Annotated in this window: 53 protein-coding genes and 1 tRNA gene (2 of these 54 running past the window's edge); 22 read left to right on the top strand and 32 right to left on the bottom strand. The window is 67.6% G+C overall.

Annotated features, from left to right (window positions below; translation table 11 throughout):
• A protein-coding gene (locus tag ACZ6ZD_RS27285; RefSeq protein ID WP_465676760.1) for an NACHT domain-containing protein crosses the window boundary here: on the top strand, positions 1 to 609 show its 3' portion. Its footprint begins 2,766 nt before the window's first position; only the last 609 of its 3,375 coding nucleotides appear in the window; its start codon lies off the left edge, out of view; it ends in the stop codon at positions 607 to 609.
• Here the strand turns inward: ACZ6ZD_RS27285 and ACZ6ZD_RS27280 are convergent.
• The 8 genes from ACZ6ZD_RS27280 to ACZ6ZD_RS27245 all read right to left on the bottom strand — a co-directional run bounded on the left by ACZ6ZD_RS27280 (position 568) and on the right by ACZ6ZD_RS27245 (position 9,942).
• Entirely contained in the window at positions 568 to 1,275 is a 708-nt protein-coding gene (locus ACZ6ZD_RS27280) for a DUF4386 domain-containing protein (RefSeq protein ID WP_465676759.1), read from the bottom strand. The genes ACZ6ZD_RS27285 and ACZ6ZD_RS27280 overlap by 42 nt on opposite strands.
• A gap of 110 nt (positions 1,276 to 1,385) precedes the next feature.
• The gene (locus tag ACZ6ZD_RS27275; protein ID WP_465676758.1) at positions 1,386 to 2,468 is read right to left on the bottom strand and encodes an ABC transporter ATP-binding protein; all 1,083 of its coding nucleotides are present in this window, start codon (positions 2,466 to 2,468) and stop codon (positions 1,386 to 1,388) included.
• A 5-nt stretch (positions 2,469 to 2,473) separates the two neighbouring features.
• Complete coding sequence (locus ACZ6ZD_RS27270; protein WP_465676757.1) at positions 2,474 to 3,529, bottom strand: ABC transporter ATP-binding protein; 1,056 nt, start codon at positions 3,527 to 3,529, stop codon at positions 2,474 to 2,476.
• Positions 3,526 to 4,539: an ABC transporter permease gene (locus ACZ6ZD_RS27265; protein ID WP_465676756.1), complete on the bottom strand. Its 1,014-nt coding sequence runs from the start codon at positions 4,537 to 4,539 to the stop codon at positions 3,526 to 3,528. The genes ACZ6ZD_RS27270 and ACZ6ZD_RS27265 overlap by 4 nt, the downstream gene beginning before the upstream one ends.
• 92 nt (positions 4,540 to 4,631) lie before the next feature.
• Positions 4,632 to 6,389, bottom strand: a complete 1,758-nt coding sequence (locus tag ACZ6ZD_RS27260) for an ABC transporter substrate-binding protein (protein ID WP_465676755.1) — start codon at positions 6,387 to 6,389, stop codon at positions 4,632 to 4,634.
• 62 nt (positions 6,390 to 6,451) lie between these two features.
• On the bottom strand, positions 6,452 to 7,447 hold the full coding sequence (locus ACZ6ZD_RS27255) for an ABC transporter permease (protein ID WP_465676754.1): 996 nt from the start codon (positions 7,445 to 7,447) through the stop codon (positions 6,452 to 6,454).
• Positions 7,448 to 7,665: 218 nt separating this feature from the next.
• On the bottom strand, positions 7,666 to 9,231 hold the full coding sequence (locus ACZ6ZD_RS27250; protein WP_465676753.1) for an ABC transporter substrate-binding protein: 1,566 nt from the start codon (positions 9,229 to 9,231) through the stop codon (positions 7,666 to 7,668).
• 63 nt (positions 9,232 to 9,294) lie between these two features.
• Positions 9,295 to 9,942: an HAD family hydrolase gene (locus ACZ6ZD_RS27245; protein WP_465676752.1), complete on the bottom strand. Its 648-nt coding sequence runs from the start codon at positions 9,940 to 9,942 to the stop codon at positions 9,295 to 9,297.
• A gap of 156 nt (positions 9,943 to 10,098) precedes the next feature.
• On the opposite strand from ACZ6ZD_RS27245, the gene ACZ6ZD_RS27240 reads away from it, so the two are divergent.
• From ACZ6ZD_RS27240 to ACZ6ZD_RS27230, 3 genes are all read left to right on the top strand, one after another.
• Entirely contained in the window at positions 10,099 to 10,950 is an 852-nt protein-coding gene (locus ACZ6ZD_RS27240) for a PAC2 family protein (protein WP_465676751.1), read from the top strand.
• Between the two features lie 101 nt (positions 10,951 to 11,051).
• Positions 11,052 to 11,828 (top strand): L,D-transpeptidase, encoded by a 777-nt coding sequence (locus tag ACZ6ZD_RS27235; RefSeq protein ID WP_465676750.1) that lies wholly within the window; start codon positions 11,052 to 11,054, stop codon positions 11,826 to 11,828.
• A gap of 21 nt (positions 11,829 to 11,849) precedes the next feature.
• Positions 11,850 to 12,737 carry a hypothetical protein gene (locus tag ACZ6ZD_RS27230; protein WP_465676749.1) on the top strand — a complete coding sequence of 296 codons (888 nt, stop codon included), beginning with the start codon at positions 11,850 to 11,852 and terminating at the stop codon, positions 12,735 to 12,737.
• A gap of 235 nt (positions 12,738 to 12,972) precedes the next feature.
• Here ACZ6ZD_RS27230 and mshC read toward each other — a convergent pair whose 3' ends face one another.
• A complete protein-coding gene (gene mshC / locus ACZ6ZD_RS27225; protein ID WP_465676748.1) occupies positions 12,973 to 14,193 on the bottom strand; it encodes a cysteine--1-D-myo-inosityl 2-amino-2-deoxy-alpha-D-glucopyranoside ligase in 1,221 nt (406 codons plus the stop codon).
• A gap of 85 nt (positions 14,194 to 14,278) precedes the next feature.
• A complete protein-coding gene (locus ACZ6ZD_RS27220; protein ID WP_465676747.1) occupies positions 14,279 to 15,076 on the bottom strand; it encodes an NmrA family NAD(P)-binding protein in 798 nt (265 codons plus the stop codon).
• Positions 15,077 to 15,160: 84 nt separating this feature from the next.
• Here ACZ6ZD_RS27220 and ACZ6ZD_RS27215 point away from each other — a divergent pair, with 84 nt between their 5' ends.
• The gene (locus tag ACZ6ZD_RS27215) at positions 15,161 to 16,060 is read left to right on the top strand and encodes an AraC family transcriptional regulator (RefSeq protein ID WP_465676746.1); all 900 of its coding nucleotides are present in this window, start codon (positions 15,161 to 15,163) and stop codon (positions 16,058 to 16,060) included.
• On the opposite strand, the gene ACZ6ZD_RS27210 is transcribed toward ACZ6ZD_RS27215, so the two are convergent.
• The 3 genes from ACZ6ZD_RS27210 to ACZ6ZD_RS27200 are packed head-to-tail and all read right to left on the bottom strand — an operon-like array spanning position 16,015 to position 18,063.
• Entirely contained in the window at positions 16,015 to 16,800 is a 786-nt protein-coding gene (locus tag ACZ6ZD_RS27210) for an SCO1664 family protein (protein WP_465676745.1), read from the bottom strand. The genes ACZ6ZD_RS27215 and ACZ6ZD_RS27210 overlap by 46 nt on opposite strands.
• Entirely contained in the window at positions 16,797 to 17,372 is a 576-nt protein-coding gene (locus ACZ6ZD_RS27205) for a DUF3090 domain-containing protein (RefSeq protein ID WP_465676744.1), read from the bottom strand. Before ACZ6ZD_RS27205 ends, ACZ6ZD_RS27210 begins: the two co-directional genes overlap by 4 nt.
• A 13-nt stretch (positions 17,373 to 17,385) precedes the next feature.
• Positions 17,386 to 18,063 (bottom strand): histidine phosphatase family protein, encoded by a 678-nt coding sequence (locus tag ACZ6ZD_RS27200; protein WP_465676743.1) that lies wholly within the window; start codon positions 18,061 to 18,063, stop codon positions 17,386 to 17,388.
• Positions 18,064 to 18,112: 49 nt separating this feature from the next.
• On the opposite strand from ACZ6ZD_RS27200, the gene corA reads away from it, so the two are divergent.
• Positions 18,113 to 19,084: a magnesium/cobalt transporter CorA gene (corA, locus tag ACZ6ZD_RS27195; protein WP_465676742.1), complete on the top strand. Its 972-nt coding sequence runs from the start codon at positions 18,113 to 18,115 to the stop codon at positions 19,082 to 19,084.
• Here the strand turns inward: corA and ACZ6ZD_RS27190 are convergent, their stop codons facing one another.
• On the bottom strand, positions 19,085 to 19,912 hold the full coding sequence (locus ACZ6ZD_RS27190) for an undecaprenyl-diphosphate phosphatase (protein WP_465676741.1): 828 nt from the start codon (positions 19,910 to 19,912) through the stop codon (positions 19,085 to 19,087).
• 2 nt (positions 19,913 to 19,914) lie between these two features.
• Positions 19,915 to 20,964 carry an LLM class F420-dependent oxidoreductase gene (locus ACZ6ZD_RS27185; protein ID WP_465676740.1) on the bottom strand — a complete coding sequence of 350 codons (1,050 nt, stop codon included), beginning with the start codon at positions 20,962 to 20,964 and terminating at the stop codon, positions 19,915 to 19,917.
• A 51-nt stretch (positions 20,965 to 21,015) separates the two neighbouring features.
• On the opposite strand from ACZ6ZD_RS27185, the gene ACZ6ZD_RS27180 reads away from it, so the two are divergent.
• The 3 genes from ACZ6ZD_RS27180 to ACZ6ZD_RS27170 are packed head-to-tail and all read left to right on the top strand — an operon-like array spanning position 21,016 to position 23,266.
• Positions 21,016 to 21,957 carry an aldo/keto reductase gene (locus ACZ6ZD_RS27180; protein WP_465676739.1) on the top strand — a complete coding sequence of 314 codons (942 nt, stop codon included), beginning with the start codon at positions 21,016 to 21,018 and terminating at the stop codon, positions 21,955 to 21,957.
• A gap of 32 nt (positions 21,958 to 21,989) precedes the next feature.
• Complete coding sequence (locus ACZ6ZD_RS27175) at positions 21,990 to 22,175, top strand: DUF5703 family protein (RefSeq protein ID WP_171673053.1); 186 nt, start codon at positions 21,990 to 21,992, stop codon at positions 22,173 to 22,175.
• A 44-nt stretch (positions 22,176 to 22,219) separates the two neighbouring features.
• The gene (locus tag ACZ6ZD_RS27170) at positions 22,220 to 23,266 is read left to right on the top strand and encodes a mandelate racemase/muconate lactonizing enzyme family protein (RefSeq protein ID WP_465676738.1); all 1,047 of its coding nucleotides are present in this window, start codon (positions 22,220 to 22,222) and stop codon (positions 23,264 to 23,266) included.
• On the opposite strand, the gene ACZ6ZD_RS27165 is transcribed toward ACZ6ZD_RS27170, so the two are convergent.
• Complete coding sequence (locus ACZ6ZD_RS27165) at positions 23,197 to 24,393, bottom strand: MFS transporter (RefSeq protein ID WP_465676737.1); 1,197 nt, start codon at positions 24,391 to 24,393, stop codon at positions 23,197 to 23,199. The genes ACZ6ZD_RS27170 and ACZ6ZD_RS27165 overlap by 70 nt on opposite strands.
• Positions 24,394 to 24,466: 73 nt before the next feature.
• Between ACZ6ZD_RS27165 and ACZ6ZD_RS27160 the strand changes: the two genes are divergently transcribed.
• From ACZ6ZD_RS27160 to ACZ6ZD_RS27150, 3 genes are all read left to right on the top strand, one after another.
• The gene (locus ACZ6ZD_RS27160; RefSeq protein WP_465676736.1) at positions 24,467 to 25,321 is read left to right on the top strand and encodes a LysR family transcriptional regulator; all 855 of its coding nucleotides are present in this window, start codon (positions 24,467 to 24,469) and stop codon (positions 25,319 to 25,321) included.
• A 67-nt stretch (positions 25,322 to 25,388) separates the two neighbouring features.
• The gene (locus ACZ6ZD_RS27155; protein ID WP_465676735.1) at positions 25,389 to 25,850 is read left to right on the top strand and encodes a hypothetical protein; all 462 of its coding nucleotides are present in this window, start codon (positions 25,389 to 25,391) and stop codon (positions 25,848 to 25,850) included.
• Positions 25,851 to 25,903: 53 nt separating this feature from the next.
• Complete coding sequence (locus ACZ6ZD_RS27150) at positions 25,904 to 26,530, top strand: lysoplasmalogenase family protein (protein WP_465676734.1); 627 nt, start codon at positions 25,904 to 25,906, stop codon at positions 26,528 to 26,530.
• On the opposite strand, the gene ACZ6ZD_RS27145 is transcribed toward ACZ6ZD_RS27150, so the two are convergent.
• The 3 genes from ACZ6ZD_RS27145 to ACZ6ZD_RS27135 are packed head-to-tail and all read right to left on the bottom strand — an operon-like array spanning position 26,490 to position 28,693.
• Complete coding sequence (locus ACZ6ZD_RS27145; protein WP_465676733.1) at positions 26,490 to 26,909, bottom strand: VOC family protein; 420 nt, start codon at positions 26,907 to 26,909, stop codon at positions 26,490 to 26,492. The two genes, ACZ6ZD_RS27150 and ACZ6ZD_RS27145, sit on opposite strands and share 41 nt — an antisense overlap.
• Positions 26,910 to 26,935: 26 nt before the next feature.
• Positions 26,936 to 28,261 (bottom strand): M20/M25/M40 family metallo-hydrolase, encoded by a 1,326-nt coding sequence (locus ACZ6ZD_RS27140; protein ID WP_465676732.1) that lies wholly within the window; start codon positions 28,259 to 28,261, stop codon positions 26,936 to 26,938.
• A 15-nt stretch (positions 28,262 to 28,276) separates the two neighbouring features.
• On the bottom strand, positions 28,277 to 28,693 hold the full coding sequence (locus tag ACZ6ZD_RS27135) for a VOC family protein (RefSeq protein WP_465676731.1): 417 nt from the start codon (positions 28,691 to 28,693) through the stop codon (positions 28,277 to 28,279).
• A 201-nt stretch (positions 28,694 to 28,894) separates the two neighbouring features.
• Here ACZ6ZD_RS27135 and ACZ6ZD_RS27130 point away from each other — a divergent pair.
• Positions 28,895 to 28,980: transfer RNA gene (locus ACZ6ZD_RS27130), tRNA-Leu, on the top strand.
• Here the strand turns inward: ACZ6ZD_RS27130 and ACZ6ZD_RS27125 are convergent.
• The 8 genes from ACZ6ZD_RS27125 to ACZ6ZD_RS27090 form a co-directional block, all read right to left on the bottom strand.
• A complete protein-coding gene (locus ACZ6ZD_RS27125; RefSeq protein WP_465676730.1) occupies positions 28,962 to 30,080 on the bottom strand; it encodes a recombinase family protein in 1,119 nt (372 codons plus the stop codon). The genes ACZ6ZD_RS27130 and ACZ6ZD_RS27125 overlap by 19 nt on opposite strands.
• Positions 30,080 to 30,733, bottom strand: coding sequence for a recombinase family protein (locus ACZ6ZD_RS27120; protein WP_465676729.1), 654 nt, complete (start codon positions 30,731 to 30,733; stop codon positions 30,080 to 30,082). The genes ACZ6ZD_RS27125 and ACZ6ZD_RS27120 overlap by 1 nt, the downstream gene beginning before the upstream one ends.
• A gap of 657 nt (positions 30,734 to 31,390) precedes the next feature.
• Positions 31,391 to 31,873, bottom strand: coding sequence for an Imm1 family immunity protein (locus ACZ6ZD_RS27115; RefSeq protein WP_465676728.1), 483 nt, complete (start codon positions 31,871 to 31,873; stop codon positions 31,391 to 31,393).
• Positions 31,870 to 32,481 carry a DddA-like double-stranded DNA deaminase toxin gene (locus tag ACZ6ZD_RS27110; protein WP_465677476.1) on the bottom strand — a complete coding sequence of 204 codons (612 nt, stop codon included), beginning with the start codon at positions 32,479 to 32,481 and terminating at the stop codon, positions 31,870 to 31,872. Before ACZ6ZD_RS27110 ends, ACZ6ZD_RS27115 begins: the two co-directional genes overlap by 4 nt.
• Before the next feature lie 219 nt (positions 32,482 to 32,700).
• A complete protein-coding gene (locus ACZ6ZD_RS27105; protein WP_465676727.1) occupies positions 32,701 to 32,967 on the bottom strand; it encodes a hypothetical protein in 267 nt (88 codons plus the stop codon).
• Positions 32,954 to 33,349: a hypothetical protein gene (locus tag ACZ6ZD_RS27100; protein WP_465676726.1), complete on the bottom strand. Its 396-nt coding sequence runs from the start codon at positions 33,347 to 33,349 to the stop codon at positions 32,954 to 32,956. The genes ACZ6ZD_RS27105 and ACZ6ZD_RS27100 overlap by 14 nt, the downstream gene beginning before the upstream one ends.
• A 242-nt stretch (positions 33,350 to 33,591) precedes the next feature.
• Positions 33,592 to 33,990: a hypothetical protein gene (locus tag ACZ6ZD_RS27095; RefSeq protein WP_465676725.1), complete on the bottom strand. Its 399-nt coding sequence runs from the start codon at positions 33,988 to 33,990 to the stop codon at positions 33,592 to 33,594.
• Positions 33,977 to 34,204 carry a hypothetical protein gene (locus ACZ6ZD_RS27090; RefSeq protein WP_465676724.1) on the bottom strand — a complete coding sequence of 76 codons (228 nt, stop codon included), beginning with the start codon at positions 34,202 to 34,204 and terminating at the stop codon, positions 33,977 to 33,979. Before ACZ6ZD_RS27090 ends, ACZ6ZD_RS27095 begins: the two co-directional genes overlap by 14 nt.
• 78 nt (positions 34,205 to 34,282) lie before the next feature.
• On the opposite strand from ACZ6ZD_RS27090, the gene ACZ6ZD_RS27085 reads away from it, so the two are divergent.
• On the top strand, positions 34,283 to 35,407 hold the full coding sequence (locus ACZ6ZD_RS27085; protein ID WP_465676723.1) for a helix-turn-helix domain-containing protein: 1,125 nt from the start codon (positions 34,283 to 34,285) through the stop codon (positions 35,405 to 35,407).
• Positions 35,408 to 35,420: 13 nt separating this feature from the next.
• On the top strand, positions 35,421 to 35,996 hold the full coding sequence (locus tag ACZ6ZD_RS27080) for an HD domain-containing protein (RefSeq protein ID WP_465676722.1): 576 nt from the start codon (positions 35,421 to 35,423) through the stop codon (positions 35,994 to 35,996).
• 308 nt (positions 35,997 to 36,304) lie between these two features.
• Here ACZ6ZD_RS27080 and ACZ6ZD_RS27075 read toward each other — a convergent pair whose 3' ends face one another.
• Both ACZ6ZD_RS27075 and ACZ6ZD_RS27070 read right to left on the bottom strand, forming a co-directional pair.
• On the bottom strand, positions 36,305 to 39,733 hold the full coding sequence (locus ACZ6ZD_RS27075; RefSeq protein WP_465676721.1) for an NACHT domain-containing protein: 3,429 nt from the start codon (positions 39,731 to 39,733) through the stop codon (positions 36,305 to 36,307).
• Positions 39,734 to 40,541: 808 nt separating this feature from the next.
• On the bottom strand, positions 40,542 to 42,308 hold the full coding sequence (locus ACZ6ZD_RS27070) for an ATP-dependent nuclease (protein ID WP_465676720.1): 1,767 nt from the start codon (positions 42,306 to 42,308) through the stop codon (positions 40,542 to 40,544).
• A 669-nt stretch (positions 42,309 to 42,977) separates the two neighbouring features.
• On the opposite strand from ACZ6ZD_RS27070, the gene ACZ6ZD_RS27065 reads away from it, so the two are divergent.
• Both ACZ6ZD_RS27065 and ACZ6ZD_RS27060 read left to right on the top strand, forming a co-directional pair.
• Positions 42,978 to 44,783 (top strand): ATP-dependent nuclease, encoded by a 1,806-nt coding sequence (locus tag ACZ6ZD_RS27065; RefSeq protein WP_465676719.1) that lies wholly within the window; start codon positions 42,978 to 42,980, stop codon positions 44,781 to 44,783.
• Positions 44,758 to 46,251, top strand: a complete 1,494-nt coding sequence (locus ACZ6ZD_RS27060) for a UvrD-helicase domain-containing protein (protein WP_465676718.1) — start codon at positions 44,758 to 44,760, stop codon at positions 46,249 to 46,251. Before ACZ6ZD_RS27065 ends, ACZ6ZD_RS27060 begins: the two co-directional genes overlap by 26 nt.
• 952 nt (positions 46,252 to 47,203) lie before the next feature.
• Here the strand turns inward: ACZ6ZD_RS27060 and ACZ6ZD_RS27055 are convergent.
• Positions 47,204 to 47,629 (bottom strand): hypothetical protein, encoded by a 426-nt coding sequence (locus ACZ6ZD_RS27055; protein WP_465676717.1) that lies wholly within the window; start codon positions 47,627 to 47,629, stop codon positions 47,204 to 47,206.
• 1,018 nt (positions 47,630 to 48,647) lie between these two features.
• On the opposite strand from ACZ6ZD_RS27055, the gene ACZ6ZD_RS27050 reads away from it, so the two are divergent.
• The 5 genes from ACZ6ZD_RS27050 to ACZ6ZD_RS27030 all read left to right on the top strand — a co-directional run bounded on the left by ACZ6ZD_RS27050 (position 48,648) and on the right by ACZ6ZD_RS27030 (position 54,400).
• Positions 48,648 to 49,871 (top strand): dienelactone hydrolase family protein, encoded by a 1,224-nt coding sequence (locus ACZ6ZD_RS27050; protein WP_465676716.1) that lies wholly within the window; start codon positions 48,648 to 48,650, stop codon positions 49,869 to 49,871.
• A 622-nt stretch (positions 49,872 to 50,493) separates the two neighbouring features.
• Positions 50,494 to 50,751, top strand: a complete 258-nt coding sequence (locus ACZ6ZD_RS27045) for a hypothetical protein (protein ID WP_465676715.1) — start codon at positions 50,494 to 50,496, stop codon at positions 50,749 to 50,751.
• Between the two features lie 213 nt (positions 50,752 to 50,964).
• Positions 50,965 to 52,218: an alpha/beta fold hydrolase gene (locus tag ACZ6ZD_RS27040; protein ID WP_465676714.1), complete on the top strand. Its 1,254-nt coding sequence runs from the start codon at positions 50,965 to 50,967 to the stop codon at positions 52,216 to 52,218.
• 1 nt (position 52,219) lies between these two features.
• A complete protein-coding gene (locus ACZ6ZD_RS27035; protein ID WP_465676713.1) occupies positions 52,220 to 52,789 on the top strand; it encodes a dihydrofolate reductase family protein in 570 nt (189 codons plus the stop codon).
• A 456-nt stretch (positions 52,790 to 53,245) separates the two neighbouring features.
• On the top strand, positions 53,246 to 54,400 hold the full coding sequence (locus ACZ6ZD_RS27030) for a cytochrome P450 (protein WP_465676712.1): 1,155 nt from the start codon (positions 53,246 to 53,248) through the stop codon (positions 54,398 to 54,400).
• Between the two features lie 14 nt (positions 54,401 to 54,414).
• Here ACZ6ZD_RS27030 and ACZ6ZD_RS27025 read toward each other — a convergent pair whose 3' ends face one another.
• Entirely contained in the window at positions 54,415 to 55,689 is a 1,275-nt protein-coding gene (locus ACZ6ZD_RS27025; RefSeq protein WP_465676711.1) for a hypothetical protein, read from the bottom strand.
• On the bottom strand, positions 55,686 to 56,467 hold the 3' portion of the coding sequence (locus tag ACZ6ZD_RS27020; RefSeq protein WP_465676710.1) for a hypothetical protein. Its footprint extends 349 nt past the window's final position; 782 of the gene's 1,131 nt are visible here — the last part of the coding sequence; the start codon falls outside the window, past its right edge; it ends in the stop codon at positions 55,686 to 55,688. Before ACZ6ZD_RS27020 ends, ACZ6ZD_RS27025 begins: the two co-directional genes overlap by 4 nt.

Here is a 56,467-nt window from a genome sequence, read left to right as displayed (position 1 = left end):
GAACACGTCCTGAGCCTGCTGTCGAGAGATGCGGGCCAGCTTCCGGAAGAAACTGTCGAACGACTGCTCGAGCCGATCGGCTGGGCGCATATGAGCATCTATGCGGCTGAGCTCGTACCGGTGGCCGCCGCGCACCCGGCTTTGCTCCACAGGTTCGAAGAACTCGACCGTGCGATTCGCGGAATGGGAGCCGAGTACCGCCCCTTTGCTGTCGTGGTTCTCCGCCACGCCGCACTGCTGCATCACGGGACTGAGCAGCAACAGACACTGGCCGATCTGTGGCAGGATCTCGACCGAAACATGGCGCGACGGTTCGGCCTGCGATTCGAGGGCCGGTACTTCGCTCCCGAGTTCGTCACCTACCTGCGCCTCGAGCGGCCGGCCTGCTGGCTCAACTCACCGATCACCCTGAGCGCATTCGGTCAGCTACCCCTGTCCGTACTACGGGACATCGCACCGCTCGATGCGCTCTTCCTCGCCGAAACCTTCTCGTGGGACGACGACAAGTTCGTGTCCCGCTACCTCATCACCCACGAACGCATCACCATCGGTCAAGACGTCACCGACCTACTGTCCGTCCTTCGCCACTACGCCGGCACGAGCCGGTGACTCCCTGAACCCTTTGGTGATCAGGTAGATGCCGAAGGAGAGTTCCCAGAGGAACTCGGGGATGGTGGCGAGGCCTTGGAGGGCGCCGCCTCGGTCGGCTAGGCCGAACATGACGGCGAGGCCGGAGAGGACTACTAGGGGGCCGCCGATGAGGCCTAGGAGGGCGAGGCGGCGTGGGACGAGGCCGGAGCGGTACATGAGGGCGCCGAGGATGATGCCGTTGGCGAGGCCGGCGAAGATGCCGGGGCCGATGAGGAAGGCGCGGTCGTAGAGGGCGACGAAGAGGTGGCCCAGGGCGGGGTTGTCGGTGGCGGCGCCTTCTTGGCGGAGCAGGACGAAGGTGAGGAGGCTGAGGATGCCGACGGCGATGAAGATGCACTCGAGGAGGCGGGCGGCTACGTAGCTGAGAGCGAGGGTCGGGCTGTGGCGCTTGAAGAGCGCGTACGGGACGACGGCGGTGGCTACGTTGGCGACGATCAGGATGAGCTCGAGCAGGGCGCCCAGGGCGACGCTTGCTGTCGGGTCGGGGCCGGCGCCGGTGATGTAGGCGGGATTCTCGCGGACGGGCGCGTAGAAAAAGAAGAACGCCGGGATCGACGAGACGAAGGTGACGATCATCAGCCAGCCGGTGATGGTCGCGGTGCGGCGTGTGGCAGCAGTGTCCATGTGGACTCCCCCCGGAGTGCAACGGCCGAACCCCCTCGGCCTCAGGGTTCGAATCCTAGCCGGTGGGTGGGCGGGCCGGCGCCTGAGCGAGTGTCAGGCGCCGGCTCGGCTCAGCTCGCTTCGGAGGCCGCCGGGGTGACGGGCTTGTCGCCGGGCTGGTTCTCCGGGAAGTGGCAGGCGGCCTGGTGGCCGGGGGCCAGTTGGAGGAGCGGGGGTTCGGTGGTCTTGCAGATGTCCTGGGCCTTCCAGCAGCGGGTGTGGAAGCGGCAGGCCGGCGGCGGGTTGATCGGGCTCGGGACGTCGCCCTCCAGCCGGATCCGCTGCACGTTGCCCTTGCGCTTGGTGTCCGGCACCGGGACCGCCGACAGCAACGCGACCGTGTACGGGTGCATCGGCTTCTCGTACAGGCTGACCCGATCGGCCAGCTCCACGATCTTGCCCAGGTACATCACCGCGACCCGGTCCGAGACGTGCCGGACGACGGACAGGTCGTGCGCGATCATCACGTAGGTGAGATCGAACTCCTTCTGCAGGTCCTCCAGCAGGTTCACCACCTGCGCCTGGATCGACACGTCCAGCGCGGAGACCGGCTCGTCGGCCACGATCAGCTTCGGCCGGAGCGCGAGCGTCCGGGCGATCCCGATCCGCTGCCGCTGACCGCCGGAGAACTCGTGCGGGTACCGGTTGTAGTGCTCCGGGCTCAGCCCGACCAGTTCGAGCAGCTCCTGGACGGCGCGCTTCACGCCGTGCTCGGTCTGCACGTTCTGCAGCTTGTACGGCGCGCCGACGATCTTGCCGACCGTGTGCCGCGGGTTCAGCGACCCGTACGGATCCTGGAAGATCATCTGGACGTCGCGCCGCAGCGGGCGCATCTTGCCCTCGCTGAGGTGGCTGATGTTGCGGCCCTCGAAGACGATCTCGCCGTCGGTCGGCTCCAGCAACCGGGTCAGCAGCCGGCCCGTCGTGGTCTTACCGCACCCCGACTCCCCCACCAGCGACAGCGTCTCGCCACGGGTCACGTTGAACGTCAGGCCGTCGACCGCCTGGACGGCGCCCACCTGCCGCTGCAACAGCCCCTTGCGGATCGGGAAGTGCTTCACCAGGCCCTTGACCGACAACAGCTCCTCGCCGATGGCCGGCTCCACCACGCCCGGGACGGCGGTCGGATCGATCTCTTCAGTGCTCACAGTCATCCCGTTCACAGCTTCGGCTTGATATCGGTCTCCCAGGCTTTGCTGCGCTCGCCCGGGGAGAGATGGCAGGCGACCTTGTGACCGGCGCCGATGTCGAGCAGCTCCGGACGGTCGGTCTCGCTGGCCCCGCCGTTCAGGTGCGCGTAGTTGCAGCGCGGGTTGAAGGCGCAGCCCTTCGGCACGTTGATCAGGCTCGGCGGCGTCCCCTTGATCGGGATCAGCCGCTCGGTGCGCTCCCGGTCGATCCGCGGCATCGACCCCAGCAGCCCCCACGTGTACGGGTGCTGCGGGCTCTCGAAGATCTCCTCGGCCGTGCCGTACTCGATCGCGCGGCCGGCGTACATCACCTGGATGTCGTCGGCCAGCTCGGCCACCACCCCGAGATCGTGGGTGATGATGATGACGGCGGAGTTGAACTCGCGCTGCAGATCCCGGATCAGATCCAGGATCTGCGCCTGTACCGTCACGTCCAGCGCCGTCGTCGGCTCGTCCGCGATCAGCAGGTCCGGGTCGCACGACAGCGCCATCGCGATCATCGCGCGCTGCCGCATCCCGCCGGAGAACTGGTGCGGGAACGCGTCCACCCGCTTGTCCGGCTGCGGGATCCCGACCCGGTCCAGCATCTCGATCGCGTGTTTGCGCGCGACCTGTTTGCTGACCTTGTTGTGCACCCGGTACGCCTCGATGATCTGCGTACCGACCGTGTAGAACGGGTGCATCGCCGACAGCGGGTCCTGGAAGATCATCGCCATCCGCTTACCGCGCAGCAGCCGCACCTCCTCAGGCGACGACCCCACCAGCTCCTGGCCGTCCAGGAACACCTCACCGCTGATCCGCGCCACGCCGCGCTTGTGCAGCCCCATGATCGACAGGCTCGTCACGCTCTTGCCCGAGCCCGACTCCCCCACGATCCCGAGTGTCTTACCGCGCTCGAGCTGGAACGAGATCCCGTCGACCGACTTCACCAGCCCGTCGTCGGTCGGGAAGTGCACCTTCAGATCGCGGACGTCGAGAAACGCCGCGCCGCGCTCGATCCGCTGGACCGAATCGTCGCTGCTCATTGGTTACGCACCCTCGGGTCGATGACGGCGTACAACAGGTCCACCACCAGGTTGGCAAGAATGATGAACACCGCGGCGACCAGCGTGACCCCGAGGATCTTCGGCAGGTCGTTCGCGACGATCCCGTCCACCGCGTACTTGCCCAGCCCCGGCAGCGAGAACGTCTTCTCGGTCAGCACCGCGCCGCCGAGCAACAGCCCGACGTCCAGACCGAAGATCGTCAGGATCGGCGTCAGCGCGCCGCGCAGCCCGTGCCGGACGACGACCGTCCGCTCCGGCAGGCCCTTGGCCCGCGCCGTCCGGATGAAGTCCTCGTTCATCGTCTCCAGCATGCCCGCGCGGGTCAGCCGGGCGTACTGCGCCGAGAACAGGAACGCCAGCGTGATCCACGGCAGGATCAGGGACTGCGCCCAGCGCACCGGATCATCGGGGAACGCGGTGTAACTCCCGCCCGGCAGCGTCCAGCCCAGTTGATAACTGAACACCGCCAGCGATATCAGCCCGGTGAAGAAGATCGGCAGCGAAACGCCCGCCAGCGCGATGATCATCGCCCCGCGGTCGAACACCGACCCCCGTTTCAGCGCCGACAGCACACCGGTCGCCACCCCGGCCAGCAGCCACAGCAGCGAAGCGCCCGCCGCCAGCGACAGCGTCACCGGTATCCGGTCCAGCAGCTCCGGCCACACCGGCTGCTTGGTGATGAACGAGTACCCCAGGCAGGGCGCCGGGCAGCGCTCGATCCCCGAGCCGTAGTCGTACTCGGCGCCGACGACGACGCCCTTGGCCCAGTTCCAGTACTGCACGGCGATCGGGTCGTAGAACCCGAGCCGCTCGGCGGTGAGCTTCACCGTCTCCTCGGTCGCCGCGCGCCCGACGTACCGGGTCGCCAGCGTCTCCGGCGTCGCGCCGGCCAGCCGCGGCACCAGATAGAAGATGGAGAACGTGATCGCACTGACGATCACCAGAAGGCCCGTAGCCGCCAACAGGCGCCTGACGATGTAAGTAATCACTGTTTCTGGCACGAGCGACCCGGTCCGGGAATCCCGGACCGGGCCCTCGTCGCCTTCACCTGCCTAACCGTGAGTCTTCGGAACGGGAACCGCTACTTCACGCCCAGCGCCAGGTAGTCGTACATGTTGAACGCGTCGCTGATGAACACGTTGGTGAGGTTCTTCGGCCGCACCAGCAGGCTCTTGGCGTACACACCCGGGTAGATCACGGCCTCTTCCATGACCCGCTTGTCGATCGGCGACCAGAGCGCCTCCCGCTTCGCGTTGTCGGTCTCGGCGATCGCCGCGTCCAGCATCTTGTCGACGTCGGGGATCCGGACGCTGGTGTTCGACGAGCCACCGGTCTCCCGGATGACGCGGCTGTCCACGATCTGCGACAGGAAGCCGTAGCCGTCCGGCCAGTCCGCACCCCAGCCGTTGGTGGCCAGGCCGATCTTGTTCGCGACGACGAACGGCGGGTTGCCGGCGTACTGCGAGAAGTAGTCACCCGACGGGTAACCCTTCAGCGTCAGGTTGATGCCGAGCGGCTTCAGCGCCTGCTGGAAGGCCTCCGCGGTCGCCTTCTCCCGCGGCCGGTCCGAACGGTAGGCCATGTTGGTGGCGAAGCCGTTCGGCTGACCGCACTTGGTCAGGGCTTCCTTGGCCTTGGCCTGGTCGCCCTTGCCGCCGTCCGACGGGTACAGGTCGAACTGCTGGTAGCCCGGGATGAGCGGGGGCATGATCGTGGTCGCCATCGAACCGCCGGAGAACTCGCCGCCGTACGCGGTCTGGTAGCTGGTCCGGTCCATGCCGTACTGGATCGCCTTACGGCACTCGATGTTGTTCAGCGGCGGCACCGTCGCGTTGACCGAGGTGTACCACAGCCGCGCGATCGTCGGGTTGTCCGCGGTCGCCTTCAGCGCCGGGTCCGTCAGGACCTTGCTCAGCGACGCCGGCTGGACGCCGGTGCCCTGGACGTCGACGTCGAGGTCACCGGAGATGATCCGGTTGTCGATGTCGTCGGCGTTCGCCTTCAGCGCGACCTCGTAACCGTCCGGCAGCGCCTTGCGGTTCGGGTCGGTGGCCTGGTCCCACTGGTCGTTGCGGATCAGGTTGAACCGCTTGCCGGCCTCGACCTTGTCGAACTTGTACGGGCCGCTGGAGATCACGTGCTCGCGGTACTTCGCGCCCGTGTCCTTGGCCTCCGGCACCGGCATCGTCTGCGGCAGCTGGGCCAGGTAGTCGAACCCACCGAAGGCGTTCTTCAGGTGGAAGACGATCGTCTGGTCGTTCGGGGTGCTGATCGCCGAGTCGGTGTTCACGCCCTTCGACTTGTACGGGCCTTTGTAACCGGCCGGCAGGTTCAGCATCGCCTCGAAGTAGGCCGGCCCGTTCGGGAAGGTCTGCTTGTCGGTCGACCGCAGGACGGCGTACTTCACGTCCTTGGACGTGATCGGGGTGCCGTCCTCGAACTTCACGCCCGCACGGAGCTTGTACGTCCAGGTCTTGCCGCCGTCGGAGGCCTGACCGAGACCCTCGGCCAGGTCGGGCACGATCTCGTTGCCCTCCTTACCCGGAGCCGGCTTGAACATCAGCAGCGAGCGCCCGTACAGCCGCGAGAAGTTCCACGCGTAGCCGTAGTAGGTCTCACCCGGGTCCAGGCTGTCCCAGTCGTCGCCGTTGGCGAGCTTGACGATCCCGCCCTTCTTGTCCGACGGGTTCACCACCTTGTCCAGCGCCGCGTTGAACTCGGACTTGGCGCCGCCGGTCGTCCCCTGGTCGCCGCCCGAACCGCTCCCGCCGCAGGCCGACAGGCCCAGCGCCAGGGCGACGGACAGACCGACCCCCACCTTCCATCGTTTCGCGCTCATCGTGCCCCTACACCCCTTAATGTTGCAGTACCAGTTATGAGTGTCAGTACCAGTTGATCGGCTCAGCGTGAGCGCGGATCGAGTGCGTCGCGCAACCCGTCACCGAACAGGTTGAAGGCCAGCACCGTGATGAAGATGGCCAGACCGGGCCACAACATGAAGTGCGGCATCGTGTAGTAGGTGACGGCATCCGACAGCATGCCGCCCCAGGTCGCCGTCGGCGCCCGGACGCCGACGCCCAGGAACGACAGCGCGGCCTCGAACAGGATGTTGGTCGGAATCAGCAGCGTCGCGTAGACCAGGATCGGCGCGACGAGATTCGGGAGCATCTCCGTGAACAGCAGGTACGGCCGCCGGGCGCCCAGGCTGCGGGCCGCGTCGACGAACTCGCGCTCGCGCAGCGACAGCGCCTGACCGCGCACGATCCGGCCGATGTAGGGCCAGTTGAAGAAGCCGATGATGAAGATCAGCAGCGTGATCCGCAGACTGTCGCCCTTCAGGCCGAACGCGTCGTCCGGCACCACGCCGGCCAGCGCGATCGCGAACACCAGCAGCGGGAACGCCAGGAAGACGTCCATGATCCGGCTGATCAGCTGGTCCACCCAGCCGCCGAAGAAACCGGCGATGGTGCCCAGCGTCGTCCCGATCACGACCGACAGCAGCGTCGCGAAGAACGCGATCAGCAGCGAGATCCGGGAACCGTAGATGACCCGGCTCATGATGTCGCGGCCGTTCACCGGCTCGACGCCCAGCGGGTGCTCCCAGCTCATCCCGCCGAACGTCCCCAGCGGGGCCAGCGTGCCGCCCTTGGTGTCGATCAGGTCCTGGTTGAACTCGTTCGGCGGGTGGCCGATCAGCTTCACGATCAGCGGCGCGAAGACCGCCATCAAGATCAGCAGCACGATCACCACCAGGCCGGCCAGCGCGACCTTGTCGCGGCGCAGCCGGGTCCACGCGATCTTGCTCAGCGACCGGCCCTCGATCGGCCCCGCTCCACGAAGCACCGCCTCGGGATCGGCCTTCGCCGCCCCGGGCTCAACCTCAAGTGGTGCTGTCACCAGATCCGCTCCCAAGTTCGAAGTCTCCGAAAACCGCGTCCGACCGCCGCCTAAACCTGCCGCCACGACGCTCCGGAGTCAAACTCTGCGAACCCCCGTTGCCCGATCGTGACCCCTAGTACATCGTCCCGTATCGTGGACAGGATCGCAGTGAATCACGCCGCCGTACGCAGGGTCGCCAGGATGTCCCGAAACGTTACTGCCATGGCATTTTTGTGTCATTTACGCAGCGCGGAGAGGTGCAGGAACGCGAGCGGATCAAGCACTCCGGTCACGTTCTCCAGCTCCGCCGCCGCGACCACGGTGAGTCGCCCCTGCCACACCGGCAGCACCGGGACCTCGCGCGCGAAGACCTCCTGCAGCTGCCCCAGCAGCTCGTCGCGCCGGATGCCGTTCTGCTCCGACCGCTCCTGCTGCAGCAACCGGTTCGCCGCGGCCGAGCGGTAACCGATCGGGAACGGGCCGCCCGCGCCGATGAACGGCGCCAGATAGTCGTCCGCGTCCGGGTACTCCGGGATCCAGCCCACGTGGTAGAGGTCGTAGAACCCGGCCTTCACCGCCTGCTGGTACTGCGGCCACTCCGCGCTGCGCAGCGTCACCCGGAACAGCCCCGACGCGTCCAGCTGCCGCTTGAGCTCCAGCACCTCGGCCTTCGAGCCCGGCCCGTACCGCGACGGCGTCCACCCGATCGTCAGCGGCACCGGGAGCGCGACACCCTTCAGCATCGCGGCCGCGGCCGCCTTGTTCGGCTGCTTGTACTCCGACCGGAACGCCTCCGTCGCCCCGCCGAAGCCCGGCGGGACCAGCGAGTACAGCGGGTCGACGTGCTCGGCGTACGCCTTCTTCACCAGCGCCGGCCGATCGATCAGCTGCGCGATCGCCCGCCGGACGCCGGGCTTGCGCGCCGTCGCCGACCGCAGCTGGAACGCGAACGCGCGGATCGACGCGTCCGGCGACTCGACCACCTGCACCTTGTCCGACGTCCGCAGCTTGTCCAGCTGGCCGATGGTGAACCCGCGGTAGGCGACATCGGCCTTCCCCGCGGTGATCTCCCGGTTCAGGGCGACGGCATCCGGCACCGTCGTGATCCGGACGCCGTCGTTCCGCGGGCCCCGGGAGCCCTTGTACGCCGTGAACTTCGCCAGCGTCACCGACTCCCCCGGCTTGTACTCCGTCACCTGGTACGGCCCGCTGCCGATCGCCGACGTCTCCAGCAGCTTGTTCTTCGGGTACGACTCCTCGTCCACGATCGACGCGCCGGTCGTCGTCAGCAGATACGGCAGCCGCGCGTCCGGAGCCTTCAGGTTGAACACAGCCGTCAGCTCGTCCGGCGTGCTCACCGACGTCACCGACGCGAACAGCGGCGCGGGCCCCTCGGGCGTCTTCAGCGCGATCATCCGCTCGAAACTGAACCGCACGTCCGACGACGTCAGGTCGTGCCCGTTGGGGAACTTCAGCCCTTCCTTCAGGCTGCACGTGTACGTCGTCGGCGAGTCGAACTGGCAGTCCGCCGCATCCGGCACGGGGGTCGGCTTGCCCGGGAGGATCGTCAGCAACGTCTGGAACACGTTCCCCTGCACGGTCCGGGACGCGACGTCGTACCGGCCGGCGGGGTCGAGCGAGGTCGGCGCATCCGTCGTCACCACCCGGATCACCAGCTCGGGCGGCGTCGAGGCGCCGGTGTGCGGCGCGTTGTCATCCGGATCGCCACAGGACGCCACGCCGGCGCACATCCCGCCGACCGCGGCCGTCACGGCGACCCGCCGCCACAACTCGCTCACCATCTCACCCCTCCCAGCCCAATACCCCAGTAACGGCCCCCGAGGGCACCAGGTGACGGTAACGCTTCAGCGGAGCAAGTCGCGCAGCGACTCCGGCGTCACCGTCTCCAGCGACCCCACGACCAACCGGCGCGGCGCCTCCGGGATCGGGACGAAATGCGGTACGGCGACCACGTACGCGCCGGCCGCCGTCCCCGCCGCTGTTCCGGTCGGCGAGTCCTCGATGACGACGCAGTTGGCCGGGTCGACGCCCAGCTTGGCCGCCGCGGCCAGGTACGGCTCCGGGTTCGGCTTGCCGTTGACGACCTCGTCGCCGGCGATGATCACGTCGAACGGATCGGCCGGCAGGTGCCCGAGCACCGCCTCGATCATCACCCGGTACGACGCCGACACCAGTCCGCACGGGATCCCGGCGTCCCGCAGACCGGTCAGCAGCTCCAGCGCGCCCGGCATGAACTCCACCTCGCGGCGCAGCTCCTCGACCACCTCGGTGAAGATCCGGCCGGCCAGCTCCTCGGCCGTGATCACCCCGGCCGGCAGCGCGGCCAGCCAGACCTGGGCCGCGTCCCGGAGGTCGCTGCCGAGCAGCCCGAGGCTGTCCTCGTCGGTCCACGTCCCGCCGAGCTCCGGGATCAGGCGCAGCTGCACCGCGGCCCAGACCTTCTCGGAGTCCACCAGCGTTCCATCCATGTCCCACAGCACAGCCTGCAGCACTGCGACTCCTCACTCGACGACGGTTCCGGGAACCATTTTCCGACACGTTCCGCTGGAGGTGAAACGCGGCACGTCCGTCGGCGGAACGACGTAGGCTGGCAGTCCGGAATCCGGCGGTCGCGCCGGATCGCTGACAAGACGACAGGGGGCCTGCGAGTGGTTGACCTCGCGAACCTGAGGGACCCGGTCGTGATCGCCGCGTTCGCGGGCTGGAACGACGCGGCCGAAGCCGCCACCGGAGCGGTCGACCATCTGGTCGAGCAGTGGAACGCCGAGCTCGTCACCGAGATCGACCCCGAGGAGTACTACGACTTCCAGGTGAACCGGCCCGAGGTCGGTTTCGACGAGAACGGCGAGCGCCGGCTGACCTGGCCGACGACCCGGATCTACCTGGCCCGGCCGGACGACACCGACCGCGACGTCCTGCTGATCCGCGGGATCGAGCCGAACATGCGCTGGCGCGGTTTCACCCAGGAGCTGCTCGAGGTCGTCGACGAGTCGAACGCGCAGATCGTCGTCGTCCTCGGCGCCCTGCTCGCCGACTCGCCGCACACCCGGCCGATCCCGGTCTCGGCGACGTCCTCGGACGCCGAGCTGAACGCGTCCTGGAGCCTCGAGCCGTCGACCTACGAGGGCTCGACCGGGATCACCGGCGTCTTCGCCGACTTCTGCGGCCAGCTCGGCGTCCCGGCGGTCTCGATCTGGTCCGCGATCCCGCACTACATCGCGGGTACCGCCTGCCCGAAGGCCTCGCTCGCGCTGCTCGGCAAGATCGAGGCGCTGCTCGACCTGCAGATCCCCGAGGGCGAGCTGCCCGAGCTGGCCCGCGCCTGGCAGCGCGGCGCCGACGAGCTCTCCGAGGAGGACCCGGAGGTCGCCGAGTACGTCCAGTCCCTGGAGGAGCAGCGCGACACCGCCGACCTGCCCGAGGCCTCCGGCGACGCGATCGCCGCCGAGTTCGAGCGCTACCTGCGCCGGCGGAACAAGAATCACCCGGACGCCCAGTGAATCGCGCTGACGCGCAGTAATTTGCTACTCACGGGTTACATAACCGCCCGGTTCGGCCTACAGTCGTCGGCGACGGCTGGACGGTCACGGGGAGCAGGCGGATGCGCAAGTCGGAGCGGGGTAGCAGTTCGATCCCGGCCCTTGCCGTGCTCGTCATCCTCGGCGTGGTCGCTTACATCGGCATCTTCGGGGACAAGTCGGAGGAGCCGCCGCCGGTCGATCTGACCCTGCTCTCGGCGTCCAGTACGCAGTCCACGATCGCGACCGCGCCGCTCGACACCGAGCCGTACGCGACGACGTCCGGGGCCGTCGTCCACCCGCCGGTGGAGTCGGCCCTCTACAACGCGCCGGACGGCGAGCCGTTCGGGAAGATCGCGCCGCAGCAGTTCGGGCCGACCTGGTTGCCCGTGGTCGAGCAGACCGACGGGTGGGTGCGGGTGCTGCTGCCCTCGAAGCCGAACCGGTCGACCGGGTGGCTGCGCGAAGACGGGCTGCAGCGCGCGACGTCGTCGTACCTGATCCGCGTGCACACGGCGTCCCGGACGATCGAGCTCTTCGAGAAGGGCCGCCGGCTCGGCGTCTGGAAGGCCGGCGTCGGCGCGCGCAAGACCCCGACCCCGGCCGGGCGGACCTTCCTGCTCGGCTCGATCGTCGACCACAAACGCTCGGCGTCCCCGATCGTGCTGCCCTTGGGTGCGCACAGTCCTACTCTCGACACGTTCGGTGGCGGCCCTGGTACGGTCGCGATCCACGGCTGGCCGCGTGCCGACGTGTTCGGCGCGGCGATCAGCGCCGGGTGCGTCCGGGTGCCGAAGACCGCCTTGGCCAAACTTCAGCGCGTCCCGCTCGGGACACTCGTTCTGATCGACAACAAGTGAGTTGATGTGAGGAGTCCGCAGATGCGACGACAGCTCGTGCCGACCGTCGTGACCGCCGCCGCCGTCCTCGGCGTCGTCGCGTTCAGCCTGGTCGCCAGCACCCCCGTCGGCAACGCCGCCGCCCGGCCCTCCTCGGCGTACGCCGTCAGCGGCGAAGGCCAGCTGCCGATCAACAAGACGCCGTACGTCGAGTCCGCGGACGGCAAGCGGGTGTCGTCGTCCGCACTCGAGCTCCCGGACAACCCGCTGCTCGATGTCCGCGCGGGGACGGTCACCGCGGGCAACAACTCGGCCTCGGTCGAGCTGATCGACCTCTCGATCGGCGCCGGCGCGCTGGCCCAGATCCCGATCCCGCCGGATCTGAAGAAGCAGTGCGACACGCTCCCGCCGACCGGCGCCGGCGACCTGCCGATCCCGGACCTGGCGCTCCCCGACCTCGGCCTCCCACTCCCGCCGCTGAGCCTCCAGGACCTGCCGGTCAAGAACCTCCCCGAGCTCTGCAAGTTGCTGCTGACCCCGCCCAGCTCCCTGCTGGCGCTGGACGCCGTCAACGTGTGGTGCTCCGGCGCCAAGGGCGGCGTCGACCTCGGCTCGCTGACGCTGCTCGGCCAGAAACTCTCCATCCCGACCACCAGCCAGTCGTTCAGCACACCCGCGAACCCGCTCATCTCGCTCGCGGTCAACCAGCAGACCAAGAACGCGGACGGCTCGTTCACGATCACCGCGCTCACGATCAACCTCGGCAACGGCGCTCAGGTCATCAAGCTGGCCTCCGCCACCTGCGCCAAACCGGTCGTCCACAAGCCGACCCCGAAGCCGACCACCCCCAAGCCCACACCCCCGGTCCACCAGCCCCCGGCCGCCCCGCGGCCCACCCCGGTCAAGACCCACCTCCCCGTCACCGGCTGATCTCGTCGCTAACGACATGAGGTAGTCCGTCGATCGGACCGCCGGCCGCCTCCCGCCAGGCGGCCGGGCACCGGCTGGAGCGACTACCTCCTGTCCTTACCGTCGCTGCCGTCCCGCTTTCCCTGAAAACCGCGCGCTGCGCCCCGGCGATTAGACAAGAACTCTTGTACAAGATTGATTGCGGAGGGCAGGCGTCAGCGTTCGGGCATGATGCCGCGTAGCGGCTAGCCCGGGCTCAGAGCTTGATGCCGAGCAGGGCGTCCACGGCCTGAGCGACTGCGGCGGCCGCCGCGGGGTCGTCGCCGTTCGACTCGGCCCAGGTGTCCACAGCCGACAGCGCAGCCGGGGTGTCCAGGTCGTTGGTGAGGGCCGCGCGGAGCGCGTCGACCACCGGAGCGGCGTCGGCGGCGGTGCCCCGGGTGATGGCTGCGCGCCACAGGTCGAGCCGGTTCTGCGCCTCGAGCAGACCCTCCGGCGTCCAGAACCAGTCGGTGCGGTAGTGATGCGCCAGCAGGGCCAGGCGGATCGCCATCGGGTCCGTCCCGGCGAGGCGCTCTTTGGAGACCAGGACCAGATTGCCCTTGGACTTCGACATCTTCTCGCCGTCCAGGCCGACCATCGCCTGGTGGACGTAGGCGCGCGCGAACGGATGCTTGCCGGTGGCAACCTGTGCGCCGCTGGCCGACATCTCGTGGTGCGGGAAGATCAGGTCGGAGCCGCCGCCCTGGACGTCGAAGCTCATCCCGAGGTGTTCGAGAGCGATCGCGGAGCACTCGACATGCCAGCCCGGCCGGCCGCGGCCGACCGGCGAGTCCCAGGCCGGTTCGCCGTCGCGCTCGTGCCGCCAGAGCAGGCTGTCCAGCGGGTCCTGCTTACCGGCCCGATCCGGGTCGCCGCCGCGCTCGGCGAACAGCGCGGTCATCGTCTCGCGGTCGTAGTTCGAGACGCCGCCGAACGCCGGGTCGGCCTTCACCGCGAAGTACAGGTCGCCGTCGACCGAGTACACGGCCCCGGCGCGCTGCAACTCGGCCACCGCGTTCGCGACCAGATCGATCGACTCGACGACGCCGATGTAGTGCTGCGGCGGGATGACGCGCAGCGCGGTCATGTCGTCGCGGAACAGCTGGATCTCCTGGTGCGCCAGGTCGGTCCAGTCGACGCCGGTCGCGGCCGCGCGCTCCAGCAGCGGGTCGTCGACGTCGGTGATGTTCTGCGTGTAGACGACCTCGTACCCGGCGTCCCGCCAGAGCCGGTTGACCAGGTCGAACGTGACGTAGGTCGCGGCGTGGCCCATGTGCGTCGCGTCGTACGGCGTGATCCCGCACACGTACATCCGCGCCGTGCCGCCGGAGGCCGGCGGCACCTCGACCGGACCGCCGGACGCGGTGTCGTGCAGCCGCAGCCGCCGGGCGGGGCCCGGCACGACCGGGATGTCTGGATTCGTCCACGCCTGCATGTCCTGGAGCTTATGTCAGCCCGGAATCGCGCGAGCCGACACGGTTCCATTCCCCGGTCGCGCCGCCGTCCCGCCCGGACGTCGGTTACCCTGCCCAGACCCGCTCGGCGTACGCCGCGAAGGTCGCTGCCGGCCGCCCGAGCAACCGCGCCACCTCATCGGTCGGCGTCGCCAGATGCCCTTCGGCCATGATCGCGAACATCCCGTTCAGCTCGTCCGCGGCCTCCCCCGGCCAGCCGGCCGCCACGAGCTCCTCCCGGTACGTCGACGCCGTCAGCGCCGCGTATTCGACGGACCGCCCGGACACCTTGCCGATCGTCTCCATCGCCTCCCCGAAGGTCAGCGCCTCCGGCCCGGACAGCTCGTAGATCTGCCCGCCATGCCCCGCCGATGTCAGCACGGTCGCCGCGACCTCCGCCACATCCTCGACGTCGATGAACGGCTCCCGCACCTCCCCCGCCGGCAACCCCAGCCGCCCGCTCAGCACCGGCTCGTGCCACAGATCCTCGTCGAAGTTCTGCATGAAGTTGTTCGCCCGCAGGATCGTCCACTCCGCCCCCGAGGCCTGGACGACGCGCTCCGCCGCGGCCATCCCGGCCCCGAACCGTCCCGCCGCCTTGTCCATCCCCCGGCCCGACAACACCACGATCCGCGGTACGCCGGACGCCGTCACGAACGGCTCGATCACCGCGGGATCCTCCGGCGCGACCAGATACAGCGCGTCCACCCCGGCAACGGCATCCGCCCACGTCGAACGATCCGCCCAGTCGAATTGCGTCGCACTCGACCGCGACGCGGCCCGCACGTCGGCGCCCTGCTCCCGCAACCGCCGCACCACGCGCCGGCCGGTCTTACCTGTTGCCCCTAACACCAAAATCGTCATACCAGTAGTCAATCCAGAGCCCACCGCCGTTCCCATGGCCGAACGGACCGACCGCATGTGCACCCGGCCCATACAGTGGACCGCATGCATCCCCTCGACGACCTGCTCCGCGGTCTGCGCGCCGAAGGCGCCGTCCTCGGTACGCCGGTGCTGACGCCGCCGTACGCGCTCCGCTTCGTCGACGGCGCTGCCCTCACCTTCTGCACCCCGCTCCGCGGCGCGGGCTGGCTCGTCGCGGCCGGTGCCGACCCTCAGCGCATCGCCCCAGGTCAGACCGCGATCATCCGCGGCCCGCACCCGTTCGTGTTCACCGACGACCCCGACCGGACCGGCCCGACGATCGACGTCCGCTGCGACGGCAACGTCGACCAAGCGCAGCAGTCCGACGGCACCGTCCTGATGGCGGGCGCGTACCACGTCCGGCAGGAGCTCCCCCGCCGGCTGCTCGACGAGCTACCACCGGTCGTGGTCGTCACTGACGACCACGACTGCACCCCACTCCTCGACTACCTGGAGGAGCGGGTCGCGGCCCGCGGCCTCGGCCGGCTCAGCCCCGACCGGCTCCTCGACTGGCTGATGATCTGCACTCTCCGCGAGTGGTTCGAGGCCAACCCGCCGCCCTGGTACGGCGCGCTCGCCGACGACGTCGCCGGTCCCGTCCTGCAAGCGATGCACAACTCCCCCGCCACCGGCTGGACGCTCGCCAACCTCGCCGAGGTCGCGGCCGTCTCCCGGACGACGCTCGTCCGCCGCTTCACCGAGCTGACCGGCCAGGCCCCGCTCACCTACCTGACCGAGCTACGGATGACACTGGCCGCCGATCTGCTCGCCGAGCCCGGCGCGACGGTCGCGACCGTCGCCAGACGGGTCGGGTACGCCGATGCGTTCGGCTTCAGCGCCGCCTTCAAACGCGAGCGCGGCCTCAGCCCGAGCAGCTATCAGAAGGCCGGCCACGGAATGGCGGGCCAGTCCTCACTCGGGTAGGGGAACACGCCGGTCTTCAGCAGAGTCGCGCAACGCTCGCGCGTCGCGGTCAGCTCGACCGAGGTGATCAGCTCAAGCAGCTCCTGCCCGAGACCACCCGCCAGCCCGTCCGACAACCGGCGGACGTCGTCCAGCAGGTCGGCCGCGATCGGCTCACCGGCCCAGCCCCACAACACCGTCCGCAGCTTGTCGTCGGCGTTGAACGTCACTCCGTGGTCGACGCCGAAGACGCGTCCGTCCCCCGGGTTCAGCACGTGGCCGCCCTTGCGGTCCGCATTGTTGACCACGGCATCGAATACCGCCATCCGCCGCAGCTCGGCCGTGTCGGCGTGCACGAGCGTGACCGGGTTGTGCCGCCCGTCCAGCGCATCCAGGACGCCGACCCAGCCCGCGGGTACCCGCCCCTGCGGAACGATGTCGACCAGCTCGGTCTCCCCCGCGGTCAGCTCGGCCTCGTCGATCCACAGCTGGACCATGCCCTCGCCGAGCGGCCCGTCCCGCAGCAGCGTCGGCGGGACGATCGACCAGCCGAGCGTCTCGGAGACGACGTACGCCGCGTACTCGCGCTGAGCGAGCGTGCCGTCAGGGAAATCCCACAGCGGGCGCTCGCCCTGGACCGGCTTGTAGACCACCGTCGCGGTCTCCCCGCCCAGGCTCACCGCGCCCTGGAAGGTGCCGTTCGAAGCAGCCGTCAGCCGGCCGTGCAGGGACAGCTCCCCCTGTGCGAGCAGCTCGATCATTCCGGCAGGTGCCTGCGGTAGCCGTTGGCGCGCGGGCAGATGTGGCCTTCGGCATCGATCGGGCGGCCGCAGAACGGGCAGCTCGGCCGGCCGGAGGCGACCAGCGCCACCGCGCGCCGCGCGAACGCGCGGGCCTGCTGCTCGCTGAGCCGGACGATGAACACCTCGCCGTCCTCGGACTCCATCGCCGCGGCGACCGGGTCCTCCTCGTCGAGCTCGGCCTGCTCGGCGGTGACGACCGAGAACACCTCGATCACCACCCGCTCGGCGTCGGCCTCCCAGGCCAGCGTCATGGTGCCGGCCCGGAACTCCTCCTCGATCGGCTGCTCCAGCGGATCGGTGTCATCCGGCCCGGTCGGCGTCGCCGGCTCGCGCTCGAACCGCCGCGCGACCTCGTCCAGCATCACGTCCAGCCGCTCCGCGAGCGCCATCACCTGTTCCTTCTCACAGGCCACCGAGGTCAGCCGGGAGCCGGCCCGGGCCTGCAGGAAGAAGGTCCTCGCACCGGGTTCCCCCACGGTGCCGGCGACGAACCGCTCGGGTCCGTCGTACGAGTGAACGACGCGTGCCATACCTGAGACCCTATTACCGTCCGCCGACGACCGCGTCCGAGGACTGCTTTTTGCCCTTGGCGGCGGGTTTCGGGACGAGCGACGCCAGCTCGCTGCCGGTGTCGTTGAGGCGGACCAGGAACGGCCGGGTCTGGGTGTAGGTGATGATCGTGGTGGAGGCGGTGTCGACGACGATCCGCTGGAAGGTGTCCAGATGCTGGCCGAGGGCATCGGCCACGATCGCCTTGATCACGTCGCCGTGCGAGACGGCCACCCAGATCGCGTCGTCCGGCAGGGCGGCGTTGTGCGCCCGGATCGCGTCCACCCCGCGCTGCTGCATCGCACGCATCGATTCACCGTTCGGGAACGTCACGGACGACGGATGCGCCTGGACGACGGCCCACAGCGGATCCTTCGCCAGCGTGGCGATCTTCTGGCCGGTCCAGTCGCCGTAGCCGCACTCCGTCAGCCGGCGGTCGGTCGCCGGACGCAGGCCGGAGTGCTGTTTGGCGATCGCGGCCGCGGTCTGCCGGCAGCGCTCCAGCGGCGACGTGATGATGGCGGCCAGCGGCAGCCCGGCGAGCCGCTGCGCGACCGCGTCGGCCTGCTGGACGCCGGTCTCGTCCAGCTTCACGCCCGGCGTGCGCCCGGCCAGCGTGCCGGACGTGTTCGAGCTACTACGGCCGTGCCGGACCAGAATCACCGTGGGCATGAGGTGCACGTTAGCCGGTCCGGGCAACTCGCGGTGCCATGATGGGCGGGTGATCGTCGATTGCGGGGTGTACGCCGAGGGCGAGCGGCTCGATCTGCCGAAGGAGCCCGAGACCGTCGCGCAGACCCTCGACGAGCAGGACCACACCTTCGGCTGGGTCGGCCTGCACGAGCCCACGGACGCCGAGATGCGCCGCGTCCAGCAGCTGTTCGGGCTGCACGAGCTCGCCGTCGAGGACGCCGTCCGCGCGCACGAGCGGCCCAAGGTCGAGCGCTACGGCGACGCGCTGGTCGTCGTCCTGCGCACGCTCTGGTACGTCGACGAGGGCGACCAGGTGGAGACCGGGCAGGTCAGCGTCTTCGTCGGCCCCCGGTACGTCGTCACCGTCCGGCACGGCGACGGCGCCGAGCTGGCCACCACCCGGCACGCGCTCGAGGAGCGCGCCTCGATGCTCGGCCACGGCCCGGCCGCCGTCCTGTGGGCGATCTGCGACGCGATCGTCGACGGCTACGAGGAGGTGGCCGAGCAGGTCGAGGTGGACGTCGACGAGGTCGAGACCTCGGTCTTCTCCCCCGAGCGGACCAGCGACGCCGAGCGGATCTACAAACTCAAACGCGAGGTCCTGGAGATGCGCCGGGCGATCTTCCCGCTGCGCGAACCCATGGAGGCGTTCGCGCACGGCGTCCCCGGCATCAACGCGAAGGCCGCGCCGTTCTTCCGCGACGTCGCCGACCACGTCGTCCGCGTCTCCGAGCAGACCGACGGGCTCGACACGCTGCTCAGCTCGGCGCTGAACGCGCATCTGGCCCGTGTCTCGGTCCAGCAGAACGACGACATGCGCAAGATCTCGGCCTGGGTGATGATCGCCGCGGTGCCGACCATGCTGGCCGGCATCTACGGCATGAACTTCGACAACATGCCCGAGCTGCGCTGGCACTTCGGGTACTACGCCGTCCTGCTGCTGATGGGCGGCGTCTGCGGAACCATGTACGGCCTGTTCCGCAAGGTCGGCTGGCTCTAGCTACGTCGCCGTGATCGTGCTGGTGGCCAGCAGGATCAGGATGACGATGCCGAGCAGCAGCCGGTAGAAGGCGAACACCTCGGTGGTGTGCTTCGCGACGAACCGGATCAGCCAGGCGACCGAGGCGTAGCCGACGATGAAGCTGACGACTGTACCGACGATCAGCGGGACGACGCCGACGTCCCCGCCGAGCGCGTCAGGCAGCTGGAAGACGGCCGCGCCGACCAGCGCCGGGATGCCGAGCAGGAACGCGATCCGGGTCACGGCGACCCGCTCCAGGCCGCGGAACATACCGGCCGTCATCGTCGCGCCGGAGCGCGAGACGCCCGGGATCAGCGCCAGGCACTGGATCACGCCCATCACGATCGCGTCGGTCAGCGTGACCTTCTCCAGCGGCCGCTTCTTCGAGCCCAGCCGCTCGGCCGCGACCATGAAGAACGACCAGACGATCAGCGAGCCCGCGACCCACCACATACTGCGCAGCGGCCCGGAGATGATGTCGCGGGCCAGGAAGCCGACGATGCAGATCGGCAGCGAGCCGATCACGACGTACCAGCCCATCCGGTGGTCGAACGTGCCGCGGTGCTCGGGTTTGGTCAGCCCCTTGAACCAGGCGACGGCGTACCGGCGGATGTCGCCCCACATGTAGAACACGACCGCGGCGATCGCGCCGAACTGGATCACCGCGGTGAACGCGGTCACGCTCGGGTCGTCGATCGGCAGCCCGAGGGCCTTCGACGTGATCGTCAGGTGGCCGGTGCTGGAGATCGGCAGGAATTCGGTCAGACCCTCGACGATGCCGAGGATGATGGCGTCCCAGATGGTCAAGGTCAGGCACCGACCCCGGCGAGTTCGAGGGCCTCGGCCAGCACGCGCAGGTCGGCGATCCGCTGGTCGACGGTCGGCGCGAACGGCGTCACGGCGGCGGTCGTCACACCCGCTTCGGCGTACGCGGTCAGTTTCTCGGCCAGCCGCTCCTTGCCGCCGAGCAGCGAGATGCCGTCGATGAAGCCCTGCGGGACGGCGGCCATCGCGTCCCGGTGCTGTTTGGCCAGGTACAGGTCCTGGATCTGCTTGGCCTCGTCGGCGTAGCCCATCCGGACGGCGAGCGCGTTGTAGAAGTTCTTCTCCCGGCTGCCCATCCCGCCGATGTACAGCGCGGCGTACCCGCGGATCGGGTCGGCGGCGGCGTTCAGATCGTCACCGGTCATCAGCGGAACCGAAGCGACGACGTCGAAACCGTCGAGCCCCAGCTGACGGGACTGGCGTCCCGTCTCGATGTGTTTCAACTGCTCTCCAAGATAGGCGGGGTCGTTCAGGATGCCGAGCCAGCCGTCGGCGATCTCGCCGGCCAGCTCGAGGTTCTTCGGGCCGACCGCGGCCAGGTAGACCGGCACGTGGTCGCGGAGCGGGCGGCTGGACAGCTTCAGCGCCTTGCCGGGACCGTCCGGCAGCGGCAGCGTGAAGTGCTCGCCGTGGAACTCCACCGTCTCGCGCCGCAGGGCGGCGTTGACGATGGCAACGTACTCGCGAGTGCGGGCCAACGGCTTGTCGAAGCGGACGCCGTGCCACCCCTCGGACACCTGCGGCCCCGACACGCCGAGCCCGAGCCGGAACCGGCCGCCGGACAGCCGGTCCAGCGTCGCGGCCGTCATCGCGGTCATCGCGGGCGTCCGGGCCGGGATCTGGAACACGGCGGCGCCGACGTCGATGGTCGTCGTCTGCGCGGCGATCCAGGTCAGCAGGGTGGCGGCGTCCGAGCCGTACGCCTCCGCCGCCCAGGTGACCGAGAAGCCGAGCGCCTCGGCCTCCTTCACCAGCTTCAGATGGTCCAGGTGCTCGTCGCCGAAGACGAAGCCGATGTTCAGTCCGAGTCGCATGACTGGCGAGCCTAGCGAGAGGTTGTCGGTGGGCCGCAATAGGCTCGGGTTATGCAGCAGCGCTATCTCGGTCACAGTGGTCTGGCGGTGAGCCGGCTCGGCCTGGGCACCATGTCCTGGGGGCGGGACACCGACGAGCACGAGGCGCGTGAGCAGCTCGCCGCGTTCGCCGCCGCCGGCGGCACGCTGATCGACACCGCCGCGGCGTACGGCGACGGCGACAGCGAGCGGCTGATCGGGTCCCTGCTCGGCGACGTGGTCGAGCGCGACGACGTGGTGATCGCGACCAAAGCCGGGTTCAGCGTCCGCCGCGGCGAGCGGATCACCGACACCTCGCGCGGCGCGCTGCTCCGCGATCTGGATGCTTCCCTGCGCCGGCTCGGCGTCGACTACATCGACCTCTGGCAGCTGCACACGTGGTCCGACGACGTCCCGCTGGAGGAGACGCTGTCCGCGCTCGACCACGCGGTGAACTCGGGCAAGGTCCGGTACGTCGGCGTCTCGAACTACGCGGGGTGGAAGTCGGCCCGCGCCGTCACCTGGCAGCAGGCCTGGCCCGGCCGCGCCGTCCCGGTCTCGAACCAGGTGGAGTACTCGCTCCTCGCCCGGGACGCCGAGGCCGACGCGATCCGGGCGGCCGGCGGGCTGGGCATCGGCGTCCTCGCGTGGTCGCCGCTGGGGCGCGGCGTGCTGACCGGGAAGTACCGCACCGGCATCCCGGCGGATTCCCGGGCGGCGTCTCAGCATTTGTCGAGATTCGTCGACCCCTACCTCGACGGCCGCGGTTCGGGCATCGTGGAGGCGGTGGCACGCGCCGCGGACGGGCTCGGCTGGAGCCCGCTCGAGGTCGCGCTCACCTGGGTGCGGGACCGGCCCGGCGTGTCGGCGGCGATCGTCGGCGCCCGGACGGCGCCGCAGCTGAAGTCGGTGCTGGGTGTTGAGGAGCTGACTCTGCCGCCGGCCATCGCGGCCGCGCTGGAGGATGTCTCGTGAGGACGACGCTGTCGAGGTAGCTGGAGGTGCGGATGGCCGAATACGAGCTGCAGCAGTTCGAAGTCTCCCGAACGGAAACCCGCGGCGCGGTCCGGCGCCTGCTCACCGAGCACGCCGAGTACGGCGGCTGGGAGCTGGCCCGCCTCCGCCGCTACCCCGACGGCACCCGCCGCGTCTGGCTCCGCCGCCGCATCATCAAGGTCATGCGCACGTTCTAGCTCTCCTGGGGTTCGGCACGCCTGCGGCTGGATAGGTTGCAGGGATGACGCTCTCCCAGCACGTCATCAGCTCGATCACGACCACCGAGGTCGGCGCCCGCTACCTGCGGCCCGTCGGCCGGAACTCGTTCCGCGGCGACCACGGCAGCGGCGCGACCGAGACGGCGTACGTCGTCACCACGTCGCACGGCGCGACCGGGTGGGGGCTCGCGCTCGGGCCGGGCGACCCGGCCGCCCTGATCGGCCGGAACCTGGCCGAGCTGATCGAGCCGTCGATCGGGGTGATCGACGCCGGGGCGCTGTTCCTGGACTACCCGCTGCACGACCTCGCCGCGCGGGTGCTCGACGTCCCGGTGCACGTACTGCTCGGGGCGGCCGGAGCGCCGTCCGTCCGGTGCTACAGCGGCGGGATCTACTTCGACGACCTGGACAGCGGCCTGCCGGTGATCGCGCAGAACCTGGCGCAGGATCACGCCTTCGGGTTCCGCGACTTCAAGCTCAAGATCGGCCGCGGCTACCGCTGGATGCCGCACGACGCCGGGCTGGAGCGCGACATCGCCGTCACCCGGCAGACCCGCGAGCTCTACCCGGACGCCGACGTCCTGGTCGACGCGAACGACGGCTACTCGATGAACACCCTGACCGCCTACCTGGACGCCGTCGCCGACGTCCGGCTCTACTGGCTCGAGGAGCCGCTCGCGGAGCGCTGGGAGGATCTGGAGTACCTGCGCCACCACCCCGCCCGGCCGGAGCGGATCGCCGACGGCGAGTTCGACCCGAACGTCGGCCACATCCTGCGGCTGGCCGCCGCCGGTCTGATCGACGTCGCGCTGATGGACGTCGTCGGCCACGGCCTCACCGCCTGGCGCCGGACCATGCCCGACCTGCCGATCAAGGCCTCACCACACGCCTGGGGCCTGCCCTTGAAGACCCTGTACGCCGCCCACCTCGCCGCCGGCCTGGGCAACGTGGACATCATCGAGGGCGTCCCCGGCCACACGACGGGCACCGTCGACGACGGCTACACGCTCGCGGACGGCGTACTGACGCTCGCCGACCGGCCTGGCTTCGGGATCGACCTGGCCAGGTAGCCGACGGCAGCGGCGACGAGCGTGGTCAGCAGGCCGGAGGCGATCAGGGTGCTCTGGGCGCCGATCACCGCGATGATCGGACCGCCGGCGAGCAGACCGGCCGAGCTGCACGCGTTCACCACGACGGACTGGCCGGAGAGCAGCGCCCGCCGGTCGGCGCCGGTCGAGGTCTGGGTGATGATCGCGGAGATGGCGGCGATGCCCCAGACCACGGCCGTCCCGGCGAGGGCAGCCAGCAGAGCAATGCTCAGTGGTTTCGTCCAGAGGCCCATCCCGGCCCAGCACAGCCCGACTACCGCCCAGGTCACCGCCGCCAGCCGTACCGGCTCGACTCGGCGGACGAGCTGCATGGCGACGACGGTCCCGAGGACCGCGCCAACGCCGTACCCGCTCATGCCTGCGGCCAGGTAGACCGCCGGCTGACCGCGCTGCGCGCCTAGCACCGACAGGCCGAGGGTGAATGCGAACCAGGTCAGGCAGCCCGTGCCGCGGATGATCCAGCCGAGCGCGACCTCTCGCCGTCCACTCAGGCTGCCGCGGATCGACGGCGCCTCCCCACTCCGGCCCTCGCCCCGGACCAGCGCTGCCGCGAGGCCGCCCGCGAGCACCGCTGCCGCCTCGACCCACAGCAGTCCAATCGTGACCCCGGCGGCTACTGCAACGGCAGCCATCGGCGGCCCGACGACCATGCCGACCCGGCGCAGGCCGTCCTGCCAGGTCAGCAGGACCACCGCCCGCCCAGGGCCCCACCGGTCGCCGGTGTCGGCCAGCAACGCCGTCCGGCCGGGCGCGGCCAGCGCGTCACCCGCGCCGAGCAGCAACCCACTCACCACCAGCAACCACGGCGACAGCACACCCAGCCCAGCCGCAGCCGGCACGATCGCCAACGCACCAGCCGACCCCGCCGCGACGACGGCCAACCGCGGCCCGGAGTCCACCGACTGCCGCGCCCGACGCGCCCACCACGGCGACAGCAACACCGGTAGCCCTGCCGCGCCCCCAGCCAGCCCGGTCGCGGCCACTGACCCGGTCTCCTGCAGCACGACGAGTGGCAGCGCAACCTGCGCGATCCGGAACGCCAGCTCCGCGATCGCCCCGCCGACCAACAGGGTGATGGCATCTCTCATGCCCTTGATTCTTTGCGGGTTCAGCATTCATCGGTAGCCGGTCGTTGCTTGACGCAACCCATAATCTGAGCCTATGGCTTCATTACCCGCCGTCGAGGACCTGCTCCTGGTCCAGGCCATCCTGCGCACCGGCGCGGTCGGTACGGCGGCCCGCGAACTGCGCATCTCCCAGCCGGCCGCCTCGCAGCGCCTGGCCCGCCTCGAGCGGCACTGCGGCGCCAAACTCTTCGACCGCGACACCCGCGGCGCCCGTCCCACCCCCGCCGGCACCGAGCTCGGCCGCCGCGCCGACCACATCCTCGGCCACCTCGAAGAGGTCTACGCCGCCACCCGCACCGCCGCCACCGGCCGCCGCCTCGTCATCGGCACCTTCGCCAGCCTCGCCCCGATCCTCTTCCCCGTCCTGGACGCCGAGCTCGACATCGACCAGGTCGTCGACCACGGCCAGTTCCTCGTCGAGCGCGTCGCCGAAGGCACCCTGGACGGCGCCTTCATCGCCATCGCCGACCAGATGACGCTCCCGCGCAACACCATCGCCCGCCGCGTAGGCCGCGACGAACTGGTCCTCTTCGTCCCCGCCGGCGCCGCTCTCCCCGCCACCGGCAAACACCCCCTCAAAGACCGCCCCATCCCCTTCTCCACCTACGACCGCGGCTCCGACGACATCGCGGCCCGCCTGGTCGCCCTCGGCGCCCACCCCCGCCGCGGCGTCACCCTCAACACCACCGTCGCCATGGCCCGCCGCCGCACCCACCTGGCCCTCGTCCCCCGCAGCGCCCTGGCCACCGAACTCCACCCCGGCGAACGCCTGGTCCCCGCCCCCTTCCGCCACCGCCTCACCCTCTCCGTCGTCACCGCCCATACCCCACCCCAACCCTTGATGACCCGTCTCCGCCGACTCCGCGAAACGCTGAACTTGTTGCCCTAGGCATGAGCCTCCCGGAGGTTAGGGTGCGGGAGCCCTGAAGATCCGCCCATGATCCGAAAGGTCATCGATGTTCATCTCTCGCATTCTGGCGGTCGCCGTGCTGGCCGTGATCCCGCTGAGCTCGCCCGCCGTCGCCGCCGGCCCCGATGCCGCCGTCCAGCGTCGAGTCGACGCCGTCCTGGCGAAGCACGGCGGGCAGCAGATCTCGGCGAACCAGGTCCGCTGGGCCGACGGCGGCGCGGTCACGACCGTCCAGTCCGCCGGCCAATGGGGTGACCCCTCGACCTGCGCCTACGGCAACTTCTGCGTGTACACCGGCTCCGGCTACAGCGGCGACCGCACCGACTTCCTCCGCTGCGAAACCTACCCCTACCCCACGGACTTCTGGTCCTACGTGAACAACCAGACCGGCGGCACCCGGGCGACCCTGATCTCGGACCAGGGCAGCGACCCCGTCCTCACCCCGGGCGCCTGGCACGGCCAGTTCACCTGGAACGGACTGAACTACAGCGCCGTCAAACCTTGCTGAACTTGTCGTGAACGGCCCGCCGCGACCGCGGCCGGTGCGGCAGACTCGGCGCCATGAACCTGAGGCGCCTCGCGAGCGACCGGCGGCGGTTGACGGCGTACTGGAGCGCGACGGCGGTGCAGGTCGCCGCCGTCGCCCTCGACGTCAAGATCCTCCGCGAAGCCAGCAAGGTCTCGCTCATGCCGTTGCTGCTCTCCTGGACCCGATCGCAGCACGCCCACCCGCTCCTGCAGGCCGCGCTCCTCGCGTCGGCCGCCGGCGACCTCCTGCTCGAGACCCGTTTCGAGCTCGCCGGTATCGCAGCCTTCGCCGCCGCCCACGCGTGCTACCTGGCGTTCTACGCGGGCCGGTCGACCGCGCGCGACTGGCGTGTTCTTGCCGCCTACGCCGCTCTCTGGGCCGCCCTGATCGCTGCCCTGTCGCCCGGTCTCGGCAGCCAGCAGATTCCCGTCGCCGCCTACGCTTTGTTGCTCACCGCAACCGCTGTCTTCGCGCGCTGGCACAGCCCACGCGCCGGCCTCGGCGGCTTGCTCTTCCTGGTCTCCGACGCGCTGATCGCGTACCGGATGTCCGGCCGGGATTTCCGCGGCCGGAGCGCCTTGACGATGTCGACGTACGCCGCCGGCCAGTACTTCCTGACTAGCTCGCGAACACCTGAGCGTCGTCCGCGAACGCCTTGAACTCGAGTGCGTTCCCGGCCGGATCCAGGAAGAACATCGTCCACTGCTCGCCGGTCTGACCCTCGAACCGCACGTACGGCTCGATCACGAACCCCGTCCCCGCGGCCTTCAGCCGGGCCGCGAACTCCTGGAACCGCTCGACCGTGAGCACGCAGCCGAAATGCGGCACCGGTACGTCGTGCCCGTCCACCGGGTTGTGGATTCGCTGCACCCGCTCCCCCGCGAGATGCGTCACGAACTGGTGGCCGAACAGGTTCCAGTCGATCCAGGTGTCGGAGCTGCGTCCTTGGGTGAGCCCGAGGACCTCGCCGTAGAACGCGCGCGCGGCGTCCAGGTCGTCGACGGGCATGGCCAGATGGAACCGGGGCACCTCGGGCATCGGCGTACCTTTCGTCAGGGCTTTCGTCAGGCTTGGTCGAGGAAGCGGTCGAGGACGCGGGAGCCGAACTCGAGGGAGGCGGTCGGGACGCGCTCGTCGATCCCGTGGAACATGCCCATGAAGTCGAGGTCGGGCGGCAGCTGCAGGGGGACGAAACCGAAGCAGCGGACGCCGAGGCGGCTCCAGGACTTGGCGTCGGTGCCGCCGGACATCAGCAGCGGGGCCGTGCGGCTCTGCGGGTCCTCGGCGGCCAGGCAGGCCTTCATCGCCTCGACCAGGCCGCCGCTGAACTCGGTCTCCAGCGCGATGTCCTCGACGACGGTCTCGCGCTGGACCTTGTCGCCGATCAGCTCGTCGATGGTCGCGAAGAACTCGTCCTCGTACCCGGGCAGGAAGCGGCCGTCGATGTGGGCCTCGGCGTCCCCGGGGATGACGTTCACCTTGTAGCCGGCGTTCAGCATCGTCGGGTTGGCGGTGTTGCGGATGGTCGCGCCGAACATCCGGCTGAAGCTGCCGAGTTTGGACAGCGTCTCGGTCATGTCCTCGGGGTCGAGCTCGGTGCCGAGCACGTCCTCCAGCGTCTTGAGGAACTCACGGACGGTCGGCGTGACCCGCAGCGGCCACTCGTGCCCGCCGATCCGGGTGACGGCCTCGACCAGGTTCGTGACCGCGTTGTCGGTGTTGATCATCGACCCGTGGCCCGCCGTCCCGCGGGCCTTCAGGCGCATCCAGTTCATACCCTTCTCGGCCGTCTCGATCAGGTACAGCCGCAGGTCGTCCTTGACCGTGATCGAGAACCCGCCGACCTCGCCGATGCCCTCGGAGCAGTCCGCGACGGTGTCCGGGTGGTTGTTGATCAGCCACTGGGCGCCGTACACGCCGCCGGCCTCCTCGTCGGCCGTGAACACCAGCCGCACCGGACGCCGCGGCTTCACCCCGGCCCGCTGGCGCGCCCGGACGACGGACAGCACCATCGCGTCGAAGTCCTTCATGTCGACCGCGCCGCGGCCCCACACGCACCCGTCGAAGATCTCCCCCGCGAACGGGTCGACCTTCCAGTCCTTCGGGTCGGCCGGGACGACGTCCAGGTGCCCATGCACGAGCAGCGGATCGGCGCTCTGGTCCTCGCCCTCCCAGTGCGCCACCAGCGTCGCCCGGCCCGGCTCCGACTCGTAGATCGTCGACTCGATCCCGACCTCGTCGAGTTTGGCCGCGACGTACTCCGCGGCGTCCCGCTCGCCGTTGCTCTTCCCGTTGCCGTAGTTCGTGGTGTCGAACCGGATCAGCTCACTGCACAGCTCCACCACCTCGGCATCGGCGGCGTACGACGGGCGCTCGGTCGAAGTCGTCATACGCCCCATCCTCCCTCAGAGCACGCTCAGCCCGTACATCTCCCCCAGCGGGTCCGAGATCAGCTCCACCCGCGCGCCGTCCGGGTCCCGGAAGTAGATCGACGTCCCACTCTCCTCCAGGTACTCCACCCCCGCCCCGTCCAGCCGTCCCTTCAGCTCCACCCACCGCTCCGGCTCCACCGAGATCGCCAGATGATGCAACCCGCCCAGCACCTCCGCGTACTCCCCCAGCTCCAGCCCCGGGAAGTCGAAGAACGCCAGCAGATTCCCGTTCCCGATATCGAAGAAGAAGTGACTCGACCCCGCGTAGTCCCGATTCCCCACGATCTCCGTCAACGGAAACCCCAGCACCCCCTGGTAGAACCGGATCGTCCGCTCGACGTCCGCACACAACACCGCCACATGATGCAACCCCCGCGCCGTACTCCCCACCCGCGCACCCCCCAAGTACTCCCCCCTCAACCGCTCCCGCTCCACCTCAATAGCTGCCACATCAACAGTCCCCACCACACCCACCCTCTCTCCTCGAACCTTCAACCACCCCCATCGAACACCCCCACCCACCCGATGTGAATTCCCCGCCCGTTGTTTGCTACTGTTCTCCGGTCGGCGCCACTGAGGCGCAGACCACCTGTCCGGGTGGCGGAATAGGCAGACGCGCTAGCTTGAGGTGCTAGTGCCCTTTACGGGGCGTGGGGGTTCAAGTCCCCCCTCGGACACGCAACTTATCCCCACGGTCCCTCATCGGATCGATCTCTACGCCGACCGCCTGGTCGGCGTAGTTGTATGTAAGGCCCAGTTTCAGCGCCGCGTACAACTCACTCAGCTCCGCCGGATCAGCAGCGTCGAGCGCCCGCCCCACATCCCCCAACTCCTCGACATACGTCACCAGTTGATCACGATTCAGCACCTCACGATCCGGCACCGCCGCCAGCGCCCGCTCCGCAACCTGCCTCTCCGTGGCCGCCGCGTTGTACTGATCCCGCAATTCCGCCGGATCCCACCCCGCTTCCAGCGCTTTCCGGGCCCGATCCATAGTGACCTTCGCCGCACGGACACGCCCACGCAGTTCCTCGACATACGCACCTCGATCACTCTCAAGATCGCCCTCGACCACAAGCGCCTCGATCGTCGCCTCCCGATGCAACGGATCGAACAACGTCCCCACCCACCGATTCAACGCCGGCACCACCGCATCCTCACGCAAATAGATCTGCCGAGGATGTACCAGCGCCACCGCCGACCCCGGCACCAACGTCCGCGCATTGCACCGGTAGTAGATCGTCTCCTCACGCCGCGCCGCCCCCTCAAACCGACGCCGGCAAATCGAGCAAGTAATCCGTCCCCGTAAGACGTAAGTCCGCCGCCTCGGCGCCGTCCGCCGCGGCTGACCCGACCACCCCTTCTGCCCACCCACCCGACGCCGCCGCTTCTCCAACTCAGCAGCCGTGAACACCTCCACCGACACAACCTCCGGATGCGCCGGATTCCGCGACCGCACGATCCTCGCCTGCGGCGACCGCCGAAACTTCACAACGTAGCCCGCGGCAACATCATCAGGATCCAGCAGCTCCTCAACCTTCTGCCACCGCCCATAAATCGCGTACCCCGTGTACCGCGGATTCTCCAACACGGCCGCGATCGTGCTGTGCTGCCACCCATCCATGACCCGATGCCGATTCTGATCCGGCGTATGCGCCGACGGACACGGCACACCCTCCCGATTCAACTGCTCAGCAATCGCCTTCCGCCCCCACCCGTCGAGATACATCTCAAAGATCCCCCGTACGACAGCAGCCGCCGGCTCGTCGACCACCATCACCCGCAACCGCTGCCCCTCCGCCGCCTGCCTCGGATGCGGATGCGGCCCGCCATCCACCACCCGATACCCGTACGCCGCCCGCCCACCCTCAACCGCCCATCAATCAACACCTGCGCAGCCATCGCCGCCCACAACCGCTTCTGCACATGCTGCCGCTCCGACTTCGACAACCCACCCGTAATCGTCATCGCCATGTCGTGCACCGTGTTCTCCGGATCGAACCGCCCACCCAAACTCGGAATCCACAACGACACCCCGAACCGATCGAACTTCGGCCAGGTCAGACTGAACTGATTACTGAACCAACACCGAGTCGCCTCTCCTACGACGAGCCCGTCCCAGCCTCGGTTCGGGTCCTTCAAGGCCCGCAGAATCCGGCTCGCCTCATCCCGCCGCTCCCACGGCAACGACCGCGACTGCCCGATATCGAAGTACTCCGCCACGATCTCCCCACCCAACGGCTCCACGAACCGAGCCGCCTCCCCCAACTGCCACGCCTTCGACGTCGCCGGATCCTGGTTGTCCTCCGTCGAACACCGCCCATAGAACGCCAACCGCCCAGCCCCACCCCCGCTACCCACCTCCGCGGCGAGCGCCTCCATCCCCAACAACTCATCCAGCGTCGCCCACCCATCGGCCGCCGCACTCACGACGCCTCCCGATCCGTCTCGGCACGCCCCCGCCGCACCAAGATCCGCCGCAACACCCGAGCCGCCTGAGGCCCCAACCAAGGCGGCTCGGCCGGCACCCGCACCCGATCCCTCAACCCGTCATCAGAATCCCGCGTCATCTCACCCCATGCCAGTTCAACGGATGCCGACACCCACTTTCCGGACCAACCCGACGAGGGCGAACACCGGCACACATCTGGCACTCAAGGCGTTTCAGCGCCCACGAAACGCCTACCGCCGCCGACCCACCCGACCCGTTGAACCAACCATGGACACGCCACAGCCCCCAGAATCCGCCCACCCCACGTACCGCACCAACGTCTGCGAACACTGTTCGACCAGCTTCGAAATGACCCGATCCGACCAGCGCTTCTGCTCAGATCTCTGCCGCCTCCGCCGCTGGCGAACCCGCCAAAAGACCACCCGCCAGCCCACCCAAGCGACCAGCAACCCGGCCGACGCACTACGCGCGGAGATCGCCCACCTGCAGTCCCAAATCACCGAACTCCGCCACACCAACGCCGCCCTGCGCGCACAACTGAAGCGCCTACAGACACCTCAAGCTTTCCAACTGGCAACACCCAATTGGCGCCGTGCCAGCAACATCTGGCGCGAGTGACAGGCACCTGGACGGGGTCAGCCCGCGGGGTCCACCGTTCGACCGAACCCGGCGTCTCCGTCCTCCTCGACGGCGTCCCATTCGCCCCAACTGAACGGCTCCGACTCCGTCGCTGCTGGTCGCACGACTGCCCATCCGACCGTTGTGGGTCGCTGCCCTGTCCGCTGAAACTCCAACACCGCAGCGCGCGCCTCCTCGACCCCGATCGCGCTCTCGGCGTCGATCGTCGTGGGCACCGTTCCAAGCTGGAACGACACATCATCCGGCGCTTCAAGGGTGGCTGCCGAGTGGTAGGCCTCGCCGCCGTCGCGCTTCTCAATGAAGCGGAGCGAGCTGAAGTCCCGTCCGAGCCCGATCTGCAGTACGTCGTAAGCGGGAGTGGCAAGTTCGAGCCAGGTTGGCAGTGGCAACGAAGTGACCTTGTCGAGGAGGTCTTCGAGCTCGTCAGCGGAAGCCACCTGGACCGTCTCGTAGTCGTAGGTAGCTTTCATGTCAGTCATGCCATCCCCTTTCCGTTGCCACGGTAGACCTTATGGTCTCCTGGCCAATACACCGTGAGTTTCGTGCCTTTCGGGAGCTGGTCCTCCAGCGTTTCATCGCATCCCGCCTCGCCAGGACACGGCTTGTTGTTGAGGTACAGAGTCGCCTCCTTGGGTGCCCCAGCGCGCCTGAGCAGGGCAGCCGCGTGCCCTTCGACATGCTCCCGAGCAACGGCCAATCCCGCCCGCCACCCCGTCAGACCAGGCGCGCCGGCACCCGGGCCACGCGTCCCGCTGACCAGGTGAGTCATCCCGCGACCGTCGATCGACGTCAGGATGCCTCTGGTCGCGCCCTGGCCGCCCGGCCGCTCGGGAAGCCGTTGGAAGATGTGCTCGAAGTACGGCGCCGGCTCGGATTCTCCTTGAGCGTCGCCGCCGTCGTCCGCTGGCAGCCCAACACGATCTGAGTCTGATTGGCTGGCTCCCGACGCTTTCGGTCCAGCATCTCGCAGCTTGCCCGGGGAGGATCCGTCACCGGCTGGCGGGTTGTGACCAATCGAGTCAGGCCCTCCACCCGCTCCGATCGCGACCAGCTGCTGTGCCCAGTCGAGCGCCTTTGGTGGTGCCATGGCGAGGTAGTGCGCAGCCGCATCACAGGCGCGGGCGGCGTCGTCGAGTTCTGCCGCCGCGGCGGAGCCGTGATGCCCGGCCAACGTCCCGACAAGAGCCGCGTTCTCGCGGCATCGCGCCGCCGTCCGCTGGAGATGAGCAACCACCTGCGGGACTTGGTTGAGGGCATCTACCAGTCCCTGCGCAACCCGCTGGAGCTCCGAGGGCATGCGCCACGCCTAGATCTGATCGGCGTACCGAGCACAGCCCGCCGCTGCGATCTCCAGCGACTGTGCAGCCTGCTCGACGGCTCTGCCGGCTGCATCCAGAATCTCGGCGATATCTCGATCGACACCCGTCGCGGTTCCAGCGATCAGCCCTTGTACCTGCGCGGATTGCTGCGAAAACCTCGACTTGAACTGCGCGATCCCACCTCCGGCTTGCTTGGCCTCCAGCGAGATCTGATGCAATTGCTCTTTGAGGCGTTGTACGTCAGACACGCTCATTCTCCTCACATTGAACTAATGCTTCGTGCGGTCTCACTTCGCGGCTCGACTGAAGCGCCAGCTCAACCAGGAGCCGATCTGGGACGGCGCTGCCGACGAACCATGGACGGCGGTCGACGCTGATGACGTAGCGCGGGTGCGGCCGCCGCATACCGGTCATCGGACGACGCCAATGGACGCGGCACAGCACGATCGACCCGTTCGACCACGAAGGCGTGATGACATCGAAGCCGTCTTCGCCTGCGGGCAGATTCAGGATCCAGTCGGGACCGTCCGGTGGATCACCGATCTCGTGGATCTCGCCGCTCAGCGCGAGCCAGAAGACCGTGCAGTACTGCCAGTCCGCCACGCTCTGCACGCGGTGCCACATGTCGTCCGACACGGAGTGCTCCCGAGCAATCTTCACTGAGACCGACCGGGCGGTCAGGGCGAACGAACCCAGCGCCCGAGACCACCCGGCCGGCCATAGCCGAGGACTCCGTCCGGACCCCGGCGTGGAACGGCTGGCGCGGGCCGGGACTCGCCTCACGACCCGCGCCAGCCGGCACTGCAGGTCCCTGGCCGAGCCCTCCACAGGGGAAGGGAAGGCTCGGACAAGGACCGAACTACGGCGAGACCGGCAGTTCACGGCGGCGTGATCCTTGAAGGCACACCCCTGCCGACCTCGCCTGCTTCCGGTGCCACCGGCAGCATGATTCGGGCTCCCGTAGCGCGTTCGAACCGCTCCCGGACAGCTGCAGGTTCGCCGACCAACGCGAGGTGTCCCAGGTGCGGCATCACAACCGCGGTCACCTCGTACCGGTTCACTGAGACCACGAGCGCGTCGTACGCCGCCGGGGCGGTCTCGGCCTGCTCGACATAGACCGTCCCGAGCGTGAAGCCCTCCATCGCCGCGAACGCTCCGAGCTCGACCTTCGCCCCGTCTACCTGCCGATCCGACAGGTAGAAATCGCGCCGCACGTACCCGAGCAGCAGCGGACGCGTGTAGTCGACCAGCCGCCGTGGCGCTTCACGACCCGACAACATCGCGCACCTCCGCATCGCTCGCAGGCTCATTGGTCACCCGCAAGCTCGCGAACCGCTGACGCATCGCAACCTCGAACCCGGCAGCGTTCATCGGGTCGTCCAGATGGTCGATGATCAGGTGCTGTCCGAACCACACGCACACTCGCCGCATCGATTCGGGCAGCGGCTCGACGTCCTCGCCAACGCTTGTGAACATGCCGACAACGATCACGGAAAGCTGAACTATGCTGAACTGACTGTGAGTGCGGGTTTCCGCGCTGCCCTGAGCGGGGAGGGAAAAGCGCACAACATGGCGCCGTCGAATAGTCAGACCGGCATGCGGGGTTTCGTCACCCCGGGCTCCGAGATCGGCATCGTTTCAGGATTCGTCCTGAAACTGATCCGCGGTTCACTCACGCTCACCCAAACCGAACTCGCCGAACGCCTAGGCGTCGACATCAGCACCATCCAGGGCTGGGAAACCGGCAAACGCCCACTCACCGCTCTCCGCACCGCCGACCTCGTACGTCTCCGGACCCGCCTCATCACTCTCGGCGCGGCCCCCACAGTGGTTGTCACGCTTCAAGACGCAGTCGAAGCCGACGGAATCCTCTCGATCGCGATCTCAGCCGGCGACCGCCCGGTCAGCGCCGACCTGAACCCGCTCGGCGCCGCAGTCCACCGCCGCAACCTCGTCAACATGATCACCTGGCCCTTCACCGGCATCTCGCCCCTCCCACTCCGCGAACTCTCCGAAGCCCCCGGCCGCGGCCCGGTCGCCAAACGACCGACACTGGCCCACGCAGACCAGACACGCTTCTTCGACCACCTGCTGGCCACCGTCCAATCCCCGGACGCTGCCCGCTCCCCCGTCCTACGCCGCCAGGCCATGTACCTACTCGGCTTCGACCAGCGCGCCGCCTCCACCCAATGGCTGGCCCACGAACACGAGCGCGCCTTCAAGATCACAACCCCCACGTCAGACCTCCCAGGCGGAATCGCCGCCCGCTCCGCCACCCTCGCCCTAGCCCGCCGAGGCGACAGCGACCCCCTCCACTACTTCATCAAGACCACCCTCAGCAGCGAACAGCACGCGGCCGCCAACCTCGCCTACTGGGCCTACTGGCTCGGCGAGATCACCGACCTGTACGCCGACGACACCTACCTCATCGCCGCCGCCAACGATCACACCTGGTCCGGCAGCCGAGTCGCCACCCACCTCCTCGCCCACCTCGACAACCCCGTCCACAGCCCCATCAACATCAACAGCATGTGGACGCTCGTCCTGGCCAAACCAGACCTCCTCAAACGAGACCACAACCTCCGCTCCCAGACTCAGAAACGCGTCGCCCAAGCCCTGGACGCGGGGTTCACCGGTCAGACCAGAGACGAGTTGATTAATCTGCGATGTGCAGTACAACTCGCAGACCGCTGACGAAGGGACCACCGTGGCCGACGACAACACCGACCAAGACGCCGCAGCCGCCATCGCCTTCGCCTACGAAATGGGCGTCCTCAAACGCCTCCGCCGCGCCGGCTGGTGGCACGCCGGCGTCCGCGACCCAGAATCCGTCGCCGAACACAGCCTCCGCGTAGCCCAACTAGCAGCCCTCATCGCCGCCGAAGAAGGCGCCGACCCAGCCCGAGCCGCCTACCTAGGCATGTGGCACGACTCCCAAGAAACCCGCATCGGCGACATCCCCCACAGCGCCCGCCCCTACATCACCGCAGCCCCCAACGAAGAAATCACCGAAGACCAAACCGCCAACCTCCCCCACACCGCCGCCAAAAGCATCCGCGAAGCAGTCGCCGAATACGAAACCCAAGACACCCTCGAGTCCCGCTGCGCCAAAGACGCCGACCGCCTCGAATGCCTCATGCAAGCCATCGAATACCGCGAATCCGGCTACACCCGCACCGACGGCTGGATCGAGTCATCTCGCGCGAAGATCCAGACCGAGTTCGGCCGGCGTCTCGCCGACGCAGCCCTGACCGTCTCTCCACTCACATGGCGCAATCGCTAGCGCGCCGGCGCCCTAGCAAGCGCATACCCAGTCGTCCCATGCGGGTTTGAGGGCATTAGGCACAAGCGAACAACGATTTGTCCGGGCGCCGAGTCCAATCAGCCTAATGGGGAGCGGCGCCAACGCTGCGATGGGGCCTCCTCCGAGCATTCGCGAGCTGGGAGACGGACCTCGGCCGGGATCGACGTGGGTACCTCGCAACCGCCACCCGGGCAAGCGGACGTCGGCCAGTCCCAATCCCATGCGGTACAGCGGACGCTGACCGCGCTCGTGCCCGCGAGGACTGCCCACCCATCAGCTGTCGGGGGTCAGTCCCCGAGTGTCGGTGTGGGCCGTGGACAGCGGTCATGCGGACATGACCGCACGTCTGCTTGATGACTGGAATCGCATTGCCAACAAGTCCACCGAGTTGCGGGCGAAGTCAGTGCGACGTTGATTCGGTCCCGCAGGTCGGCGTCAGCGCCGGCTACCTGTACTACCGCATAGTCTCGTACCGTCAGATCCGGATCCGAAAAGAGATCGAGAACCTCGTCCAATTGCCCCTGGCTACTTGCCCACCAGACCTGTCGGATGGCCCACCCCGAGCGAATCATGGCGTCGGCAAGAGGGAGCTCGATCTCCGGGCGCAACGCCGCAACTGCTGTTGCAGCGCCTAGTTTCGAATATGGCTGCCAGCTAGAGACACCCGCAAGAATCGTGGTCAGGATCTCGTCTGGAAGCCGTTGCCCCAACACCATCAGGTCCCGGGCGATCTGAGCAAGCCAGACGTTCCCCGTCTCCCATGCCCGGACGGCACAACGTAAATGCTTGTCCTCGACCGACACCAACTGCTCAACGCTCAGACGATCTGACGCGCTGTAGACCAAACCCCATGTCGCCCGCTGAGGGTTCTCCCGATGGAGCTGATGCAACTGGCCGCCGACCACTTGCATATCGATGCCCGCGGCCTCGCCGAAGGCCGACAGGATGGCCGCAGTCGCCTCCAGATGCGACACCCCGGCATCCGCGCTGACGCCGATAGTCTGCTCACCGAGGCGTACGAGCTCGAAAAGCGCACCAGCCTCATCGAGATGCCAGGCTTGCGACTGAGTCAGCTCAACAAGTTCACCGAACGCTTGACGCAGGCCCGAGAACGGATGCCGATCGAGCATGTTCAGCTCGTGCGTCGCCAGCATCTTCGATCGTCGCCCGATCATCGCCTCGGCAGCCTCCCCGTAGCCGAGCCGTCGCAGTTCGTCCTCAATTCTCCCGGCGACCACACCAGAACAAGCGCGCGCAGTCCTTGCGATGCGATGCGCCACGTCAATTGACGGACGGATCGCAAGTAAGGTCCGGATCGCGACCTCGGCCAACAGGCCCGAGCCGTGCGGCAACCCCTCGCCGCCGCGGCTTCCCTCAGCAAGATCTTCGACGAGCGCCGTCTCCACCAGATCCAGCGTGTGGTGATCAAGAACGCCGCCGTTGAGCTCGGCCCGGTGCGCCATCGCCAGGGCGTTGATGACGGCAATCTGCTTCGCGTTCAGGCACTCACAAGTCTGCACCAATCGCTCGATCTCACTGCGCAGCAAGGGCAACTGGGCAAGCCGCACGGCCAGCTCCTCGAAAGGCGAGACCCGTGAGGCCGTAAGTTTCGTGACCATGTCGGCGTCCGCTGGGATCGACGGTGGTTGCCGGTTCCGGCTGGACAATCGGGCGATCTGCGCCGCGACGAGCCGCCTCGGCTCGTCGGACTCCGCACACCAGCCATCACCCCACGCGGCGCATGCGACATCGAGCAGACTGTCTGCCTCGGCGATGGCAAGATCGGTCAGGATCTGGCAGGCCGCGGGTGACAGCCCGGCTGCAAGTCTCAACGTCTCGTGACGCTCCTTCGCCTCCGCTGCTCGCCCGATCCAGCCCTCGAGATCCGCATCGGGGCGGGTGTGACGGACGGCATCACCGATCTCGGTGAACAGCCGGGTACGAGCTACCAGCTCGCCACGATGCTCCTGCGTGATGAAGACTCCGGCAGTCCCGTCCCAGTGATCGACTGAGGCCTCCGCAGCCAATCGAGCAGGTCTTCCCACTAGCCCCCAGTGCGAGCTCACGAGTCGTGCTTCGACTGCTCGGGCTGCAGATTCCCAACTGCCGCCTTCCGCAACCACAGACGCGATGTCGGCATAGGTGTCCATCAACACTTCGACCGAGAGTGCCCGATCCAATCCAGGGAGATCGGCGTCAGGCCGAGCCTTGGACCAACGAGTCACACTCTCGGCAACAACCTGGTGGAGAAGACCGGCTCGCGTTGACGGCATATCAGTCGGTGTTCGCTCAGCCAGCAGAAGGACCGCCAACGTGGCCAGTAACGGAATCTTCCATATCGCAGGTTCGTCCTGCCGAGATCGGCGAATGTAGTCCTTGCGTTGATCCAGCCACCCAGCCGGATCCGAAACTCCCGCGGGCATGACGTGAGCGATCAGTTCGTGTAGCGCCTTATCGAGATCTGCCGGCTCTTCGAGATCGTAGATCGGCAGACCGAGTTCTGTCGCGGAAACTTCGGCGCTGTAACGGGAGGTTACGACGACATCGAGGTCCCGGCTTTGCCTGCGCAGCAGGCTCGCCAACTCACTGACGACATGGGCGCTCCTGTCCAGCGTCTCGTCCAACGCGTCCAGTAGGAGAATCGCGTGGCCGATCTCGATCCTCTCGGCCAGCTCTGCCCGCAAGACAGAACTCGACGCCGGCGTCGCCTGAACAATAACTTCGTTCATGGTCAGCGGCGTGGGGCGGTCCCGGGGCAGCAGCTCGGCTAGGTCCGGTAGGCGAAGAACCAATGGAATCGGCGCATGCTCATTGGCAGCAAAGAAGGCTGCTAGCTGCTTAACCGCCACGGACTTTCCCGTTCCGGGATGACCCACCAACAGGATGCGTCCTTCCCTCCGCACGGCGTCCAGTAGCGTGCCGTTGTGAGCGGCACTGTCCTCTTCTGCCGTACTTCGACGCGAGATCCGGATCCCTTGAGCGAGACCGGCTACGTCGAGAGCAGCAACGTTGAACGCGGCGAGTGGCAGGCGATCGAGCTCGGCCGCCAGAGATTGTCGGTATGCGGCAGTCTCCTCATCCGCGGCCTGGCGTCGAGCCGCCAGCGCTCCGCCAGGATCCGCGTGGGCCGGAACCCCGGCTTCCCGCAACCATCTCCGCCAGCCATCTAGCCCGACTTCTGGTCCACGGTTAGCGGCCGCTCGCTGCACGCCATCACACAACGCCTGTAGTCCTGCCGAGCCGTGCCCCGCGCTGACAATCGTCCCGTCGAGCCAAGCCGCGCCTGCTGACCAGTATGGACTGGACCCGCGGCCATCGACTTCACAGACATAGATCCGATCGAGGAGAGTATCCAGCGCGCCATCTTCGAGACCCAGCTCTCGCAGCAGATCGCGGAGACGCTGCACGTGGTTGGACTGGTCTCTGCTCTGCATCGTCTCATCGCGCCGGCGGTCAAGCCCGTCGGCCAGATGCCGCACAGTGCCTGACAGACGTGCGGCGACCAGCACGGCGACGTCGTCTCCGGACAACTCGCCCGCCTGTTCTGCAGCTACCCACTGCGTGGCTGTCGCAGTCAGTGTCTGCCCGAAGTCGCAGCTCAGCTTGGCCTGGATGTACGCCTTTGATGACACGAACCGTATGACGAGGTCGTCGATCGACGCATCAGCTTCCATCGTGATGCCGATGGGAGCTTCGCCCGCCGGCAACCAGCTCAATGGACGCCCACCAAGCCCTGCTGCCGCAGCCAGCGCACCGATTCCGGCGCGGTGGCGGGAGCCTTCCTCCGCGGCCGCTCCCCCTACGGGTCCCCTACGCAAATGCCACCTCGCAGCGCCAGATCCACCGAACGCACATGCTCACAGGCTACTGCCGCCCACCGCCGGACTTGGCGCGAGAATCAATGCCTGCCCCATCCGCCCGCCCGGTACCGCGCGTGGGAGTTGTCCAGCGGGAGTGGGCCCGCGGTAACGAAGGGACCTCGGCCTCAACCTATGACGTTCGCTATCAGGCCTACTGAGCAGTGCCGTGACTTGCGAATGCCCTCGCATGACGATCAACATCGTCGCCAAGATCACGAATTAACCGCGTAGACGCATATCGCTGTAGCAACCCCCTATGCCAATACAGCTGCTTCCAGCCGGGGCCACTAAGGGAATGGTCGCCGGAAGATTGAGCGTGCGCACCGGCGGTTGTCTCTCGAGCAGCGTTGCCCCTAAGGTAACCGCGCAGACCGAGAGAAAACCCCCGGAGAGTTTTGACCGGCCAACGCACCCAGCGGAGGTGGCGAGGCACGGCGCGCAAGACGCGGCGAGGGCACCTGTGATCGTCGAGACCCCGTTCGCTGCAGCCCTCGTCGTCGATGCAGATACCGGGCCAGCAACTCGTACACCCACGACCGGGCAACACCGTACGCCGCTACGTCCTCAGCGACGCTCCGTCCCTCGATCGCGATCGCGGTGACAGCTTCGAGATCCGTTCCGAGCGCCAGAACTGGGTCTGGCGCGCCTGACGTCTTGGCCCTGGCTACTTGTCCGAGACCAGCGCCTCGAATACGGCGAGGATCGAGCTCGGGATGGCAGCCGAGACATCGGTTGCCGCTCGCGCGATGATCTCGCGCGGGAGGTCTCTTCGGAAGCGGTTGAGCTCGGGGAACTGCTTGACGAGGTCCGTCTCAAGTCGATGCCCCTGAGTGCGGAGCCACTCGGCCGGGACCTCCACGCTGAAACCACCGACATAGTCGATCCTCGTCGGATCGGCGGTGAAGCCCATCGCGAGCGACAACTGATCGACGATCTGCCGGAAGTCAGACTCGGCCAGATCGAAGTGTCGAGTACCAGGAGCCAGTCCGAGTGCCTCGGGCGGGCGAAGGCGTTCGCGGAGGATGAAGGCACCCAGCAGCAAGGGATCGAAGATGAGATTCTCGATGGAATGACGGTCCGGCAGGTAGCGAATACCCTCTGGCGCTCCGGACCTGTCGTCACGGTCAACCAGGCCGTAGACCGTGGTCACACCGTTCGCCCGCAACTCCTTGACCAAGCGAATCACCGCGTCGCAGCCGCCACCCTTGTCGCCCCGGCCGGCAGCGATGAACTCCAGGGAGATTTCGGTGTCGAGGCGGGTCTTCAGGATTCCGAACAGGAGCTGCAAGTAGGTCTGGTCATACTCGCTCTCGACAAACACCTGGCGCCTGTTGTCGACATTGACGCTGAGCGTCGAGAGGCCCGCCGTCAGCGACTTGATCGCCTGGTCCGCAGAAGTCTTCGTCATCCGCGGCCCAGTTCGGCTCAGGGTGTACAACGACTCCTCAGGCGCCAACGCCACGGTGGTCGGCGAGTGCGTGGTCATGATGACGCGAACGCCGTACTGCTTGATGAACAGATCCTGGATTACGCTCAGCAGGCTCTTCACCATCGTCGGATGAAGACTCGCATCCGCCTCGTCCAGCAGAAGAACCGATGGAACCTGCACGGCATCGGCGAGGCTCGAGCCCATGAACATCGCCGATGCGACAGCGAGGAGCAGCCGCTCGCCGGACGACAGGGCGTCAGGCGTGAGAATCACACCGTTCGGCCCCGTCAGTTCGGCGGTGTAGACCACGCCTTCGACCCCTTCGGGAGGCGTACTGAACTGGTACGGCAGGCCGACGATGCCGAGCGTCTGGTTGAGCAAATCCCAAGGTGCCGGGCCGTAGTGCGCGATGAACTCTTCGGAAGCCAACGCCGCCGGATCGGATTTGAAGGCCTTGATGTCATTACGGAACTTCTTGTCCGCGTACGTCAGGAACAGCATAGTCAACGACGTACTGAAGATGTCCTGCTGTCCGGACGCCAATGGATGGAGGCGCTCGAACTCCTCCATCGTCAAATCGCAGATGGGTTTGCCGGCGGACTGGAGTCGCGCGAAACCAGCAGTGGAGATCGCCTTCTGCTGGTCTACGAAGGTCTCGCGAAGGACATTGTCGAACTGCTCGGGCGCGAGGTTCGGATAATTCTCGCGACGCATTTGCGTGATGTGGTTGTAGTTTACCTTCCAGGCGTGTTGCACCTGGTTGGTATTGAGGAGCTGCTCACTCTGGAGGACGAGTTCACCCAGCCTGAAAAGGCGAATACTAGGGACCTGATTCTGGCTCCCATCCTCGAACAGGTGGATCATTCGCGACTCGATGCCCGCCAGGAGTTGGGACTTGCCCGAGCCGTTCGCCCCCGTGATGACTGTGAAGTCAGGGATCTCGAGATTGTCGATCTCGAGGGCTCCGAGGGACTTGTAGGTCTGCCACAGGCGAAGTCGCAACGTCACTCCTGAACTCGATGGTTTCGCCAGCCTGAGTCTCCTACCGCCGGCGAATTACGACCAGGCGGAGACAATTATGCTCGATGCGCCGGGGCAACAACAATCCTCCCCGGAGACACCCCGATTAATCTACAACTATCCAGTCCCCCAGATCACTGGCTGCACCACTCCACACTCGGAGCGCAACCGGAATAGACCTCCTATACCTCAGCCGTTGACAAGTATTCGGAGTCAATGGGGTGAGGAGGCGACGTGGGTCGCGAGCATCTACCACTGGGACCTGGGGCATGGTGACCAGCCGGGTCGGCAGTCGCGACGAGGACGGGCGTCCGCGGAAGTGGGAGGCTCGCGCATTCTTTCGGGACCTCGACGGCCGGACCCGACCGGTCACGACGTGGGGCGCTACGCAGAGTCAGGCGGAGAACAACTGCGGGCGTCGCTTCGATCTCGGCAGAAGGTCGGCACGGCGCTCGATCGACACGCAGGGGCAGGCCACCTGGAGGAGGCACTTCGTGAGATACACGAGCCGTTTCCAGATTCCCCCTGAGCCCAAGCTTTGCGCCGCCGTATGAGCTCGTGTGGCTATCGCGGCTCGCGTAGTCGCGGTGCCGGACTAGCGAGTTCCGGATAGATTTGGCTCGGAGTACCGCGAGCTTAGCGAGGTGACCGGTGTACCTACAGCGCGTTGGAATCCGGGGATTCCGGGCTGCAGCCGACGAAGATCTGGTGTGTGAGTTCCCTGGGCGGTTCGCGCTGATGGTTGGTGCGAACAACGCCGGTAAGAGCACGGTCGCGGAAGCTCTGTATCTGGCTCACCCCCACGTCTTCCCACAGCTCACCCGCCCCTCGGTGGCCACCTTGGGTTCTTCGGCGCCGCGAGAAATCGAGATCGCCTACGCATTCGGTGACCCGGCCGACGAAGGCCCGGTGGGCAAGACTTTGCAGGGCCTGGCGATGCCCGCCCCATCGTGGAGCCGCCCGCTTGAGCGCAGCATGGGGCGGGTGCGCCCGACTTCGGTCGAGCACCAGCCGGAAGAGTTCGGTGCGCTGCGGTTGATCTACCTTCCGGCATACCGCAACCCACTGGACGAGCTCGCCCGGCGTGAGGCACAAATTCTGATCGAGCTCTTCCGCGCTCAGCAGCAGGCGGACCGAGGTCACAGGAGCTTGATCGGGCTGCGAACCAAGGCAGAGGCCTTGCTCGACGCATTGGTCAAGACGGGGTTGATCGAGTCGGTCGAGAAGCGCGTTCGTACTCACTTGACCAAGCTGTCTTCTGGGGTCAGCCACCAGTTCGCGTTCGTCGGCGGTCAGGTTGTCGACGACGCCTACCTGGCACGGGTGCTGGAGTTGCTGCTCGGGACCATTGACGACCGCATCTTCGCCCGCCGGCTGGAAGTGTCGGGTCTTGGCTACGTTAACCTCCTCCATCTGGCCGTCACGCTGGCGGCGATACCTGAGGTCTCGGCGGCAGCACCTCAGCAGCAGGCTGCGCCAGACCAGGCCGACGCTGATCCAGCAGACAGCGACGCACAGCGTGAGGCGGAGGCTGAATCACAGGAGGACTCGTTCTTTCCGGAACGCTTCCACATCACCTTGGTGATTGAAGAACCCGAGGCGCACCTTCACCCTCAGCTGCAACACGGTCTGACGCGATACCTTCGCCAGACCACGGCGGCCCGACCCGAGCTGCAGACGATCATCAGCAGCCACGCGGGCGACATCATCTCGGCGTGCCGGCCGGAGGAACTGGTGGTGCTTCGCCGGGGCCACGAAGGACGCCGGGAGTCGCGGGTACTCAGCACGATGCCGATCCATGACAAGAAGCGGACCCTACGGATGGCTCGTCTCCATCTCGACGCGACCCGGTCCTCGGCGCTCTTCGCAGATCGCATGATCATCACCGAAGGAATCAGCGAAGGCGCTCTACTGCGGCAGCTCGGACGGTCCTGGGCCGCGGGTGACGACGCTAAGAGGCGCTTCGTCGAATCTGTGACGATCACCTTGATGGGCTCCCGGCCGGGCCGCTGGCCGGTGGATCTGTTGGCGGCGCCGGGTCACGAGATCGCCGACCGGATCGCCATCTTCACCGATACCGATACCCGAGAACCCGACACGTTCACCCAGCCGCAGTGGCTGCAACAGGTGGATCCCCTCCGGGTGCGGGCGTTTTACAACGCTCCGACCTTGGAGCCTGCGCTGACCGCCGGCAACGGGGCGGCAGTCGCTGCGGCCTTGAGCGAGATCGGAGTTCCAGCGCCGGATCCTGTGACGCCTGCGAGCGTCGATCTGCTGTTCGCGACAACAGCCAAGAAGCGCAAGGGCGAGTTCGCGCTCGCCTTCGCCGAGGAGCTGATACGCCGACTTGAGACAGGTGAGGCCATCACGGTGCCGCAGCACGTCAGCCAGATGTTCGACTTCCTCTACATCGAGGCTGAAAGCGACGAGAATGCCCCGCCGCCGCCTCACGTATGAGCAGCGCGCCGCAGCGACGACGGCGGTCGCCCGGTCCTTCGTCGTCGCCGCGCCGGGGTCGGGCAAGACAGCGGTGGCGGCTGAGCGGTTCGGGGTCTTACGCTACGCCAGCGACGGCGATCCGCGGAGAATTCTCGGTCTGAGCTTCGCGCGTTCGGCCTGTGCCGAGCTTGCCAGCCGGATCCGTCGGCGTTGGGGCGCTGCCGCGCTTCGATGGCCGCACCGGGTGGTCACCCTGGACGGCCTACACCTCGAGATCTTGACGTTCTTGCTCAGGCGTGGCGTCATCACCTGGATGGGCGGTCACACTGAGCTGACGGTGATCGATACCTGGCGAGGACAGGTCGGCGCCCGGTACATGTCGAAAGATATGGAGTTCCGGAGGGTAGCCAGTCTCGTAGGCACTGCTGTCAGGTCTCGTGGACTCCGGATCACCCGTCCTGATTTCGGGATTGGGGCCAAGGCGGCCTTCGAGACGCATCTGTCTGCAGGAAGGTGCACTCACAACGAGGTCCGCCAGGTGATTGGTGAGATCTTGCGGGACCACGACCTGCGCGCCGAGGTTGGCCGGTACCTCGCCTCGACAACGAAGGCCATCATCCTCGACGAGGTCTTCGATGCGAACGGTGTCGATCTGGATCTGATGCGAGTCGCTACCGCCGCGGGTATCTCGGTGACCCTGATCGGCGATCCTTGGCAGGCACTGTACGGGTTCCGCGGCGCTCGGCCAGACCTGGTGCCGAAGCTGGTCGAGATCGACAACTTCGAGACCTTCCCGGTCAATCAGTCCTTCAGGTTCGAGTCGCCGGAGATGCGGGCACTGGCGGACGATGCTCGCCACAGCAGGCCCGTCCAGATCGAGCCGACCGCAGACCCGAGTGAGTGCGACGTGATCCTGGCGCCCACGTGGGACGAACTGTGGGCGGCGCCGTCCTGCGTCCTTCCCATTTCGTTCGGCCGCCTCGAGAACCAAACCGACGCGGCGATCGCGCTCCTGCTCGACCGTGTTATCCGCGGCCACTTCGGCCGCGGAGCGATCTACGTCGCCGAAGCTGCGGCCATTCTGAGTCTGCCGCCTGATGCGCATCTAGCCGCTGGGGCCTCTCTCGGCCAGGTGCTAGAGCTTCTGCGCCCTGGCACTCCCGAGGCCGCCGCGGCAGCTCTCGCCGGTTTGAGGGAGGCGCTCAAGGAGATGGGCAGCCCGTCCCGGCTCCGCCGGCTTCCCGTCGACAGCGAGAACGCCCAGCAGGCGAGACTCGTGGCCCTCGCTGCGCGGATCAAGCAGCCGAAGGCTGTGCCGGCGATGACAGTTCACCAGGCCAAAGGCCGAGAGTGGCCGGTGGTCGGCATCCGCATGAGCGACGCAGCCAGAGCACGTCTGCGGGCGGGCCTCAGCGAGAACCAGGATGACGACCGGACGCTGTACGTCGCGTTGACTCGCGCGATCCGGCGCGTCGTGGACTGCTGAGATCCACGGTCCAGCGGGTGGCGTTGGACTATGTCGACAACTGTTGCGGGAAGGCGAGCAGGCTGGCCGGAGACAGCCTGCGTGGGCGCATTCCTCACGATGGGGCCAGTCAATACCGCTGGGTTCGCGGTTCCAACCAGCCTGGCAGCCAACAAGGAGGTCGACATCCAGGTTGCCGGCGAACACGCCTCGCCGAGATGGCAAACAATCCATACCCTCATCGGGGTACCGTCCGCGGGAACTGGAGCGACGCGACGAATGCTGAGATCGCTAACCTGTTCGAGGACGGCAACGCAGTCGAGGAGATCGCCCAGATCACGGGGGCACGCTCGACTCGGTGACTTGGCAGCTCTACCAACTGGGTCGGGTACCTTCCCAGCCACCCCGTCCGCCACTCCAGGGGCAGGCTGCGCCGAAACCACCGCGGGTAGACACGATAAACGACTTACGGCGGAGAGGTCCACGGTCAGGTCTACTTTCAGACGCTTTCGAAGTGGCTGGGCGGGGAGGGAACGCCGCAGCCGGTATCCCATCATGGTGAATGTAGGTTCGACGGCAGCGGTTGGCCCCTCTCCGCGTGTGCTGTGAAGTCATGCACGATGCATCACCCCGAGGCGTCTGGGCGGCCGTCTCAGCTCACTGTTACTCACTGTTAGAGCGACAAAGCTTGCTCAACGACGGCGTCCAACGACAACTCTCCATTGGAGAGTGTGCAGGTCAGCGGCAACTTTCGGGTATTGCTGCGAGGCGCCGCGAGTCCTGGCACGGTAAAGCGGTGTTTATGGGGTTCGATCTGGTAGGTCCGGATCGAGGTCGAGGCGTGTGGTTAAGGTGCGTGTTCGGCCTCGGACACAAAACCCAGGCTGCGGAAGCAAGCAATAGCTTCCGGAGCCTTCTCGTGTACCCACCGACGCACCCGCCAAATCGACCTGTGTCACCAGTTGATCACGATTCAGCACCTGGCAACCTGGCACCGCCACCAGCGCCCCTGCTTCTCCGCGGACTCCGCGTTGCACCGATCCCGCAGTTCCGCCGGATCCCACCCCGCTTCCAGCGCTTTCCGGGCCCGATCCATGGTGACGTTCGCCGCACGGACACGCCCACGAAGGTCCTCGACACACTCGGCCCGATGCTGCTCACCATGATCCTCGACGAACAGCGCCTCGATCGTCTCGGCACGAGCCATCGGATCGAACAACGAAACGACCCATCTGTTCACCGCCGGCGTCACCATGGCCTCCCGCAGATAGGTCTGCCGCGGATGCGCCAAAGCGCTCGCCGACCCCGGCACCAACGTCCGCGCATTGCACCGGTAGTACGAAACCTCCTGCCGCCGGGCAGCCCCCTCCGTCTTGCGAGCACACAACCCACATCGCACCAGCCCACGTAACGCATACACCCGCTTCTTCGAGACCCGGCTCCGCTCAGCCGCGGACCATTTCCGGATCCCCCAGCCTTCCGCTGCCGCGCCCGCAACTGCGCCTCCGTGGACATCTCGACCGACACGATCGCCGGATGCGCAGGCTCCCTCGACCTCACGATTTTTTCGCCGGCGAGCGCCGAAACTTCACGACGTAGCCCGCCGCAACATCATCGATGCCGGTTCTGCTGCGGAGTGTGAGCCGAAGGACACGGCTCCGCAACCGCTGACCCTCCGCCGCCTGCCTCGGATGCGGCCCACCGTCCACCACCCGATACCCGTACGCCGCCCGCCCACCCTGAACCGCCCATCAATCAACACCTGCGCAGCCCGCACCCGCTTCTGCACGCTGCCGAGGCTGAGGTTGATCACCTTGGCGTGCTGTTCCTTCGCTGCCCACTCCATTCCCGCCAGACTTGCCGACTCGGCGCAGAACGACGTCTCGCAGGTTACCGCCGTCCGTCGGACCGAACTCTGCCGGGGACAGTACGAAGACAGAGTGATCACAGACCCCTCGATGACGATGAAAGGCAGATCAACCGCGCGAGCATCTGAAACGAACACCATGACCGCACCATCGCTCACGAGCTCGGCAACCGACCACCGTCTGACACAACTCCTGCGTCTGGACGCTATCGCTTCCGGCGGCCGCGGAGCCGTCCTGACGGCGGCAGGCCGGCCATCGACGGCCCGCTCGGGATCCCCAACGGGTTGAGTGTCGGCGCCCGGCTCCTTCCTCCTCCTCTGGGCAGGCGCCCTGCTGGTGATCAGCCCACGGGCGCAACAGAGTCCCGGAGCCGCGAGCTCGGCACAGTCTTCGTTGTGGCACAGGCCGCTGTCGTCGCAACCTTTGCCGCGTTGCAGCCGAAAGCACTCCGCCGATGACCATCGAGGGGTCCGACCCGATGCAGCAGTTCGGGGTAGACATATCTCCACCTTCGGCGGGGAGTAAGACCCCTCGTTTCGCTTGTTGTGCTTGAGGAAACTGACCAGCATGCTAAAACCATTGAAGGTAGTGCTGGTAGGCCTTGTGGCCGCAACAGGCCTCGCTGGATCGGCAGCCGCTGCGTCTCCCCAGACCGCGCAGGGTCCGCCGCCCATCCGAGCCCAGCATCGCGGAGACCTCGTCGGTGCAACTCACCTGAAGACGTTCAGTGCTCAGGAGGTCGACGTCTACGTGGCGGAGCAGGGGTTCGCTCGGCCGCGGAGCCGGTACGCCGTCGACCTCTACCGGGTCGTGTACCGCACCGTTGGCCCCGCGGGTCGACCCGTCAATGCCAGCGGACTGGCAGCCCTGCCGAGTGCGCCTCGCCACGAGCTGAAGGTGGTGTCGTACACGCACGGGACGATCTCCAACCGGAACGACGTGGCCAGTGTGGCCGATGGCGACAACCGCGCGGCGGCTCTGATGTTCGGTGGTGCCGGGTTGGCAGTCTCCGCACCCGACTACCTAGGCCTTGGGCTCGGCCCTGGCCGGCATCCGTTCATGCACCTCGCGTCCGAGACCACCGCGTCGGCTGACATGTTGCTCGCCACCCGGCACCTCACCGCTCAGCGCGGCGTCCGTCTGAACCGCGACGTGATGGTCACCGGATTCTCGCAGGGTGGACGGGTCGCCGTGAATCTCGGCAAGAGCCTCCAGCAAGGCCACGTAACGGGGTTCCGGCTGGACCGCGTCGCCGCGGTCGCCGGCCCGTACGACCTCGAGCGCGTCGAACTGCCGGCCGCGTTCGACGGGCGGGTGGACGCGAAATCGGCGACGTACTACCTCGCCTACTTCGCCATCAGCTGGAAGTCGCTCGCCCGTCTCTACGCCGACCCGGCAGATGCGTTCCGCCCCCCGTACGCCGGGACGGTGGAGACGCTTTTCGACGGCCGGCACAGTATTGAGGAAATCCTGACTGGTCTACCGGATTCGCCGGATCAGCTGTTTCTCCCTGCCTTCAGGAAGAAGTTGCTACAGGCAAAGGGCTCGTATGCACGGCTCCTGCGAGCCGGCGACAGTAGCTGTCGCGGTTGGACGCCGGAACGACCAGTGCGGCTCTACTACGGGAGTAGTGACGCGGAGGTGGTTCCGGCCAACACGCTGAGCTGCCAACGCACGCTCGGTGCACGCGATGTGGATCTCGGCCCGATCGGCCACTTCGAGTCGTGGTACAGCGCAGCTCCCCGCATCCTCACCTGGTTCACCAACCGCTAGAGGATCGGTCCGATCCCCTTGGCGCAAACGGCTCGGCCGGCGGTACCAGGCGCAGGCACCAAGGACCTGTGAACCTACCGCGCCCTACCTCCGGAAGAGTCGTACTGCTGGCGAGAAGAGATGATGCTGGGCAGGGCGTTGCGGTATCGATGGTCCCAGGCGATCGGCCTGGCCGGTCTGGTCGACTCGATCGATGCCGAGCGCAAGCATGCCGCGACGATCGCGTGACGAGTGGTCCGCCGAGCTGATGAAGAACGTGAGTTGCCTACTGGGACTAAGGCTTCCTGATCCAGGGAAGTGATTGATTTTCGTTTACTGCATGACAGCGTCAGAACAGCCGCAGGAAAGCGCTCCGACAGAGCAGATAGTTACGGTCGGTTTCGAAACCAAATCAGCGAGTACTCCTTGTCAACAAGCATCTGGAGGAAGTTTGCGTAGGTTCGCAACCGCGGCTGCTGCAGTCGCGACGGCCACACTGATCAGCGGGCTGGCGTTCACGGGAGGCAGCGCTTCCGCGGCGCCTCGGCCGGAGACGACGGGTGCGGTAAAGGGCGCGCCTCAAGTCGGAATTCAGGGCTGTGGTGGAACCGCTTTCGCGCCGCCAGGATTCTGGAGTAGTCCGGTGGACTCGAACTGCGCCACGGCCGGCCACCGTGGCTACAAGAAGGGGTACAAGTGGCGGGTCGTCACTGGCGACGTCACCGTCTGCGTTCAGGTCTGGGGCTTCAACACCGTGACGAACGTCGGCCAGTGGTTCGCGCTCGGCTGTGGCCAGGGCGCCACCGGGACCGTCCCGTGGGGCAACAATGTTGCGCACGGCCGGATTCGCGTGCAGTCGATTCAGCTTCCGCTCAGCGCAATGGTGACCTTCGAGGGCTGATCAGCGCTCTCACGCACGCTACCGCACAAGCCCGGCAGTGACGGCGGCCTGCGGTACAGCCGAATCCCCGGCTGTACCGCAGGCCGTTCGCCTTGTTGACCAGGGCGGTGATCAGCAAGGAGTAGGACCGTGCCGATCGAGAGTGGCCGTCGCGGGTCGGATTCGCCTTACGTGGCACGGGTCTGGCGCGGCCGCACCTGCGGGGTGGAGCAGATGACCTCGATCGCCACATCGACCTGGGAGCTGGTCTTCTGGGAGCAGCAAGGCACCATGCACGCCGAAGTACGAGGACCGGAGACGACAGCGTCGAGCGCCGAGACAGCCGGCGACTCGGAGTCGTTCGGGATCACCTTCGCGCACGGCACCTCGATGCCCCATCTCCCGATCGGCGCGCTCGTCGACGGCGGCCGTAGCAGTCCACACGTGACCGACCGTACGTTCGTCCTGCGCGACGAGGAGTGGCAGATCCCCGGGTTCGACGACGCGGAGTGCCTCGTGGAGGAACTCGTGCGCGCCGGTGTTCTGGTCCGTGACCCACTGGTGGACGAGGTGGTGTGGGGCGGCGCCGCACGGCTCGGCTCGCGGGCGGTGCAACGCCGCGTGGCCGCCGCCACCGGACTCACCCAAGGCGCGATCCGTCAGATCGAACGGGCCCGGGAGGCCGCTGTGCTGCTCAGGGCAGGGACTCCCGCACTGGACGTCGTGCACCGGCTCGGCTACTACGACCAAATCATCGACGGCGCGACCTCGTATCGCGCCACGAACCCGGTGAACCAGGAGACGGCGGAACTGCTCGCCGACGAGTTCCTGGTCATCAACTACGACCGGCGCGGTCGCGGCGAGAGCAGCGACACCTCCCCGTACGTCGTCGAGCGCGAGTTCGAGGACCTCGAGGCGATCATCGAGCAGGTCTGCCAAGGGCGCCCGGCGACCGTGTTCGGCTGGTCGTCCGGCGCCAATCTCGCGCTCAACGCCGCCCAGGACGGCGTACCGATCGCACGTCTCGCACTGTTCGAGCCGAACGCGGCCACCGACGACTCCCGCCCTCCGCTGCCCGACGACTACGTGGAGCGCCTCGACGCGGCCATCGCCGACGGCCGACCGGGTGATGCGGTCGCCCTGTTCATGACCGCCGCGGTCATGCTGCCCGAGGAGGCAGTCGCCGGGATGCGCGAGCAGGACTTCTGGGCGGGACTCGAAGCCGTCGCCCCCACGATCGCCTACGACGCCCGACAGGTCGGCGACGCCCTCTCCGGCGAGCCGCTGCCCTCCGAGCTGTGGAAGCGCATCGACGTCCCGGTCTTGGTGATGCACGGGATCGACACCTGGCCCGCCCTGGCCGCAGGCTCGCAGGCCATCGCCGCGCACCTGCCCACCTCCACCCTCGCGCCGGTACCCGGCACGGAGCACTCGACCACCGCCGACGTACTGGCCGGCGCGCTGCGCGCGTTCATGAAGGAGAACTGACATGGGAAAGATCGTGCTCACCGAGTTCGCCTCGATCGACGGCGTCGTGGAAGCACCCGGCGGAGAGGACTTCAAGTACGAGAACTGGAGCTTCGAGTTCGACCGCGGAGACGGCGAGCGGTACAAGGAACTCGAAGCACTCCGGGCCACGGCGCTCCTCCTCGGACGCAAGACCTACGAGGGCTTCGCCTCGGCCTGGCCCCAGTACGAGGGTGAGCTGGCCGACAAGTACAACACCATGCCCAAGTACGTCGTCTCCCAGACCCTCACCGACCCCAAGTGGGCAGGCACGACCGTGCTGAGCGGCGACCTGGCACAGGACGTGACCCGGCTCAAGGAAGAGGTCGACGGCGAGATCTCCGTGGCCGGCAGCATCCAGCTCGCCCAGGGCCTCCTCGCCCTCGACCTCGTCGACGAGATCCACCTCATGACGTCACCGCTCGTCCTCGGCCACGGCCGCCGGCTCTGGACGCCGACCGCGAACAAGAGCGCGTGGACGCTCAGCGAAGCGACGGTGTACGGCGACAGCACCCTGCTCACCGTCTACCAACGCCGGACCGAGCAGACCTGAGGCGACGCCTGTCGGCTCCCACAGTCACAACCGGACCGGGCACCATCCTGCGGCGCGACCTCGGCAGCACCGCCGACCTGGTGTGGCACAGGGCGGTCGGGAATGAGCGCCGAGGTCGTCGTCGTCGTAGAGCATGGCGAGCCCTTCTGCCGCGGCGCTGTTTCCGGCCACGGCCGGGACATGGCAACGGCAGGGCGACAACAGCCAAGTCGGCAATGCTCATCTCGGCGTCGGCGGTCTCGACGACGTTGTCGATCACGAGTGCAGGCGTCGTACTCGTGATCTTCGAGGAGAAGAAAGGAGGATCCGATGCGAACTCTGCGATTTTTCCTGCGACCGAGTCGTCGGGGCAGCGACCTGTCCACCCGGCGATGGGTGATCTATTACGAGGTCTACTGAGAGCGCACCGGCCTGCCCGCCCGATGACGGCGGGCAGGCCGCATCCGGAGACGAGCCATGATCGTTGTCGATGTCCCAGAAGCCGAAGCGGCGTTGTTCGCGGCAGATCCGCTGGCAGTCCTTTCGCGATGGCAGTCCGAGCCCGCCGTGGATCTCAGGGCCCTTCCCGGCGGCCAGTACGTGGTCGCGGACCCCGAACTCATCCGCGCCGTGTTGAAGAGCACGGATGATCCCTTCCACGCGGAGTCCGCGCCGTTCGGAGCGGTCCCGGGGTGGAACCCCGGTAGTCCCGCGACTCGGCCGATGACGACGGCCATGGCCCGGGTCCTCGAGACGGCCTTGCGGCAGACCTCGCCAGATACCCTCCGCACCCGTGCCGGCGAACTACGGCGGCGAGGTGCGATCTGGCCGGACGCGCTCGGCGCACTGTGTCTCGAAGTGGTGCTCGACCATCTCCTTCCCGGAGCCGATCCGGTCCTGGCCGGGCGACTCACCGCGGCCCTGTCCCGCTCTGCCGAGTTGGACCGCCGGCATGGTCGGCTGAGACGTTTGGGCGGGCGTGTCAGCCACAGCCGGGCGCAGGCGAGACTCTTCCACTGGGTACGGAAGCAGGACCCGGCACGGGGCGGGGACGTCATCTCGATGATGCGGCAGGAACTGACCGGCGATGATCAGGTTGCCCTCGCGCTGCATGGGCTCATCGGGGCTACCTGCCGTGCGACCGCGGTCGCGATGGCCTGGGCCGTGCTGCTTCGCGCCGGCTGGACGAGTTCCACCGGCGCCGGGCAGGTCTTGTCCACCGAACCGGCCGAACCTCGCGGCGACCCGGTGCGGGAGGCACTGAGGCTCTGGCCGCCGGCCTGGCTGCTTCATCGCGACGTACGTCGTCCGGTCACCTTGGGCGGTCGAACAGTCCTGCCAGGCGATCACCTGTTCGTCTGCACGTATCTCATGCACCGATCGCCCGCCGTCTGGACGGAGCCGGACGAGTATCGCCCGGAACGCTGGCTACAACCGCCGGACCGGTTCCGCGACGCGTACCGACCGTTCGGAACCGGACCCGCCGCGTGCGTCGGTGCAAGCTTCGTGACCGGCTTGATCGCCCTCCTGCTCGACGCCATCGCCGAAGATGGCCCCCTGACCATCCGGACGATCGACGGTGCGCCGGTCTTGGGCGCCTTGTGCACCCCGCCCAGATTCAGCCTGATCTGACGACCCGCGCGTACTCAAGAGCTGCGAAACGCTTGGAACGCGGCCAGCCGGCGCAGCAGGACGAGAAGTTCCGATCGACGCTGACCAGCAAGGCTTTCGGCCAGGTCGAGCGGTCGAGCTCGCTGACCAGTCCCCCACCAGTCGTTCAGCGCGATCAGCACCGCTGGATCGAGGCTGGTGCGGACCACGTGACCGTTCAGGGCAACCAACACGCCCGCTTCGACTCGGCACCACAGCGGCGGTCGGTGCCTGTCGAGCGGTTCGATCACGGACTGTTCGAACCCGGATGGCTCGATGGCCGGCGGAACAGGAGCGAAGCCGCCCGCGCTGTGCCGCGCCAGCAGCACTTCGGTGCGCCGCTCACTGCCCCAAAGACTCGACAGCGTCTCGCGCATCATGCGATCGGCGTCCGCCATTGCGTCCGGCACCGGCTGCCGAAGCCGGCCGTCGGCGACCTCGTCGGTGTGCAGCGCTGCCGAAACAGCAGGAAGGTTGTCGAGCAGGTGGGAGCGGGGCTCGACCAGTGCGGCAGGCGTCAGATCTCCGAGGAGCTCCTGCAGGTCGAACAGCGCGTGATGACCTTCGCGGGGCACACCGACGTTCAAGCTGGTGGCGGTGCGGACGCCGATGTTCTCGCCGACGTGGAAGTAGGAGGACGGCCAGTAGAGCAGTTGACCCGCTTCCACCTCGGCAGCGATCGAGCTCTCCCGGTACCGGTCGTAGTCGACCACGGTGGTGGCGTCGTGGTCCCACGGCCGGCGCGGCCACATCCGCATCCGCTTGCGGCCGGACACCACGTACATGAACGTGGCGAAGCGGTCCTTGTGGACCCCGACCGGCGAGTGATCGTAGTCGCCGTGGAAGAGCGTCGTGATCGCTCCGGTCGACGGGATGCCCACGCGGTCGAACAACGGGGCGAAGAAGTCTCTCTCCCGCCGCCACAAGGGGTAGTCGTGAGCATGTACGACGTTGACGATGAGGGCGTGCCCGACGCCGTCCAGCTCCCGGGTCATCCGCTCGCCGTAGCCGAACAGGTCGCCGTCCGCGGGTCGCGGCAGCCGCCCCTCGGCGTACAGGGGCCGGCGCCCGCCGAAGGTGAGTTGCACACCGACCGGCAGAACGTCGTCGGACGTCGGACGGCAGGCCCGAGTCGTCGCGCTGAAGGCCTCTGCCGCCGTGAAGGGATCGGCCGGCAGTCGCGTGTACAGCACCGGACGGCGATCCCAGTACAGGTCGGTGAACTCGTCCCAGTCGAGATGGTCCCTGATCAACAGGCCTTCGTCGGTCATGTCGGCTCCACACATTCGATGGCACGCAGGATCAGCAGGCGCTCGAGCAGCGGCAAAGCACCGTTGTCCGAGCCGTCAGGGGCGGTACACAGCTGGGAGACCGCCACGGCTTGCCCGGGCCGCAAGGCCGCCAGGACCTGGTCCGGCACCTCCCCGCCGACCGTGAAGGTGTGGCCGTTGACAGCCCATCGGTCGCGACCGTCGTCGGAGTCCGCGGCAACGACGACGGGGGCGAGCAGCCGAACCGATTGCCCGGGACCGAGTGCTGTCGGTTCGGCGACCGCCGGTGCAGGCTCCAGACCGGCTGTGCTCACCCGGGCCGTCCACTGCATCCGGCGCAGGCGGAACAAGTCGGCCGCGGCACGGAGGACCGGCGCTGCCATCGTCGGACCGGATCGCTCGAGCCTGACCTCTCCTGACGGTCCGGCCCCTGTCTCGAGGTAGGGCACGGTCCCCTCGGGATGACGAGAGGCCTGGGTCTCGACGGCAATCAGGTCGAAGGCATCGACGGCCGGGGATCGCGGGTCGGTGGCGATCCGCAGTCGAAGCAGCAGCTGTCCGTCGGTGTCGAGGACGACCGGCACACCAGGCGGCAGATACATCAGGTCGCCGGGCCCCACGTCTGCTGGAGATTCCGTACCGAGAACCGCCCGCGATCTCCCGGCCAAGGCGACGAACAAGCAGCCGTTCCGCACGTCCTCAGTTTCCGGGTGGAGTCGTCCGGTCGTCAGGACGAGCGCCGACCCGACCGGCTGTACCGGATGGCCCACGCGAGCCC

The organism is Kribbella sp. NPDC104218 (assembly GCF_055584105.1).
This window is presented reverse-complemented; position numbering and strand designations above follow the sequence as displayed.

Bases quoted from the DNA above. Each gene is read 5' to 3' on its own strand.
- ACZ6ZD_RS27025 (WP_465676711.1), bottom strand. From the start codon at position 55,689: ATGACCGACGAAGGCCTGTTGATCAGGGACCATCTCGACTGGGACGAG.
- ACZ6ZD_RS27270 (WP_465676757.1), bottom strand. From the start codon at position 3,529: ATGAGCAGCGACGATTCGGTCCAGCGGATCGAGCGCGGCGCGGCGTTT.
- ACZ6ZD_RS27220 (WP_465676747.1), bottom strand. From the start codon at position 15,076: ATGACGATTTTGGTGTTAGGGGCAACAGGTAAGACCGGCCGGCGCGTG.
- ACZ6ZD_RS27125 (WP_465676730.1), bottom strand. From the start codon at position 30,080: ATGGTGGTCGACGAGCCGGCGGCTGCTGTCGTACGGGGGATCTTTGAG.
- ACZ6ZD_RS27155 (WP_465676735.1), top strand. From the start codon at position 25,389: ATGTTCATCTCTCGCATTCTGGCGGTCGCCGTGCTGGCCGTGATCCCG.
- ACZ6ZD_RS27175 (WP_171673053.1), top strand. From the start codon at position 21,990: ATGGCCGAATACGAGCTGCAGCAGTTCGAAGTCTCCCGAACGGAAACC.
- mshC (WP_465676748.1), bottom strand. From the start codon at position 14,193: ATGCAGGCGTGGACGAATCCAGACATCCCGGTCGTGCCGGGCCCCGCC.
- ACZ6ZD_RS27180 (WP_465676739.1), top strand. From the start codon at position 21,016: ATGCAGCAGCGCTATCTCGGTCACAGTGGTCTGGCGGTGAGCCGGCTC.
- ACZ6ZD_RS27280 (WP_465676759.1), bottom strand. From the start codon at position 1,275: ATGGACACTGCTGCCACACGCCGCACCGCGACCATCACCGGCTGGCTG.
- ACZ6ZD_RS27035 (WP_465676713.1), top strand. From the start codon at position 52,220: ATGGGAAAGATCGTGCTCACCGAGTTCGCCTCGATCGACGGCGTCGTG.
- ACZ6ZD_RS27210 (WP_465676745.1), bottom strand. From the start codon at position 16,800: ATGATCGAGCTGCTCGCACAGGGGGAGCTGTCCCTGCACGGCCGGCTG.
- ACZ6ZD_RS27160 (WP_465676736.1), top strand. From the start codon at position 24,467: ATGGCTTCATTACCCGCCGTCGAGGACCTGCTCCTGGTCCAGGCCATC.
- ACZ6ZD_RS27060 (WP_465676718.1), top strand. From the start codon at position 44,758: ATGCCCCGCCGCCGCCTCACGTATGAGCAGCGCGCCGCAGCGACGACG.
- ACZ6ZD_RS27205 (WP_465676744.1), bottom strand. From the start codon at position 17,372: ATGGCACGCGTCGTTCACTCGTACGACGGACCCGAGCGGTTCGTCGCC.
- ACZ6ZD_RS27260 (WP_465676755.1), bottom strand. From the start codon at position 6,389: ATGAGCGCGAAACGATGGAAGGTGGGGGTCGGTCTGTCCGTCGCCCTG.
- ACZ6ZD_RS27235 (WP_465676750.1), top strand. From the start codon at position 11,052: ATGCGCAAGTCGGAGCGGGGTAGCAGTTCGATCCCGGCCCTTGCCGTG.
- ACZ6ZD_RS27165 (WP_465676737.1), bottom strand. From the start codon at position 24,393: ATGAGAGATGCCATCACCCTGTTGGTCGGCGGGGCGATCGCGGAGCTG.
- ACZ6ZD_RS27085 (WP_465676723.1), top strand. From the start codon at position 34,283: ATGGCGCCGTCGAATAGTCAGACCGGCATGCGGGGTTTCGTCACCCCG.
- ACZ6ZD_RS27200 (WP_465676743.1), bottom strand. From the start codon at position 18,063: ATGCCCACGGTGATTCTGGTCCGGCACGGCCGTAGTAGCTCGAACACG.
- ACZ6ZD_RS27115 (WP_465676728.1), bottom strand. From the start codon at position 31,873: ATGACTGACATGAAAGCTACCTACGACTACGAGACGGTCCAGGTGGCT.
- ACZ6ZD_RS27170 (WP_465676738.1), top strand. From the start codon at position 22,220: ATGACGCTCTCCCAGCACGTCATCAGCTCGATCACGACCACCGAGGTC.
- ACZ6ZD_RS27110 (WP_465677476.1), bottom strand. From the start codon at position 32,481: ATGGCACCACCAAAGGCGCTCGACTGGGCACAGCAGCTGGTCGCGATC.
- ACZ6ZD_RS27030 (WP_465676712.1), top strand. From the start codon at position 53,246: ATGATCGTTGTCGATGTCCCAGAAGCCGAAGCGGCGTTGTTCGCGGCA.
- ACZ6ZD_RS27150 (WP_465676734.1), top strand. From the start codon at position 25,904: ATGAACCTGAGGCGCCTCGCGAGCGACCGGCGGCGGTTGACGGCGTAC.
- ACZ6ZD_RS27140 (WP_465676732.1), bottom strand. From the start codon at position 28,261: ATGACGACTTCGACCGAGCGCCCGTCGTACGCCGCCGATGCCGAGGTG.
- ACZ6ZD_RS27275 (WP_465676758.1), bottom strand. From the start codon at position 2,468: ATGACTGTGAGCACTGAAGAGATCGATCCGACCGCCGTCCCGGGCGTG.
- ACZ6ZD_RS27185 (WP_465676740.1), bottom strand. From the start codon at position 20,964: ATGCGACTCGGACTGAACATCGGCTTCGTCTTCGGCGACGAGCACCTG.
- ACZ6ZD_RS27040 (WP_465676714.1), top strand. From the start codon at position 50,965: ATGACCTCGATCGCCACATCGACCTGGGAGCTGGTCTTCTGGGAGCAG.
- ACZ6ZD_RS27145 (WP_465676733.1), bottom strand. From the start codon at position 26,909: ATGCCCGAGGTGCCCCGGTTCCATCTGGCCATGCCCGTCGACGACCTG.
- ACZ6ZD_RS27250 (WP_465676753.1), bottom strand. From the start codon at position 9,231: ATGGTGAGCGAGTTGTGGCGGCGGGTCGCCGTGACGGCCGCGGTCGGC.
- ACZ6ZD_RS27105 (WP_465676727.1), bottom strand. From the start codon at position 32,967: ATGAGCGTGTCTGACGTACAACGCCTCAAAGAGCAATTGCATCAGATC.
- ACZ6ZD_RS27230 (WP_465676749.1), top strand. From the start codon at position 11,850: ATGCGACGACAGCTCGTGCCGACCGTCGTGACCGCCGCCGCCGTCCTC.
- ACZ6ZD_RS27215 (WP_465676746.1), top strand. From the start codon at position 15,161: ATGCATCCCCTCGACGACCTGCTCCGCGGTCTGCGCGCCGAAGGCGCC.